Annotated in this window: 55 protein-coding genes, 2 pseudogenes and 1 riboswitch; of the genes and pseudogenes, 45 read left to right on the top strand and 12 right to left on the bottom strand. The window is 63.8% G+C overall.

The window, feature by feature from the left end; genetic code table 11:
* The 33 genes and pseudogenes from GSQ95_RS19260 to GSQ95_RS19100 all read left to right on the top strand — a co-directional run.
* Window positions 1–73 (top strand): annotated as a pseudogene (locus tag GSQ95_RS19260) (elongation factor Tu); the annotation flags it as partial.
* A 171-nt stretch (window positions 74–244) separates the two neighbouring features.
* Window positions 245–556, top strand: coding sequence for a 30S ribosomal protein S10 (gene rpsJ, locus GSQ95_RS19255; RefSeq protein WP_003243886.1), 312 nt, complete (start codon window positions 245–247; stop codon window positions 554–556).
* 84 nt (window positions 557–640) lie between these two features.
* The gene (rplC, locus tag GSQ95_RS19250) at window positions 641–1276 is read left to right on the top strand and encodes a 50S ribosomal protein L3 (protein ID WP_007161251.1); all 636 of its coding nucleotides are present in this window, start codon (window positions 641–643) and stop codon (window positions 1274–1276) included.
* A 13-nt stretch (window positions 1277–1289) separates the two neighbouring features.
* Entirely contained in the window at window positions 1290–1892 is a 603-nt protein-coding gene (rplD, locus tag GSQ95_RS19245) for a 50S ribosomal protein L4 (protein WP_017640279.1), read from the top strand.
* Complete coding sequence (gene rplW / locus GSQ95_RS19240) at window positions 1889–2188, top strand: 50S ribosomal protein L23 (RefSeq protein WP_007161249.1); 300 nt, start codon at window positions 1889–1891, stop codon at window positions 2186–2188. The genes rplD and rplW overlap by 4 nt, the downstream gene beginning before the upstream one ends.
* A 12-nt stretch (window positions 2189–2200) precedes the next feature.
* On the top strand, window positions 2201–3022 hold the full coding sequence (gene rplB / locus GSQ95_RS19235; protein ID WP_158889849.1) for a 50S ribosomal protein L2: 822 nt from the start codon (window positions 2201–2203) through the stop codon (window positions 3020–3022).
* An 18-nt stretch (window positions 3023–3040) separates the two neighbouring features.
* On the top strand, window positions 3041–3316 hold the full coding sequence (rpsS, locus tag GSQ95_RS19230) for a 30S ribosomal protein S19 (protein ID WP_007161247.1): 276 nt from the start codon (window positions 3041–3043) through the stop codon (window positions 3314–3316).
* Window positions 3317–3328: 12 nt separating this feature from the next.
* Window positions 3329–3661, top strand: a complete 333-nt coding sequence (rplV, locus tag GSQ95_RS19225; protein WP_007161246.1) for a 50S ribosomal protein L22 — start codon at window positions 3329–3331, stop codon at window positions 3659–3661.
* 13 nt (window positions 3662–3674) lie between these two features.
* Window positions 3675–4364, top strand: coding sequence for a 30S ribosomal protein S3 (gene rpsC, locus GSQ95_RS19220; RefSeq protein WP_007161245.1), 690 nt, complete (start codon window positions 3675–3677; stop codon window positions 4362–4364).
* 12 nt (window positions 4365–4376) lie between these two features.
* Window positions 4377–4790, top strand: coding sequence for a 50S ribosomal protein L16 (rplP, locus tag GSQ95_RS19215; RefSeq protein WP_017640282.1), 414 nt, complete (start codon window positions 4377–4379; stop codon window positions 4788–4790).
* Complete coding sequence (gene rpmC / locus GSQ95_RS19210; protein WP_007161243.1) at window positions 4790–4981, top strand: 50S ribosomal protein L29; 192 nt, start codon at window positions 4790–4792, stop codon at window positions 4979–4981. The genes rplP and rpmC overlap by 1 nt, the downstream gene beginning before the upstream one ends.
* Before the next feature lie 2 nt (window positions 4982–4983).
* A complete protein-coding gene (gene rpsQ, locus GSQ95_RS19205) occupies window positions 4984–5250 on the top strand; it encodes a 30S ribosomal protein S17 (RefSeq protein ID WP_007161242.1) in 267 nt (88 codons plus the stop codon).
* Between the two features lie 12 nt (window positions 5251–5262).
* Window positions 5263–5631: a 50S ribosomal protein L14 gene (gene rplN, locus GSQ95_RS19200; protein ID WP_007161241.1), complete on the top strand. Its 369-nt coding sequence runs from the start codon at window positions 5263–5265 to the stop codon at window positions 5629–5631.
* A 12-nt stretch (window positions 5632–5643) separates the two neighbouring features.
* A complete protein-coding gene (gene rplX / locus GSQ95_RS19195; protein ID WP_017640283.1) occupies window positions 5644–5958 on the top strand; it encodes a 50S ribosomal protein L24 in 315 nt (104 codons plus the stop codon).
* Between the two features lie 19 nt (window positions 5959–5977).
* A complete protein-coding gene (gene rplE / locus GSQ95_RS19190) occupies window positions 5978–6517 on the top strand; it encodes a 50S ribosomal protein L5 (protein ID WP_007161239.1) in 540 nt (179 codons plus the stop codon).
* A gap of 13 nt (window positions 6518–6530) precedes the next feature.
* Window positions 6531–6836: a 30S ribosomal protein S14 gene (rpsN, locus tag GSQ95_RS19185; RefSeq protein WP_017640284.1), complete on the top strand. Its 306-nt coding sequence runs from the start codon at window positions 6531–6533 to the stop codon at window positions 6834–6836.
* A gap of 162 nt (window positions 6837–6998) precedes the next feature.
* Entirely contained in the window at window positions 6999–7391 is a 393-nt protein-coding gene (gene rpsH / locus GSQ95_RS19180; RefSeq protein WP_017640285.1) for a 30S ribosomal protein S8, read from the top strand.
* Between the two features lie 11 nt (window positions 7392–7402).
* Window positions 7403–7936 (top strand): 50S ribosomal protein L6, encoded by a 534-nt coding sequence (gene rplF / locus GSQ95_RS19175; protein WP_017640286.1) that lies wholly within the window; start codon window positions 7403–7405, stop codon window positions 7934–7936.
* A 10-nt stretch (window positions 7937–7946) separates the two neighbouring features.
* Window positions 7947–8297, top strand: a complete 351-nt coding sequence (gene rplR, locus GSQ95_RS19170) for a 50S ribosomal protein L18 (RefSeq protein ID WP_007161235.1) — start codon at window positions 7947–7949, stop codon at window positions 8295–8297.
* Window positions 8298–8300: 3 nt separating this feature from the next.
* On the top strand, window positions 8301–8801 hold the full coding sequence (gene rpsE / locus GSQ95_RS19165) for a 30S ribosomal protein S5 (RefSeq protein ID WP_007161234.1): 501 nt from the start codon (window positions 8301–8303) through the stop codon (window positions 8799–8801).
* Window positions 8802–8803: 2 nt separating this feature from the next.
* Window positions 8804–8986, top strand: a complete 183-nt coding sequence (gene rpmD / locus GSQ95_RS19160) for a 50S ribosomal protein L30 (protein ID WP_007161233.1) — start codon at window positions 8804–8806, stop codon at window positions 8984–8986.
* 3 nt (window positions 8987–8989) lie between these two features.
* The gene (rplO, locus tag GSQ95_RS19155; protein WP_133860559.1) at window positions 8990–9424 is read left to right on the top strand and encodes a 50S ribosomal protein L15; all 435 of its coding nucleotides are present in this window, start codon (window positions 8990–8992) and stop codon (window positions 9422–9424) included.
* On the top strand, window positions 9425–10756 hold the full coding sequence (secY, locus tag GSQ95_RS19150; RefSeq protein ID WP_133860560.1) for a preprotein translocase subunit SecY: 1332 nt from the start codon (window positions 9425–9427) through the stop codon (window positions 10754–10756).
* Window positions 10757–10786: 30 nt separating this feature from the next.
* Window positions 10787–10903: a 50S ribosomal protein L36 gene (gene rpmJ, locus GSQ95_RS19145; protein WP_002555468.1), complete on the top strand. Its 117-nt coding sequence runs from the start codon at window positions 10787–10789 to the stop codon at window positions 10901–10903.
* Window positions 10904–11033: 130 nt separating this feature from the next.
* Window positions 11034–11390 carry a 30S ribosomal protein S13 gene (gene rpsM / locus GSQ95_RS19140; protein ID WP_017640288.1) on the top strand — a complete coding sequence of 119 codons (357 nt, stop codon included), beginning with the start codon at window positions 11034–11036 and terminating at the stop codon, window positions 11388–11390.
* A gap of 30 nt (window positions 11391–11420) precedes the next feature.
* Entirely contained in the window at window positions 11421–11810 is a 390-nt protein-coding gene (rpsK, locus tag GSQ95_RS19135; protein WP_003281811.1) for a 30S ribosomal protein S11, read from the top strand.
* A 16-nt stretch (window positions 11811–11826) separates the two neighbouring features.
* Window positions 11827–12447 (top strand): 30S ribosomal protein S4, encoded by a 621-nt coding sequence (gene rpsD / locus GSQ95_RS19130; protein ID WP_017640289.1) that lies wholly within the window; start codon window positions 11827–11829, stop codon window positions 12445–12447.
* Between the two features lie 22 nt (window positions 12448–12469).
* The gene (gene rpoA, locus GSQ95_RS19125; RefSeq protein ID WP_017640290.1) at window positions 12470–13471 is read left to right on the top strand and encodes a DNA-directed RNA polymerase subunit alpha; all 1002 of its coding nucleotides are present in this window, start codon (window positions 12470–12472) and stop codon (window positions 13469–13471) included.
* A gap of 44 nt (window positions 13472–13515) precedes the next feature.
* Complete coding sequence (gene rplQ, locus GSQ95_RS19120) at window positions 13516–13905, top strand: 50S ribosomal protein L17 (RefSeq protein ID WP_007161227.1); 390 nt, start codon at window positions 13516–13518, stop codon at window positions 13903–13905.
* A 190-nt stretch (window positions 13906–14095) separates the two neighbouring features.
* Complete coding sequence (locus GSQ95_RS19115; protein WP_158889847.1) at window positions 14096–15553, top strand: catalase; 1458 nt, start codon at window positions 14096–14098, stop codon at window positions 15551–15553.
* A 146-nt stretch (window positions 15554–15699) separates the two neighbouring features.
* Entirely contained in the window at window positions 15700–17904 is a 2205-nt protein-coding gene (gene yccS / locus GSQ95_RS19110; RefSeq protein ID WP_178118359.1) for a YccS family putative transporter, read from the top strand.
* An 87-nt stretch (window positions 17905–17991) separates the two neighbouring features.
* Entirely contained in the window at window positions 17992–18891 is a 900-nt protein-coding gene (locus GSQ95_RS19105; protein WP_372240038.1) for a sugar nucleotide-binding protein, read from the top strand.
* Window positions 18884–19813, top strand: a complete 930-nt coding sequence (locus tag GSQ95_RS19100; protein ID WP_158889845.1) for an NAD-dependent epimerase/dehydratase family protein — start codon at window positions 18884–18886, stop codon at window positions 19811–19813. Before GSQ95_RS19105 ends, GSQ95_RS19100 begins: the two co-directional genes overlap by 8 nt.
* Before the next feature lie 91 nt (window positions 19814–19904).
* Here the strand turns inward: GSQ95_RS19100 and GSQ95_RS19095 are convergent, their stop codons facing one another.
* The 5 genes from GSQ95_RS19095 to GSQ95_RS19075 form a co-directional block, all read right to left on the bottom strand.
* Complete coding sequence (locus GSQ95_RS19095; RefSeq protein WP_027601114.1) at window positions 19905–20594, bottom strand: OmpW family protein; 690 nt, start codon at window positions 20592–20594, stop codon at window positions 19905–19907.
* 96 nt (window positions 20595–20690) lie between these two features.
* Window positions 20691–21188 carry a DUF3299 domain-containing protein gene (locus GSQ95_RS19090; protein ID WP_158889843.1) on the bottom strand — a complete coding sequence of 166 codons (498 nt, stop codon included), beginning with the start codon at window positions 21186–21188 and terminating at the stop codon, window positions 20691–20693.
* A 13-nt stretch (window positions 21189–21201) separates the two neighbouring features.
* Window positions 21202–22455 (bottom strand): ABC transporter permease, encoded by a 1254-nt coding sequence (locus GSQ95_RS19085; protein WP_158889841.1) that lies wholly within the window; start codon window positions 22453–22455, stop codon window positions 21202–21204.
* A gap of 1 nt (window position 22456) precedes the next feature.
* The gene (locus tag GSQ95_RS19080) at window positions 22457–23149 is read right to left on the bottom strand and encodes an ABC transporter ATP-binding protein (RefSeq protein ID WP_372240039.1); all 693 of its coding nucleotides are present in this window, start codon (window positions 23147–23149) and stop codon (window positions 22457–22459) included.
* A gap of 22 nt (window positions 23150–23171) precedes the next feature.
* Complete coding sequence (locus tag GSQ95_RS19075) at window positions 23172–23723, bottom strand: DUF2796 domain-containing protein (protein WP_158889837.1); 552 nt, start codon at window positions 23721–23723, stop codon at window positions 23172–23174.
* Between the two features lie 122 nt (window positions 23724–23845).
* Here GSQ95_RS19075 and GSQ95_RS19070 point away from each other — a divergent pair, with 122 nt between their 5' ends.
* Window positions 23846–24202 carry a hypothetical protein gene (locus tag GSQ95_RS19070; protein WP_158889835.1) on the top strand — a complete coding sequence of 119 codons (357 nt, stop codon included), beginning with the start codon at window positions 23846–23848 and terminating at the stop codon, window positions 24200–24202.
* A gap of 126 nt (window positions 24203–24328) precedes the next feature.
* Here GSQ95_RS19070 and trxA read toward each other — a convergent pair whose 3' ends face one another.
* The 4 genes from trxA to GSQ95_RS19050 all read right to left on the bottom strand — a co-directional run bounded on the left by trxA (window position 24329) and on the right by GSQ95_RS19050 (window position 29296).
* Complete coding sequence (gene trxA / locus GSQ95_RS19065) at window positions 24329–25198, bottom strand: thioredoxin (RefSeq protein WP_158889833.1); 870 nt, start codon at window positions 25196–25198, stop codon at window positions 24329–24331.
* A gap of 148 nt (window positions 25199–25346) precedes the next feature.
* Window positions 25347–27068 carry a group II intron reverse transcriptase/maturase gene (gene ltrA, locus GSQ95_RS19060; RefSeq protein ID WP_158889831.1) on the bottom strand — a complete coding sequence of 574 codons (1722 nt, stop codon included), beginning with the start codon at window positions 27066–27068 and terminating at the stop codon, window positions 25347–25349.
* Window positions 27069–28187: 1119 nt separating this feature from the next.
* Complete coding sequence (locus tag GSQ95_RS19055) at window positions 28188–28835, bottom strand: methyltransferase (RefSeq protein WP_158889829.1); 648 nt, start codon at window positions 28833–28835, stop codon at window positions 28188–28190.
* A complete protein-coding gene (locus GSQ95_RS19050; protein WP_158889827.1) occupies window positions 28832–29296 on the bottom strand; it encodes a YbaY family lipoprotein in 465 nt (154 codons plus the stop codon). The genes GSQ95_RS19055 and GSQ95_RS19050 overlap by 4 nt, the downstream gene beginning before the upstream one ends.
* A 179-nt stretch (window positions 29297–29475) precedes the next feature.
* Between GSQ95_RS19050 and nrdR the strand changes: the two genes are divergently transcribed.
* The 10 genes from nrdR to ribA all read left to right on the top strand — a co-directional run bounded on the left by nrdR (window position 29476) and on the right by ribA (window position 37325).
* Complete coding sequence (nrdR, locus tag GSQ95_RS19045; RefSeq protein ID WP_007161213.1) at window positions 29476–29946, top strand: transcriptional regulator NrdR; 471 nt, start codon at window positions 29476–29478, stop codon at window positions 29944–29946.
* Window positions 29943–31061, top strand: coding sequence for a bifunctional diaminohydroxyphosphoribosylaminopyrimidine deaminase/5-amino-6-(5-phosphoribosylamino)uracil reductase RibD (ribD, locus tag GSQ95_RS19040; protein WP_158889825.1), 1119 nt, complete (start codon window positions 29943–29945; stop codon window positions 31059–31061). Before nrdR ends, ribD begins: the two co-directional genes overlap by 4 nt.
* A gap of 56 nt (window positions 31062–31117) precedes the next feature.
* Window positions 31118–31276: riboswitch (FMN riboswitch) on the top strand.
* Window positions 31277–31418: 142 nt separating this feature from the next.
* On the top strand, window positions 31419–32081 hold the full coding sequence (locus tag GSQ95_RS19035; protein WP_158889823.1) for a riboflavin synthase: 663 nt from the start codon (window positions 31419–31421) through the stop codon (window positions 32079–32081).
* A gap of 10 nt (window positions 32082–32091) precedes the next feature.
* A complete protein-coding gene (gene ribBA, locus GSQ95_RS19030; RefSeq protein WP_133860575.1) occupies window positions 32092–33180 on the top strand; it encodes a bifunctional 3,4-dihydroxy-2-butanone-4-phosphate synthase/GTP cyclohydrolase II in 1089 nt (362 codons plus the stop codon).
* A 109-nt stretch (window positions 33181–33289) separates the two neighbouring features.
* The gene (ribE, locus tag GSQ95_RS19025; protein WP_007161209.1) at window positions 33290–33766 is read left to right on the top strand and encodes a 6,7-dimethyl-8-ribityllumazine synthase; all 477 of its coding nucleotides are present in this window, start codon (window positions 33290–33292) and stop codon (window positions 33764–33766) included.
* Window positions 33763–34254 carry a transcription antitermination factor NusB gene (nusB, locus tag GSQ95_RS19020; RefSeq protein WP_133860576.1) on the top strand — a complete coding sequence of 164 codons (492 nt, stop codon included), beginning with the start codon at window positions 33763–33765 and terminating at the stop codon, window positions 34252–34254. The genes ribE and nusB overlap by 4 nt, the downstream gene beginning before the upstream one ends.
* A gap of 14 nt (window positions 34255–34268) precedes the next feature.
* Window positions 34269–35225, top strand: a complete 957-nt coding sequence (gene thiL, locus GSQ95_RS19015; protein WP_158889821.1) for a thiamine-phosphate kinase — start codon at window positions 34269–34271, stop codon at window positions 35223–35225.
* Between the two features lie 22 nt (window positions 35226–35247).
* Entirely contained in the window at window positions 35248–35757 is a 510-nt protein-coding gene (locus GSQ95_RS19010; RefSeq protein ID WP_158889818.1) for a phosphatidylglycerophosphatase A, read from the top strand.
* 27 nt (window positions 35758–35784) lie between these two features.
* Window positions 35785–36417, top strand: a complete 633-nt coding sequence (locus GSQ95_RS19005; protein WP_133860579.1) for a TIGR02281 family clan AA aspartic protease — start codon at window positions 35785–35787, stop codon at window positions 36415–36417.
* A gap of 284 nt (window positions 36418–36701) precedes the next feature.
* Window positions 36702–37325 carry a GTP cyclohydrolase II gene (gene ribA / locus GSQ95_RS19000; protein WP_133860580.1) on the top strand — a complete coding sequence of 208 codons (624 nt, stop codon included), beginning with the start codon at window positions 36702–36704 and terminating at the stop codon, window positions 37323–37325.
* Window positions 37326–37357: 32 nt separating this feature from the next.
* Here the strand turns inward: ribA and dxs are convergent, their stop codons facing one another.
* The 3 genes from dxs to GSQ95_RS18985 form a co-directional block, all read right to left on the bottom strand.
* Window positions 37358–39295, bottom strand: a complete 1938-nt coding sequence (dxs, locus tag GSQ95_RS18995; RefSeq protein WP_158889816.1) for a 1-deoxy-D-xylulose-5-phosphate synthase — start codon at window positions 39293–39295, stop codon at window positions 37358–37360.
* 151 nt (window positions 39296–39446) lie between these two features.
* Entirely contained in the window at window positions 39447–40325 is an 879-nt protein-coding gene (locus tag GSQ95_RS18990; protein ID WP_158889814.1) for a polyprenyl synthetase family protein, read from the bottom strand.
* A complete protein-coding gene (locus GSQ95_RS18985) occupies window positions 40322–40564 on the bottom strand; it encodes an exodeoxyribonuclease VII small subunit (protein WP_017639518.1) in 243 nt (80 codons plus the stop codon). Before GSQ95_RS18985 ends, GSQ95_RS18990 begins: the two co-directional genes overlap by 4 nt.
* Before the next feature lie 262 nt (window positions 40565–40826).
* Between GSQ95_RS18985 and GSQ95_RS26620 the strand changes: the two are divergent.
* Window positions 40827–40974 (top strand): annotated as a pseudogene (locus tag GSQ95_RS26620) (threonine ammonia-lyase, biosynthetic); the annotation flags it as partial.

Raw genomic sequence — 40974 nt, 5'->3', positions numbered from 1 at the left:
CGGTCTGCGTTTCGCCATCCGTGAAGGCGGTCGTACCGTCGGCGCCGGCGTGGTCGCCAAGATCATCGAGTAATCGATTGATCTGAAACGAAAAAAGGCCCTTCGGGGCCTTTTTTCTTGCCTGGTGAAATTGACAGATGGCAAAAGAGGCGTTCTTGACAGCCGCTGGCGACATCCTTAGAATTGCGCCTCCTTTAATCGGGCACCTTTTTGTCCGAGAGGAAAGCTTGGAGTCTGAGGTCAAATGCAAAATCAACAAATCCGTATTCGGTTGAAGGCTTTTGATCATCGCCTGATCGATCAATCCACCCAGGAAATCGTAGAAACTGCGAAACGTACTGGTGCTCAGGTGCGTGGTCCGATTCCTCTGCCTACCCGCAAGGAACGTTACACAGTGCTGATTTCTCCGCACGTCAACAAGGACGCTCGTGACCAGTACGAAATTCGTACCCACAAGCGTGTGCTCGACATCGTTCAGCCCACCGACAAGACCGTCGATGCGCTGATGAAGCTCGATCTCGCCGCTGGCGTTGAAGTGCAAATCAGCCTCGGCTGAGACCGTCAAGGTTTCAGTCGTGTAACGCTCTGAAATGGGCGGCCATAGCGGGTGAAAGCCCCGTACACTCAAGAGGTTCTCAACATGACGATTGGTTTAGTCGGTCGTAAATGCGGTATGACCCGCGTTTTCACCGAAGAAGGCGTTTCCGTTCCGGTCACGGTCATTGAGATCGAGCCGAATCGCGTAACCCAATTCAAGAGCGAAGAAACCGATGGCTATCGTGCCATTCAGGTAACCGTGGGCGAGCGTCGTGCTTCCCGCGTGACCAAGGCGCAAGCCGGTCACTTCGCCAAGGCCAGCGTTGCTGCTGGTCGTAGCGTCCTCGAATTCCGCCTGGAAGACGGTGAGTACAAGGCAGGTGACGAAGTTACCGTAGCCCTGTTCGAAGCCGGTCAGATGGTTGATGTCACGGGTCAGTCCAAAGGTAAGGGCTACGCCGGTACCATCAAGCGCTGGAACTTCCGTGGTCAGGACAACACCCACGGTAACTCCGTTTCCCACCGTGCACCTGGTTCCATCGGCCAGTGCCAGACTCCTGGTCGAGTGTTCAAGGGCAAGAAAATGTCCGGTCACCTGGGTGCGGAGCGTGTAACCGTTCAGTCGCTGGAAGTCGTGCGTGTAGACGCCGAGCGCAACCTGCTGCTGGTCAAGGGTGCCGTCCCCGGCGCGCCGGGTGGTGACGTGATCGTGCGTCCCGCTGTCAAGGCCCGTGGTTGAGAGGAGAGAGAACATGCAACTCAATGTGAATGGCTCTCAAGCTATCGAAGTCTCTGAGCACACCTTCGGCGGTGAATTCAACGAGACCCTGGTTCACCAGGCAGTCGTGGCCTACATGGCTGGCGGTCGTCAGGGCACCCGTGCCCAGAAGACCCGTTCCGAAGTCCGTGGTGGCGGCAAGAAGCCCTGGCGTCAGAAGGGCAGCGGTCGTGCCCGTGCCGGTACCATCCGCAGCCCCATCTGGCGCTCCGGTGGCGTGGCTTTCGCAGCCAAGCCCCAGGATCACAGCCAGAAGCTGAACAAGAAGATGTATCGCGCTGCACTGCGCTCCATCCTCGCCGAGCTGGTCCGTCTGGATCGTCTGGTCGTGGTTGACGACTTCGCCGTCGACGCGCCCAAGACCAAGACCCTGGTCAGCAAGCTGGACGGCCTGGGCCTGAGCGACGTGCTGATCGTGACCGACGCTGTCGACCAGAACCTGTATCTGGCCGCCCGCAACCTGCCTTTCGTCGACGTGCGTGATGTCCAGGGTTCCGACCCGGTCAGCCTCATCGCCTACGACAAGGTGCTGGTCACTGTGTCCGCCGTGAAGAAATTCGAGGAGCTGCTGGCATGAACCAGGAACGCGTATTCAAAGTGCTGCTTGGCCCGCACATCTCCGAGAAGGCCACCATGCTGGCGGACAGCCAGAAGCAGTTCGTATTCAAGGTTGCCACCGATGCAACCAAGCTGGAAATCAAGAAGGCCGTCGAGCAGCTGTTCGAGGTCAAGGTTCGCAGCGTCAGCACCCTGAACGTCCAGGGCAAGACCAAGCGTACCGCTCGCGGTCTGGGCAAGCGTAACGACTGGAAAAAAGCGTACATCGCGCTCCAGCCGGGCCAGGATCTCGACTTCTCCAGCAGCGCCGAGTAATCAGGGGGCATCATGGCAATCGTAAAATGCAAGCCGACCTCCGCTGGCCGCCGCTTTGTGGTCAAGGTGGTCAACTCCGATCTGCACAAAGGCGCGCCCTACGCTCCTTTGCTGGAGAAGAAGAGCAAGTCCGGCGGCCGTAACAACAATGGTCGTATCACCACTCGCCACATCGGCGGTGGTCACAAGCAGCACTACCGTCTGGTCGATTTCCGTCGCAACAAGGATGGCATCCCTGCCGTCGTTGAGCGTATCGAATACGATCCGAACCGTACTGCGCACATCGCTCTGCTGAAGTACGCCGATGGCGAGCGTCGCTACATCCTCGCCCCCAAGGGCGTTGCTGCCGGTGACCAGCTGCTGTCCGGCGCTGGCGCGCCCATCAAGGCTGGCAACAACCTGCCGCTGCGTAACGTGCCGGTCGGTAGCACCATCCACGGTATCGAGCTGAAGCCTGGCAAAGGTGCTCAGATCGCTCGCTCCGCGGGTACCTCCGCTCAGCTGGTCGCCCGCGAAGGCGCCTACGTCACCGTGCGTCTGCGCAGCGGTGAAATGCGCAAGGTGCTGTCCGAGTGCCGTGCCACCCTGGGCGAAGTGTCCAACGGTGAGCACAGCCTGCGTTCGCTGGGTAAGGCCGGTGCCACCCGCTGGCGCGGCGTGCGTCCGACCGTTCGTGGTGTTGCCATGAACCCGGTCGATCACCCGCACGGTGGTGGTGAAGGTCGTACTTCCGGTGGCCGTCATCCGGTTTCGCCGTGGGGCGTCAAGACCAAGGGTCTCAAGACGCGCTCCAACAAGCGTACCGACAAGATGATTGTCCGTCGCGGCAAGTAATCAGTAGAGGATTCGACTGTGCCCCGTTCTCTGAAGAAAGGTCCTTTTATCGATCTTCACCTGTTGAAGAAGATCGAAGTCGCGGTGGAAAAGAACGAACGCAAACCGATCAAGACCTGGTCGCGTCGTTCGATGATCCTGCCGCAGATGGTCGGTCTGACCATCGCTGTGCACAACGGTCGTCAACATGTCCCCGTTCTGGTGAACGAAGACATGGTCGGCCACAAACTCGGCGAGTTCGCTGCTACCCGCACCTATCGCGGTCATGCGGCTGACAAGAAAGCCAAGCGTTAAGGGGTAAGGAAGATGGAAGTAGCCGCTAAGCTGTCGGGCGCTCGTATCTCCGCCCAGAAAGCCCGCTTGGTCGCCGACCAGATCCGCGGGAAGAAGGTGGGCGAAGCGCTCAACCTGTTGACTTTCAGCAGCAAGAAAGCCGCTGAAATCATGAAGAAGGTGCTGGAGTCGGCTGTAGCCAACGCCGAGCACAATGAAGGCGCCGACGTGGACGACCTGAAGGTTTCCACTGTCTTCGTAAACGAAGGTCGTTCGCTCAAGCGCATCATGCCGCGTGCCAAAGGTCGTGCTGATCGCATCGTGAAGCGGTCTTGCCATATCACGGTCAAGGTTGCGGACAAGTAACGGAGTCGATCAGATGGGTCAGAAAGTACATCCCAATGGCATTCGCCTGGGTATCGTCAAGGAGCACACTTCGGTCTGGTACGCGGATAAGCGCACTTATGCGGACTATCTGCTGGCCGACCTGAAGGTTCGTGAGTACCTCCAGGACAAACTAAAAAGCGCGTCCGTAAGCCGTATCGATATTCATCGCCCGGCTCAAACCGCACGCATCACCATCCACACCGCCCGTCCCGGTATCGTGATTGGCAAGAAAGGTGAGGATGTCGAGAAGCTGCGTCAGGACCTGACCGCAAGAATGGGTGTGCCCGTGCACATCAACATCGAAGAGATCCGCAAGCCGGAGCTCGACGGTGCCCTGGTTGCGCAGAGCGTTGCGCAGCAGCTTGAGCGTCGTGTGATGTTCCGTCGTGCCATGAAGCGCGCCGTGCAGAACGCGATCCGCATTGGTGCCAAAGGCATCAAGATTCAGGTGAGCGGTCGTCTGGGCGGTGCTGAAATCGCCCGTACCGAGTGGTATCGCGAAGGTCGTGTGCCCCTGCACACCCTGCGTGCCGATATCGACTACGCCACTGCGGAAGCTCACACCACTTACGGTGTGATCGGTGTGAAGGTCTGGATCTTCAAGGGTGAGGTCATTGGTGGCCGCCAGGAAGAGCTCAAGCCCGTCGCCCCGGCTCCGCGCAAAAAAGCTGCTGCTAAGTAAGGAGTACGCAACATGCTGCAACCCAAGCGTACAAAATTCCGCAAGCAGATGACCGGCCACAACCGTGGTCTGGCTCATCGCGGTAGCAAGGTCAGCTTCGGCGAGTACGCGCTGAAGGCTGTCGGCCGTGGCCGTCTGACCGCTCGCCAGATCGAATCCGCACGTCGTGCGCTGACCCGTCACGTGAAGCGTGGCGGCAAGATCTGGATCCGCGTCTTCCCTGACAAGCCTGTCACCAAGAAGCCTCTCGAAGTGCGGATGGGTAAAGGTAAGGGTAGTGTCGAGTACTGGGTAGCCCAGATCCAGCCGGGCAAGGTCCTGTACGAGATCGAGGGTGTTTCCGAGGATCTGGCTCGTCAGGCATTTGCCCTGGCCGCTGCCAAGCTTCCGCTCGAAACCTCCTTTGTTAAGCGGACGGTGATGTGATGAAAGCGAAAGATTTGCGTGAGAAATCCGTAGAGGAGCTGAACGAGCAGCTTCTCAACCTGCTGCGTGACCAGTTCAATCTGCGTATGCAGAAGGCAACTGGCCAGTTGGGTCAGTCTCACATGCTCTCGCAAGTGAAGCGCGACATCGCTCGCGTCAAGACTGTGCTGAACCAGCAAGCAGGTAAGTGATCATGGCTGAAGCTGAAAAAACTGTCCGTACGCTGACCGGCCGAGTGGTCAGCGACAAGATGGACAAAACCGTCACCGTACTGATCGAGCGTCGCGTCAAGCACCCGATCTACGGCAAATACGTGAAGCGTTCCACCAAGCTGCACGCTCACGACGAAACCAATCAGTGCCGCATTGGTGACCTGGTCACCATTCGCGAAACCCGCCCGCTGGCCAAGACCAAGGCGTGGACCCTGGTTGACGTCGTCGAGCGCGCCGTTCAGGTATAAGGGTAGAGAGCCATGATCCAGACTCAATCCATGCTTGACGTCGCCGACAACAGCGGCGCTCGTCGCGTGATGTGCATCAAGGTGCTCGGCGGTTCCCACCGCCGTTACGCCGGCATTGGCGACATCATCAAAGTCACCGTCAAGGAAGCAATTCCGCGCGGCAAGGTGAAGAAAGGTCAGGTGATGACTGCAGTCGTCGTGCGTACCAAGCACGGCGTCCGCCGCACCGACGGTTCCATCATCCGCTTCGACGGCAACGCCGCGGTTCTGCTGAACAACAAGCAAGAGCCGATTGGCACCCGTATCTTTGGGCCGGTGACCCGTGAACTTCGCTCCGAGAAGTTCATGAAGATCGTCTCCCTTGCCCCCGAAGTGCTGTAAGGAGTAGCCGACATGCAAAAGATTCGTCGTGACGACGAGGTAATCGTCATTGCCGGCAAGGATAAGGGCAAGCGTGGCAAGGTGCTGAAGGTGCTCGCTGATGACCGTCTGGTCGTTGGTGGGGTCAACCTGATCAAACGCCACACCAAGCCCAACCCCATGCTGGGTGTTCAGGGTGGCATCGTAGAGAAAGAAGCCCCTCTGCATGTCTCCAACGTTGCCATTTTCAACTCCGAGACCAACAAGGCTGACCGCGTTGGTTTCAAAGTCGAAGACGGCAAGAAGATTCGTATCTTCAAGTCGACCCAAAAAGCGGTCCAGGCCTGAAGCTGCTAGGTAGATCACCATGGCTCGATTGAAAGAGATTTATCGGAAGGAAATCGCGCCCAAGCTGAAAGAGCAGCTTCAGCTGGGTAACGTGATGGAAGTTCCGCGCATCACCAAGATCACCTTGAACATGGGTCTGGGCGAAGCAGTCGGTGACAAGAAGATCATCGACAACGCTGTAGCTGACCTGGAAAAGATCGCTGGTCAAAAGCCGGTCGTGACTTATGCCCGCAACTCCATTGCTGGCTTCAAGATTCGCGAAGGCTGGCCGATCGGCGTCAAGGTGACCCTGCGTAGCGATCGCATGTATGAATTCCTGGATCGTCTTCTGTCCATCTCCCTGCCGCGCGTGCGTGACTTCCGCGGCCTGAATGCCAAGTCCTTCGATGGTCGTGGCAACTACAGCATGGGCGTGAAAGAGCAGATCATCTTCCCGGAAATCGATTACGACAAGATCGATGCGCTGCGTGGTATGGATATCACTCTGACCACCACCGCTCGTACCGACGAGGAAGGCCGTGCGCTGCTGCGCGCGTTCAACTTCCCGTTCCGTAACTGATTGAGGTCTTCAGATGGCTAAGCAAAGCATGATTAACCGCGAGCTGAAGCGTCAGCAGACGGTTGCCAAGTACGCCAAGAAGCGCGCCGAGCTGAAGGCGACCATCGGTAATGTCAACGCCTCCCCCGAGGACCGTTGGAATGCCCAGGTCGCCCTGCAGAAGCAGCCCCGTGACGCCAGCGCCAGCCGCATGCGTAACCGCTGCCGCCTGACCGGTCGTCCGCACGGCGTGTACCGCAAGTTCGGTCTGTCCCGCATCAAGCTGCGTGAAGCAGCCATGCGCGGTGACGTGCCCGGCCTGGTGAAGGCCAGCTGGTAACAGCTAGCGCCTTTCATCGCGGTAATTGAATCAAGCCCCTTTTGGGGCTTGATTCGTTTCAGGCTGGTCTCTAGAATGCTCGGCTCGCCCGAATCGGCCTATTGCCGAGGGGTGATTTTGAGAGCCGGTAGGCTCAATTTCTGTATTAGGAGCTAATAGCCCATGAGTATGCAGGACCCGTTAGCAGACATGCTAACTCGTATCCGTAATGCCCAGATGGCTGAAAAGGCCGTTGTGAGCATGCCTTCTTCCAAGCTGAAGGCTGCCGTTGCCAAAGTCCTCAAGGACGAAGGTTACATCGCGGATTTTCAGGTCAGCGCGGAATCCAAGCCGTCGCTGTCCATCGAGCTGAAGTACTTCGAAGGCAAGCCTGTCATCGAAGAGCTGAAGCGTAGCAGCCGTCCCGGTCTGCGCCAGTACAAAGCCGTTGACCAGCTGCCGAAAGTGCGTGGCGGTCTGGGCGTGTCGATCGTTTCCACCAACAAAGGTGTGATGACTGATCGCGCAGCCCGTGCTGCTGGTGTTGGCGGCGAAGTGCTCTGCACAGTCTTCTAAGGGGAATCAGCATGTCTCGCGTTGCTAAAAACCCGGTAAGACTGCCTGCAGGCGTCGAAGTTAATCTGGCCGGTCAGGCTCTTTCGATCAAGGGTGCAAAGGGCGCTCTGGAACTGAAGGTCCATCCGTCCGTTGAAGTCACTCAAGAGTCCGGTGAGCTGCGTTTCGCTGCTCGCAATGGCGATCAGCAGACCCGTGCGATGGCCGGCACTACCCGTGCCCTGGTCAACAACATGGTGGTCGGCGTTAGCCAGGGCTTCGAGCGCAAGCTGCAACTGGTCGGTGTGGGCTACAAGGCCCAGGCCAAAGGTCAGGTGCTGAACCTCGCTCTGGGCTTCTCTCACCCCGTGGACTACGACCTGCCGCAAGGCATCACCGCAGAAACCCCCAACCAGACCGAAATCCTGATCAAGGGTATCGACAAGCAGCTGGTCGGCCAGGTTGCGGCTGAGATTCGTGGTTTCCGTCCGCCGGAGCCTTACAAGGGCAAGGGTGTACGGTATGCCGACGAAGTCGTCCACCGTAAAGAAGCCAAGAAAAAGTAGGGCATAGCAAATGACCGTCAAGAAAGAAACCCGACTGCGTCGCGCTCGCAAGGCTCGCCTGAAGATGCGCGAGCTGGAAGTGGTCCGTCTGTGCGTGTACCGCTCTTCCCAGCACATCTATGCCCAGGTCATCGCGGCCGACGGCAGCAAGGTCCTGGCCAGCGCTTCTACGCTGGACAAAGAACTGCGCGAAAGCGCTACCAGCAACGTCGAGGCGGCCAAGAAAGTTGGTCTGCTGGTCGCCGAGCGTGCCAAGGCCGCTGGCGTTACCCAGGTGGCCTTTGATCGTTCTGGCTTCAAGTACCATGGTCGCGTCAAAGCGCTGGCCGACGCTGCTCGTGAAGGCGGGCTGGAGTTCTAAGTCATGGCAAATAACGATCAAAAGCGCGACGAAGGCTATATCGAGAAGCTGGTTCAAGTTAACCGCGTAGCCAAAACCGTGAAAGGCGGCCGTATCTTCGCCTTCACCGCTCTGACCGTGGTTGGCGATGGCAAAGGCCGCGTTGGCTTCGGCCGTGGCAAGGCCCGTGAAGTGCCTGCCGCCATCCAGAAGGCTATGGAAGCTGCTCGCCGCAACATGATCCAGGTGGATCTGAACGGCACTACCCTGCAGTACCCGGTCAAGGCCGCCCATGGCGCCTCCAAGGTGTACATGCAGCCCGCTTCCGACGGTACCGGCATCATCGCCGGCGGTGCCATGCGCGCCGTCCTGGAAGTCGCTGGTGTGCAGAACGTCCTGGCCAAGTGCTACGGCTCCACCAACCCGGTAAACGTTGTGTACGCGACCTTTGAAGGTCTCAAGCACATGCAGGCGCCGGAAGCTGTTGCCGCCAAGCGTGGCAAGAGCGTCGAGGAGATTCTCTGATCATGGCTAACGCAACCGTCAAGGTCACGCTGATCAAGAGCGTCCACGGCCGTCTGGCCAATCACAAGGCTTGCGTCAAGGGTCTCGGCCTGCGTCGCATCGGTCACACCGTCGAAGTTCAGGACACCCCTGAAAATCGCGGCATGATCAACAAGGCCTACTACCTTCTGCGTGTGGAGGGTTAAGTCATGAAACTGAATGATCTGCGTTCCGCTCCCGGCGCTCGCCGCGAGAAGCTGCGTCCCGGTCGTGGTATCGGTAGCGGCCTGGGCAAGACCGGTGGCCGCGGCCACAAGGGTCTGACCTCCCGTTCCGGTGGCAAGGTTGCCCCCGGGTTCGAGGGTGGCCAGCAGCCGCTGCACCGTCGTTTGCCGAAGTTCGGCTTCGTCTCGCTGAAAGCCCTGGACCGTGCCGAGGTTCGTACCTCCGAGCTGGCCAAGGTTGATGTCGATGTGGTCGATCTGCAGGCGCTGAAAGACGCCAACGTGATCAGCCGCGACATCAAGCGTGTCAAGGTTGTGCTGTCCGGCGACGTCACTCGTGCCGTCACCCTGAAGGGCATTCGTGCCACCAAGGGCGCACGTGCAGCCATCGAAGCAGCTGGCGGCAAGATCGAGGAATAAATGGCTAAGCAAGGTGCTCTCTCTGCGCTCAGCAAGACCGGTGGTATGTCCGAGCTGTGGACCCGCCTCCGATTCCTGTTCCTGGCGATCATCGTCTACAGGATCGGTGCGCACATCCCTGTTCCGGGTATCAATCCCGATCAGCTGGCCGCACTGTTCAGGCAGAACGAGGGGACCATTCTTAGCCTCTTCAACATGTTCTCTGGCGGTGCGCTGGAGCGGATGAGCATCTTTGCACTGGGGATCATGCCGTACATCTCGGCCTCGATCATCATGCAGCTGCTTACCGCCATCAGCCCACAGCTGGAGCAATTGAAGAAAGAGGGTGAGTCTGGTCGTCGCAAGATCAGCCAGTACACCCGTTACGGCACGCTGGTTCTGGCGCTCGTTCAGGCCACCGGGATGTCGGTAGGACTCGCCAGTCAGGGCGTCGCGTTCAGCGTGGGCTTCAGCTTCTACTTCGTCGCTGTCACCACGTTTGTCGCCGGCGCGCTGTTCATGATGTGGCTGGGTGAGCAGATCACCGAGCGTGGTATCGGCAATGGCATCTCGATGCTGATCTTCGCCGGTATCGTCGCGGGCTTGCCCCGCGCCATCGGTCAGTCCTTCGAGTCGGCACGGCAGGGCGATATCAACATCTTCGCGCTGATCATGGTGGGTGTGGTGGCGGTTGCCATCATCGCCTTCGTGGTGTTCATCGAGCGTGGGCAGCGTCGTATTGCCGTGCACTACGCCAAACGTCAGCAGGGCCGCAAGGTCTTCGCGGCGCAGAACAGCCATCTGCCGCTCAAGGTGAACATGGCTGGGGTCATCCCGGCGATCTTCGCCAGCAGCATCCTGCTGTTCCCGGCATCGCTAGGTTCGTGGTTCGGTCAGTCCGAAGGTCTCGGCTGGTTGCAGGACGTGGCTCAGGCCATCGCTCCCGGTCAGCCGCTGAACATCTTGCTGTTTAGTGCGGGGATCATTTTCTTCTGCTTCTTCTATACAGCGCTGATGTTCAACCCCAAGGACGTGGCCGAGAACCTGAAGAAATCCGGAGCGTTCATTCCGGGTATTCGTCCTGGTGAGCAGTCCGCGCGCTATATCGATGGCGTGCTGACCCGACTGACCATGTTCGGTGCCCTGTACATGACGGCGGTGTGCTTGTTGCCCCAGTTCCTGGTGGTCGCGGCGAACGTGCCGTTCTATCTCGGTGGGACGTCGTTGCTGATCGTGGTGGTAGTGGTCATGGACTTCATGTCTCAGGTCCAATCCCATCTCGTATCTCATCAATACGAGTCCCTGATGAAGAAAGCCAACCTGAAGGGCTACGGCGGCGGCATGATGCGCTGATCCGTTACCCGTAAGGTTAGAGGAGTTGTCATGAAAGTTCGTGCATCGGTCAAGAAGCTGTGCCGTAACTGCAAGATCATTCGCCGCGAAGGCGTCGTGCGCGTGATCTGCAGCGCTGAACCGCGTCACAAGCAGCGCCAAGGCTGAGTGTGAATCACGCGTCTAACCCGGCAGCTAGTGTGCTGCCGGGTTGATCATTTGTTCCTACAGCGTTAATATCGCGCGCCCTTTTCTTGGCTTCCGGGGCGTCGGTAGCTGTCAATTGGAGTTTTTCTGAATGGCCCGTATTGCAGGCGTCAACATTCCAGATAACAAACACACTGTTATCTCGCTGACCTACATCTATGGTGTCGGTCGCACCACCTCTCAGAAGATCTGCGCGGCCACCGGCATCCAGCCGACCGCCAAGATCAAAGAACTGAGCGACGAGCAGGTCGATCAGCTGCGTAACGAGGTCGCCAAAATCCTCACCGAGGGTGACCTGCGCCGCGAAATCAACATGAACATCAAGCGCCTGATGGATCTGGGTTGCTACCGCGGTCTGCGTCACCGCCGTGGTCTGCCGGTCCGTGGTCAGCGCACCAAGACCAATGCCCGTACCCGTAAGGGCCCGCGCAAGCCGATCCGCAAGTAATCGCATCCGCGAATCGACAGGAATCTAGTCATGGCAAAACCTGCTGCTCGTCCTCGTAAGAAAGTCAAAAAGACAGTGGTTGATGGCATCGCCCACATCCATGCGTCTTTCAACAACACCATCGTGACCATCACCGATCGTCAGGGCAATGCATTGTCCTGGGCGACCTCCGGTGGCTCCGGCTTCCGTGGCTCCCGTAAGAGCACCCCGTTCGCTGCCCAGATTGCAGCCGAACGCGCCGGCCAAGCCGCTCTGGAATATGGTCTGAAGAATCTGGACGTGAACGTCAAAGGTCCCGGCCCCGGCCGTGAGTCCGCTGTTCGCGCCCTGAATGCCTGTGGTTACAAGATCGCCAGCATCACCGACGTGACGCCTATCCCGCATAACGGGTGCCGTCCGCCGAAGAAGCGTCGCGTGTAATAGGAGACAGTGAGAAATGGCTCGTTACATTGGTCCCAAGTGCAAACTGTCCCGCCGCGAAGGCACTGACCTCTTCCTGAAGAGCGGCGCTCGTGCCCTCGACTCGAAGTGCAAGCTGGAAACCGTTCCTGGCCAGCATGGTCAGCGTCGCGGTCGTCTGTCCGACTACGGTCTGCAGCTGCGTGAAAAGCAGAAAGTCCGCCGTATCTATGGCGTCCTCGAGCGTCAGTTCGCCGGTTACTACCAGGAAGCCGCCCGTCGCAAGGGTGCTACCGGTGAAAACCTGCTGCAACTGCTCGAATGCCGTCTGGACAACGTGGTGTATCGCATGGGCTTTGGTGCCACTCGCGCTGAATCGCGCCAGCTGGTCTCCCACAAGTCGATCACCGTCAACGGTCAGACCGTCAACATTCCCTCCTATCAGGTCAAGGTCGGCGACGTCGTCGCGGTCCGTGAAAAGGCCAAAAACCAGCTGCGTATCGCTCAAGCTCTCGAGCTGTGCGGCCAGCGTGGCCGGGTTGAGTGGGTCGAAGTGAGCACCGAGAAAAAGGAAGGCACCTTCAAGAGCGTGCCGGCCCGTGGTGATCTCTCCGCCGACATCAACGAAAACCTGATTGTCGAGCTCTACTCCAAGTAAGGGCTAGAAAGTAGGTGCATCCATGCAGAGTTCGGTAAATGAGTTCCTGACCCCCCGCCATATCGATGTGCAGGCGGTTAGTCAGACCCGTGCCAAGATCACCCTCGAGCCTCTCGAGCGTGGTTTCGGCCATACCTTGGGCAACGCGCTGCGGCGTATCCTGTTGTCCTCCATGCCTGGCTGCGCGGTAGTCGAAGCAGAGATCGACGGTGTCCTGCACGAGTACAGCGCCATCGAAGGCGTGCAGGAAGACGTGATCGAGATCCTGCTCAATCTCAAGGGTCTGGCCATCAAGTTGCACGGCCGTGACGAAGTCACCCTGAGCCTGAGCAAGAAAGGTCAGGGGCCGGTTCTGGCCTCTGACATTCAGGTCGATCACGACGTCGAGATCGTCAACGGCGATCACGTCATCGCCCACCTGGCGGACAACGGTTCGCTGAACATGAAGCTGAAAATCGCTCGCGGTCGTGGCTATGAGCCCGCCGACGCGCGTCAGAGCGAAGAAGACGAAACCCGCGCAATCGGTCGTCTCCAGCTCGATGCTACGTTCAGCCCGGTTCGTCGCGTGGCCTATGTGGTGGAAAACGCCCGGGTCGAACAGCGTACCAACCTTGACAAGCTCGTGCTTGACCTGGAAACCAACGGTACCCTGGATCCGGAAGAAGCCATCCGTCGTGCCGCCACTATCCTGCAGCAGCAGCTGGCAGCCTTCGTCGACCTCAAGGGCGACAGCGAGCCGGTCGTGGTCGAGCAGGAAGACGAGATCGATCCGATCCTGCTGCGTCCGGTGGACGATCTGGAACTGACCGTCCGTTCGGCCAACTGCCTCAAGGCGGAGAACATCTACTACATCGGTGACCTGATTCAGCGTACCGAAGTGGAGCTGCTCAAGACCCCGAACCTGGGCAAGAAGTCCCTGACCGAAATCAAGGACGTTCTGGCCTCGCGTGGTCTGTCGCTCGGTATGCGCCTGGACAACTGGCCCCCTGCAAGCCTTAAGAAGGACGACAAGGCTACTGCCTGATCGTCATTGTTCACCGAACGATAGTTTGGGAAGGAATTTCAATCATGCGTCATCGTAAAAGTGGTCGTCATCTGAGCCGCACGAGCGCACATCGCAAGGCCATGTTCCAGAACATGGCTGTGTCGCTGTTCGAGCACGAGCTGATCAAAACTACCCTGCCGAAAGCCAAGGAACTGCGCCGCGTTGCCGAGCCGCTGATCACCCTGGCCAAGGAAGACAGCGTCGCCAACCGTCGTCTGGCTTTCGACCGCACCCGTTCGAAAGCTGCCGTTGGCAAGCTGTTCAACGACCTGGGCAAGCGCTACGCCAACCGTCCGGGTGGCTACCTGCGTATCCTGAAGTGCGGCTTCCGCGCTGGCGACAATGCGCCTATGGCGTACGTCGAGCTGATCGACCGTCCGGTCGGCGGTACCGTGGAACAAGCTGCTGAATAAGTAGCGCTGTTCTGGAAAAAGCCGGGCTCTTGCCCGGCTTTTTCATGCCTGGCGTTTGGCGAGCTGCAAGCAGGGCACTTCTGCTTGGATTTTCTATCAGGATGCTAGGATCAATAAATTAGTCCTAAAGTATTGCCTTGGCGATACTTCTCCCACGCGATCAGCAAGCGCTATTCAAGGGAGACAACCTGTGACCGATACCAAGATCCTCACCACCGCCAGCGGCATTCCGGTGGCCGACAACCAGAATTCCCGTACCGCCGGCCCGCGCGGTCCGCTGATGCTCGACGACTTCCATCTGATCGAGAAGCTGGCCCACTTCAATCGTGAGGTCATTCCCGAGCGACGCGTGCACGCCAAGGGTTCCGCCGCCTATGGCACCTTCACCGTCACCCAGGACATCACGCATCTCTCCAGCGCCAAGCTGTTCGCCAGTATCGGCAAGCAGACCGAGACTCTCTTGCGCTTTTCCACCGTGGGCGGTGAGCGTGGCTCGGCGGATACCGAGCGTGATCCGCGTGGCTTCGCCCTCAAGTTCTATACCGAAGAAGGCAACTGGGACATCGTGGGTAACAACACGCCGGTGTTCTTCATCCGCGATCCGCTGAAGTTTCCCGACTTCATCCACACCCAGAAGCGCGATCCCTGGAGCAATCTGAAGAGTCCGCAGATGATGTGGGACTTCTGGTCGCTGTCGCCGGAATCGCTGCATCAGGTGACCATCCTGTTTTCCGATCGCGGCATCCCGGATGGCTATCGCTTCATGCATGGATTCGGCAGCCATACCTTCAGCCTGATCAATGCCCAGGGCGAACGGCACTTCGTGAAGTTTCACTTCAAGAGCCAGCAGGGGATCAGGAACCTGGCGCCGACCGAGGCCGCACGTCTGGCCGGGAGCGATCCGGACTACAGCCAGCGCGACCTGTTCCAGGCCATCGAGCGCGGCGAATTCCCCCGCTGGAAGCTGTGCATCCAGGTGATGAGCGAGCAGGAAGCGGCTGGTCGCGCCGAAAATCCCTTCGACGTCACCAAGGTCTGGTCGCAGCAGGACTATCCGTTGCAGGAGGTGGGCCTGCTGGAGCTCAATCGCAATCCGCAGAACTACTTCGCCGAGGTGGAGCAGGCGTCCTTCGCGCCAAGCAACGTGGTGCCGGGCATCGGCCTGTCGCCGGACCGCATGCTGCAGGGACGGGTGTTCGCCTATGCCGATGCCCAGCGCTATCGGGTGGGAACCAACTACCAGCAGTTGCCGGTCAATGCGCCGCGCTGCCCCTATGCCAACAACCAGCGTGACGGGGCCATGAGATTCGATGGCAATGGCGGTTCCCAGCCGAACTACGAGCCCAACAGCTATGGCCATACGCCCAGGCAGGCGCCGCAATATCGCGAGCCGGCGCTGAATTTCGCCGGTCCGGCCGATCGCTACGACCACCGGGTGGACGAGGATTACTACAGTCAGGCCGGTGCCCTGTTCCGCCTGATGAGCGCGGACCAGCAGGCGTTGCTGATCGACAATATCGTCGGTGCCATGGCTGCGGTGACCCGGGATGTCCAGCTGCGGCAGATCGGTCACTTCCTCAAGGCCGATCCTGCCTATGGCATGGGTATCGCCAAAGGACTGGGGATGGATCCCAGCGAAGTGGCCTGACCCAAGGGGGTCGAAGGAGCCCGGCGGATGCCGGGCTTTTTTTCGCCGCTAAAAAAGTGCGGGAAAGGCTGTCTCGGACGCCACTTGCGACGTCGCAGTGCTAAGGTTCGCATCAAGCGCGAAAACACGAGGCTCGCTCTCCCGTCATGACTGTGTTTGGAGTGTCTTTGCGCCAGCTCTGGGCGCACGAAAAGGCCAGCTATGGCGTTCGCGTCTTTGTCGCCCTGAGCGGCGCCATGGCCGTCTGCTGGTCGCTGGGCGACCTGCGCGCGTTGTCGCCGGTGTTTCTCGGCATCATCGCCAGCGCCCTGGCGGAAACCGATGACAGCTGGCTGGGCCGTCTCAAGTCGCTGGTGGTCACGCTGCTGTGCTTCGCGGTGGCCGCCTTCGCGGTCGAACTGCTGTTTCCCTATCCCTGGATCTTTGTGGTGGGGCTGGGCCTGGCCACCTTCAGCCTGACCATGCTCGGCGCCATCGGCGAGCGCTATGCGTCCATCGCCCAGGCCACGGTGATCCTGTCGATCTACGCCATGATCGGTGTGGATCAGCGGCTGGGTACCCAGGTGCCGTTGTGGTACGAGCCGGCGCACCTGCTGGCCGGGGCGCTGTGGTACGGCCTGCTCTCGGTGCTCTGGTGCGCGCTGTTCGCCCATCAACCGGTGCGGCAGAATCTGTCCGCACTCTATGGCGAGCTGGAGACCTTGCTCCGGCTCAAGGCGGAGATGCTCGAACCGGTGCGCGGGGTGGATCTGCATCGGCGGCGGGTGCTGCTGGCCCAGCAGAACGGCAAGGTGGTGCAGGCGCTGAACCAGGCCAAGGCGACCATCCTCAATCGCTTCGGCCGCTCGGGTCGGCCGGGCGCGCGTTCAGGGCGCTACTTCCGCCTGTATTTCATGGCGCAGGACATCCACGAGCGCGCCAGCTCCTCGCACTATCCCTACAGCGCCCTGACCGAGGCGTTCTTTCATAGCGACATCCTCTTTCGCTGCCAGCGCCTGCTCAAGCTGCAGGCCGCGGCCTGCCGCAACATGGGCGAGGCGATCCGCCTCGGTCAGCCCTTCGAATATGGCCAGCAGAGTCAGCAGGGGCTGACCGATCTGCAGGCCTCGTTGGAGTATCTCAAGCAGCAGCAGAATCCGCGCTGGCGCGGCCTGCTGCGCTCCCTGGACCTGCTCGGGCACAATCTCTCGACCCTGGAGCGGCAATTTTCCGAGGCGGGCAACAGCGACTCGGGCGCGGCGGATCTGGATACCAGCCTGCTGGATCCGGCGGCGCGTTCGCTGCGCGAGGTGTTCCAGCGTATCCGCCTGCAGCTGACCCCGACCTCGCTGCTGTTCCGCCATGGCCTGCGCATGGCGCTGGCGCTGATGGCCGGCTATGGCGTGCTGCACCTGATCCACCCGGTCAACGGCTACTGGATCCTGCTGACCACGGTGTTCGTCTGCCGGCCGCAGTACGGGGCGACCCGGGTGCGGCTGGTGCAGCGGATCGTTGGCACGGTGATCGGGCTGTTGCTGGGCAGTGCCCTGCTGGAGCTGTTCGCCCAGCCGGAGATCCAGCTGCTGCTGGCGCTGGTCGCCGGTCTGGTGTTCTTCATCACCCGGACCGATCGCTACACCATCGCCACCGCCGCCATCACCCTGATGGTGCTGTTCTGCTTCAACCAGGTGGGCAACGGCTTCATGCTGATCTGGCCACGGCTGCTGGATACCCTGCTGGGTTGCCTGATCGCGGTACTGGCGGTGTTCTTCGTCCTGCCGGACTGGCAGGGGCGCCGCCTGCATCTGGTGATGGCCAACACCCTGCGCACCAACGCCCTCTATCTGCGCCGGTTGCACGAGCAGTACCGCACCGGCAAGCGCGACGACCTCGATTACCGCGTGGCGCGGCGCAACGCCCACAATGCCGATGCGACGCTGTCGGCGGCGCTGGCCAACATGCTGCGCGATCCCGGGCATTTTCGGCGCAACCTGGAAGCGGGCTTTCGCTATCTGGCGCTGTCCAACACCTTGCTGGGTTATCTGTCGGCCCTGGGCGCGCACCGTCGCCAGCTGGAGGCGGCCGAGCACGATGCCCTGGTGGAGCGCGCCGTGACCCGTATCGCCGAGGGCATGGAGGCCATCGCCGCCGCAGTGGCGGAGCGGCGCAGTCTGCCGCCGACCGCCGAAGAGGAAAGCAGCCTGGCCGACCAACTGGAAGCCGCGGCGGATGACAACGACGACGGCTATCGACTGGTGTGCACCCAGCTGGCGCTGATCTGCCGGTTGCTGCCCAATCTGAAAAGCGCCGGCAACCATACCCTGCGCGAACAAACCCGCCAGGAACCGGCAGCGGTTGCCGCCGGTGCTTGAGCAAGGTTGGCGCGACGCGCTATGTTGACCGATGTCCGTCGAATCTTTCGACGCCTGTCCAAGCTGGTTTGAAGGCTGTTCCAACACATGCGTATGCGTCTTCTAGTAGTGGGCGGGGAGAGCGCCCTGGGCAAGGCGCTACTCGCCGCCGGTGCCGAAGCGGGCATCGAATTCGTCGCCCCCGAGACTCCCGCGGAGGGCTGGTACGCTGCCGGACTGACCGAGGTCCTCGACCGGGTACGGCCGGGAGCGGTGATCAATCTCGCCTACTACCGCGACTGGTTGCAGACCGCGGACTTCGTCCCGGCCCTGATGCAGCGCCAGGCGCTGGCCGTCCAGCGCCTGGCAGGCCTCTGCCAGCACTATCAGATTCCGCTGATCCAACCGTCCAGTTATCAGCTGTTCGATGGCTCGCGCGTGGCCGGCTATAGTGAAAAGGATCTTCCACGGCCCCCCGGGGCGCGTGGCGAAGCGCTCTGGCGGGTCGAGCAACTGGTGCGGGCGCTGTGCCCGATGCATATCCTGCTGCGCCTGGGTTGGGTGCTGGACGACTCCCGCGACGGGCGCCTGGGGCGTCTGCTGCAGCAGCTGGGTACCGAGCAGGTGGTGCCGATGGCGGGCGACCGGCGCGGCAATCCGACCACCGTGGGCGATGCCGCGCGGGTATTGCTGGCCGTGGTCAAGCAGCTCGACTGCGGCGCGCCGCTCTGGGGGACCTATCACTACGGCGCCCAGGAAGCGGTATCGGAATTGGGCCTGGCCGAGACCGTCGCCCAGCTCTGGCAGGAGTTCGACCGGCCGGTGCGCTGCGAATTGCAGGAGGTGACGCACCTCGAGCGCGCGGATGCCGGGGAAGAACCACAACAGGGGGTGTTGATCAGTCGCAAGCTGCTCAACACCTTTGGAATCAAGGCGCGGCGCTGGCAGCAAGAGCTGCCCGCGCTGTTGCAGGGCTTTCGGCAGGACAAGGTAGGTTTCCATGAGTGATGCGCCTATTCTGATCACTGGCGGTGCCGGTTTCATCGGCTCCCATCTGGCCGACGCGCTGTTGGCGCGGGGCCGACGGGTGCGAGTGCTGGACGATCTGAGCACCGGCAAGCGCGAGAATCTGCCGCTGGACAACGACCGGATCGAACTGCGGGTGGGCGACGTGGCCGATGCCACGACGCTGGAAGCCGCGGTGGCCGGCTGTGCCGCGGTGGTGCACCTGGCCGCGGTGGCCTCGGTGCAGGCATCGGTGGAAGACCCGGTGGGGACCCACCGAGCCAATTTCATCGGCACCCTGAATCTGTGCGAGGCCATGCGCAAGGCCGGCATCAAGCGCGTGGTCTATGCCTCCAGCGCGGCGGTCTATGGCGCCAACGGTCAGGGCCAGGCCATCGACGAAGAGCTGCCCAAGGCGCCGCTGACGCCCTATGCGGCCGACAAGCTGGCCGGCGAGTACTACTTCGACTTCTATCGCCGCGAGCACGGGCTGGAGCCGGCGATCTTCCGCTTTTTCAACATCTACGGCCCGCGGCAGGATCCGTCTTCGCCCTATTCCGGGGTGATCAGCATCTTTACCGAGCGTGCCCGCCGCCAGACGCCGATCACGGTGTTCGGCGACGGCGAGCAGACCCGCGATTTCGTCTATGTCGCCGATCTGGTGGGCATCCTGGTGCAGGCGCTGGAAGCCTGCGAAGTAACGGCCGGGGCGGTGAACGTGGGGCGTGGTGAGACCATCAGCCTGAACGGCCTGCTGGCGGAGATCGGCCAGGTGCTCGGTGGCCTGCCGCAGGTGACCCATGGGGCCGCGCGGGCGGGAGACATCCGCCATTCGAAGGCGGATAACCGCCGTCTGCGCGAACGCTTCGACTTCAGCCAGCCTACCGCCATGGGCACAGGGCTGGCGGCGCTGCTGCGGGACTAGCGGACGAGGCCAGGGGCAAGTCCTGGCCTGTTGAGCTTCGCCGCTGGAGCCGTCTCGGCGCCAACCTAAGGCGCGAGCGGCTGGCGGTGGCCTAGAAGCGATAGCCCAGGCCGACCATGTAGACCCAGGGATCCACGTCCAGATCGACCTTGGCGCGGGCGCCGAGGGCGGTGTTGTCGACGTGGGCAGTGGTGGCGATGTCGATGTAGCGGATCTGGGCATTGAGCATCACCCGGTCGGTGAGCATGAGATCGGCGCCGACCTGGGCGGACCAGCCCCAGGAGTTGTCGGCGCGGAAATTGTCGAAGCCGGCCGCGCTGGCGCCGCTGCCGACGTGCTCGTCATAGATCCAGGTGTAGTTGAGGCCAGCGCCGACATAGGGCTGGAACGTCGCCTTGGCGTCCAGCGGGTAGTAGACCAGGCTCAGCGTCGGCGGCAGGTGCTTGAGGCTGCCCAGCTTACCATTGGCGGCGTCGAGCCCGGTGCCCTTGATGTTGACCTGGTGCTCGAAGGGCGTGGCTGCGAGCAATTCGAGGCCCAGGTGGTCGGTCAGCATGTAGGCGACGTTCAGCCCCAGCTGGGTGTCGCTGTCCATGGTCGCCTTGCCGCCCAGATTGGCGCCACTCAGGGCGCCTCTGTCGATCTTGACGTCGGAGCTGCGCTCGTGGGGATCCACGGTGATGGCGCCGGCGCGCAGGATGATGTCGCCGGCCTGGTGGGCCTGGGCGAAGGGGGCGGCCAGCGCGAGGGCGAGCAGGCTGAGACGGAAGAGAGGACGCATGGCGAGGGCTCCTAAGGCATTGAAAAATGGCTGGGAGCAGCCTAGCGAAGTCGGAACGGCGGACTCTTGATCTCGCTCAAGCGCAGGGCAGATCCCTCAGGAGCCGTCGCCCTTGAGGATATAGGGCTGGATGCGCTGGGCCTGCAGCCAGTAGCCGGCGACGGCCACCTCGCTGCGCTGGGTGCCTACGCCCAGGCGGCCTTCGACCCAGTAGGGCAGGTGCAGCTTGGACAGCCAGAGGTCGTGGCTGCCCCCCTTGACGTAGACGATCTGATTGCCGGGCGGCGGTGGTACGTGGATGCAGGCGCCGTAATAGGGGACCAGCAGGAATTCGGTGACCTCGCCCTCTTCGGTGACCATCAACGGCACCACGTAGCCGGGCAGGCGCACCTCCTGGCCGTCGAGGGCGGCCACCGTGGGCGCGTCCGGCCAGGGCTGGCTGGCGGCCGGGCCGTCTTCGCCAAGGCCGTGGTCGACGCTGCCGGGATTGAAGCGCGGCGCATCGGCCGGCACCAGTTCGCGCCAGGCGAGTTGGCGGGGGTCGGCCTGGGCCCAGGACAGCCAGCAGAGCAACAGCAGAAGCGCCAGGCGCATGGGGAAGCCTCGTCTACAAACGCACGGACAACCCGTCCGTGAGGGCCTGGCGACAGCCGCGCCAGGCCGGAATGCAGCCGAGCACCAGCGCCGCGAGCAGGATACCGCCGAGCAGTTGCCCATCGTAGAGCGAGGGCCAGTCCAGCGGCAATGCCAGGCCGTATTCCGCCAGCAGCCAGGGCCGGCCCAAGGCGATGGCGCCATAGAGCAGCGTCAGCCCGGCGAGACAGCCGGCCAGGGTGAGGACCAGGGCTTCGGCCAGCAGCAGGCCGAACAGATGACGCGGCTGGGCACCCACCGAGCGCAGGATGGCCATCTCCCGGCGTCGTTCGTTGAGGCTGGCGAGCAGGGCGGTGAGCATGCCCACCAGCCCGGTGAGCACCACGCACAGCGACATTACCAGCAGCGCCTGTTCCGCCGTGCCGAGCAGACCCCAGAGTTCCTGCAGGGCCACGCCGGGCAGAATGGCCAGCAGCGGCTCGCCACGGTAGTCGTTGACCGCGCGCTGCACGGCAAAGGTGGCCACGCGGCTCTTGAGGCCGACCAGGGCGGCGGTGAGGTCCTGGGGCGTGAGATCGCGCCGGCGCACCTCGGCGTCGCTCAGCGCAGGCCCAGGCATGCCGCCGCGCCAGTCCAGGTGCAGGGCGGTCATGCCGCTCAGCGGGATGTGCAGGGTGCGGTCGACCGGGGTGCCGGTGGGGGCGAGGATGCCGACCACGGTGAAGGGGTGGTCGCTATGCTCGGTCAGACTGATGGTGGCGACACCATGGGCCAGCACGACCTTGTCGCCCAGTTGATAGTGCAACGCCTTGGCCACCTCGGCGCCCAGCACCACCTCGAAGACGTCGTTGAAGGGCCGGCCCTGGGCCAGCCGCAGCGGCTGGTTGCGCCCGTAATGATAGTGGGCGAAGTAGTTGCCGTCGGTACCCAGCACCCGGTAGCCGCGGTGGGAATCGCCGAGGGACAGCGGGATGGTCCAGGCGACGCGGGGATCGGCGGCGAGCTTCTCGTAGCTCTCCCAGCGGATGTTGTTGGTGGCATTGCCGATGCGGAACACCGAGTAGAGCAGCAGATTGACCGCACCGGAGCGGGCGCCCACCACCAGGTCGGTGCCAGCGATGGTGCTGGCGAAGCTGGCCTTGGCCTCGGTGCGCAAGCGTTCGACGCCCAGCAGCAGGGCCACCGAGACGGCGATGGTGAAGACGGTGAGGAGGGCGGTGGCGCGGCGATTGCGCAGGCTGGCCCAGGCCAGTGGCAGAAGCGGCATCCTAGGTCTCCGGCCGGGCGGCGTTGAGTTGGGCCAGGGTCAGGTGGCGGTCGAAACGACTGGCCAGACTGCGGTCGTGGCTGACGAACAGCAGGCCGGCGCCGGCGGCGGCGCACTCGGCGAACAGTAGCTGCAGGAAGGCATCGCGGTGATCGGTGTCCAGCGCCGAGGTGGGTTCGTCGGCGATCACCAGCTCCGGCTGGCCGATCAGGGCGCGAGCGGCGGCGACCCGCTGCTGCTGGCCGATGGAGAGTTCACGCGCCGGACGGCGCGGCAGCGCGGGATCGCTCAGCCCCAGGGCGCAGAGCAGGGTCAGGGCCGCACCCCGCGGATCGCCGTGCCGCGCGGTGGCGCGCTCGCGGCGCAGCGCCGAGAACTGGCAGGGCAGCAGGACGTTGTCCAGCACCGAGAGAAAGGGCAGCAGGTTGAATTGCTGGAAGAGAAAGCCGGTGTGGTCGACGCGAAAGCGGTCGCGCCGGGCGGTGGCGAGCGTCCCCAGGTCCTGACCGAGCAGGCGCACCTGGCCGCGACCGGGGCGCTGCACGCCACCCAGCAGGCCAAGCAGGGTGGTCTTGCCACTGCCCGAGGGACCCTCGAGAAACAGCGCCTCGCCGGGTGCCAGCCGGAAGTGCCGGATGTCCAGGCATTCCGCCTGGCCCGGCCAGGCGAAGCCGAGGTCCTGGATCTCGACCAGCGGGGCGGCGGTCACGACCGCCTTACCATTTCAGCTGCGGTTGCTTGGCGGTCAGTTCGGCGCCTTGCTGACCGCTGGCGACGATGGCCTGGACCTCGACACTGTGACTGTTGGGGAAGCGGGCGAACCAGCCGGAGAGATCCAGGCTGGCGAGCGCGCCCGGCTTGCTGCAGCTGAAGCTCATGCTGGCCTCCACGTCGAGATGGCCGCTGGCGCTGGCATCCTTGGCGAACAGCGGGCTGATGGCGCTGGCTTCGGTCAGGCGGCAATCGGCGGCGGCGGGCAGCTTCACCAGCGCCTGGGGATTTTCCAGACTCTGGCGCAGGGCGGCGACGGCGTCTTCTTCCTGCCGATTGCGCGGGGCATGTTCGAAGCCCAGCAGATCGGCCGCCGGACTGCGCCACTGGAGTTCCAGACCGCTGTCGGTCTGAGCCAGGTCGAGGTGGGATTCGCCGTGCACATGGGCGCCCAGGGCGCCGTGCTCGTGTTCGTCATGGTCGTCATCGGTGCCATGGGCAAAGGCCGGTTGGACGAGCGCGGCGGCAAGGCAGAGGGTCAGCAGGGGCAGGCGCATGGATGGCTTCCAGTGGGCAGAAAGGAGCTATGTTATGTTGTTGCATTTGCGTGCCGCAACCTCGGTTTGGCGTCGGCCGGTGGCTGTGGGAGCATGGGCCTCTGCACGACGAGGAGAACACCATGGTACGCATTCGCGGAACCATCGGCAGCCAGCCCGTGGATCTCACGGTGGAACTGGACGAGACCGACTGGCAGCGCCTGGCCGCAGCCCTGCGACCGACCGCGGCGCCCCTGCCTGCCGCGGCCGTGAGCGCCGCCCCCAGCGGGCCCAAGTCGGGCGGCGACATGCTCTGGGACCAGGTGGTGAAATTGCTCAGCCAGGCTGGCCGACTCAGCGGGCCGGACATCCTGGTGGCCCTGGAAAAGCTGACCGGCAATCTGGGCGTGGCCAAGCAGCTGCTGGTACGGCTGAGGCACAGTCCCCAGGTGCGCATGGAGCGGGTGGGGGAGGCGCAGTTCTATATCTGGCAGGGATGAGACTGGGGGTAGGTGAGTGGAAAACGCTGCGCGGTTTGCCACGCTACGAAAGGTCCACAGCGCCAGGCTGGCGCCGGCCGTGGACAAGGCTGCGCCCAGGGCGACGCAGCCGTTATCGAGAGGCGGCTAGTACAGTGCCTGGTACAGGCGACGGCGATAGGTGGCGACCAGCGGGTGATCGTTGCCCAGCAGATCGAAGACCTGCACCAGGGTCCTGCGCGGCAGGTCGTCACCGTAGCCGCGATTGCGGCGGAACAGGTCCAGCAGACCATCCAGGGCGGGTTCGTATTGCTGGCGGGCCAGTTGTTGCACGGCCAGCTGGTAGGCGGCTTCATCGTCGCCGGCATCACGCGCCAGGCGACTCTTGAGATCAGCCACCTCGGGCAGGCTGGCGGCCTGGCGCAAGAAGGTCAGCTGGGCGCGAGCGCCGGCCAGGGCCTGCTTGTGTTCGTCGCCCTTGACCGCGTCCAGCACCGCCTGGGCGTCGTCCAGTTCGTTGCGCTCGGCCAGGCAGCGGGCATAGAGGATCAGCGCCAGGGCGTCACTGTTGTCTGCTTCGAGCAGCGCCTTGAGCAGCGCCTCGGCCTCGGCGAAGCGGCCCTCGGCGAACAGCGCCTGGGCGGCGTCCAGCGGATCTTCCTCGGCCGGCGGCAAGGCCTGGACATGGGGTTCGAGCAGGGCGCGAATGGCCGATTCGGGCTGGGCGCCGGCGAAGCCGTCCACCGGCTGGCCATCCTTGAACAGCACCACCGTGGGCAGGCTGCGGATGCCGAATCTCATCACCAGTTCCTGCTCGATGTCGCAGTTGACCTTGGCCAGGTGCAGGGCGCCGCCATAGGACTCGGTGATCTTGGCCAGCAGCGGCATCAGCACCTTGCAGGGCGCGCACCACTCGGCCCAGAAGTCCACCAGCACCGGGGTGCTGAAGGAGGCGTCGATGACCTGTTGCTGGAAGGTGTCGAGGGTGGCGTCGAAAATGTAGGGGACCTGGCTCATGGCGGACTCGGCAGAGGCGGGTGGCCCCGGATCATTCCTGATCCGGAGCCCCCTAAGAACCGTGCTTGCGACTTTCACAGCACACGGCTCAAGCTTACGAAAAGTCAGCCCAGAGGCTGACCGGCAACGTTGACTAACGATCCTATCATTACAGACCGCTGTGTCGCAGAGTCACTTGTTTACGCTGGCTGTGAATCAGCGAGTGACAGTTGGGATGGAGAAGTACGCGATTTTTCAGAGTGTCCTTGCCGCCGTCCACCCGTCGAATGACCCAGCCCGTTTCCCTGGTAATCGCGTGACCGCACAGAGCGCAGTTCCCTTTCTGGCGCCGGTAAAGGCTTAGGATTTGTTTCCTGAAACGCAGCTTGTGCTGCATCCTTTGGACCCTCAGCTTTTCCCATTTCTGCTCAAGCGCAGCGTCGTACGGGTGGTACCCGCCTGATAGACGCTTTTGGCGCTTGATTACGGTCTTCGCTAGCTCATAAAGCTCACGATACTTTCGCTCTCCCTTCTTGCCTCTATAGGGATGCGCGAACACCTGTTTCCGCCCGCCGATGGAATGGAAGTATTTGTTCCAGCTCCACGTAGCTAGCTTCTTCGGATGTCGGCGCTTCGCCCACCTTCGCAGCAACCAGAAAACCAAGTTATCTAGTTTCTTGAAGGTAGCTTTAGCAACAGCCTGAGAATGGTATTGAGCCCACCCTCGTAGTACCGGGTTCAGACGGCTGATCAACTCTTCCTGAGTCAGAGCCCCACTGGATCTCACTATGTCCCTTACCTTTCGATAGAACGTCGAGATGTTCTTCTTCGAGGGTTTGGTAAACAGCTTGGTCCGTCGGTAAGGCGATTTCGGCACGTATTTCCTGAAATTCCACCCTAGGAAATCAAAGCCCTGAAGGATGTGGGTTATCTGCGTTTTCTCCTGGGACAAGCTCACTCCTCGTATTGACAGGAATTGCTCGACCCAAGGTATGACCTCGTCAGTCAACAGCTCTTTGGTAGCTGCTGTGATGATGAAGTCGTCCGCGTATCGCACCACATGCACTCTGGGCGTATCGGCGTTGGTACCCGATAGCTTTCTGGCCAGATGGCCTTTGAGCTGCTTCTCCAAACCGTTAAGGGTGGCGTTAGCCAAACAGGGCGAAATAATCCCACCTTGTGGCGTCCCGGCCTCCGTAGCCATGAAGTGTCGCCGGTCAATGACCCCGGCCTTCAACCAAAGCCGCAGTACCTTTTTGTCCATAGGGACGTTCTGGCACAGCCACTCGTGATTGATGTTGTCGAAGAACCCCTTGATGTCACCTTCCAGAACCCACATAGGTGAGTCGTCTTGCGACATTAACTGGAAGATTTCAACCATCGCATCGGCGGTCGAGCGATCCGGCCGGAAGCCGAAACTTTTCGGGTCGCTGGTGCTTTCGATGACGGGTTCCAGGGCGGACAGGTAGAGCGCTTGCATGGCCCGATCAAACATCGTCGGTATGCCTAGCGGGCGCTTTTCCTTCTTCCCTGGCTTCGGTATCCAAACCCTTTTTAGCGGTTTGGGTCGATAGCCTCGTTTCTCCGATAGACGCTTCGCGGCGTGGAGCTTGGCTGGAGGCGTCCCCCAGGTTTCTCCATCGACGCCCGGAGTCTTGCGACCCCGGTTTTCCGTCACCCGTCTTACAGCCATACAGCGGCCATAAAACGAATGGGTCAGTAACCGTTGTAGGCGTTTAACCCTACGCCAGTCACCGGCCATTGTTGCCTGCGCAATCTTCAACTGCGTTTTCCGAACGGAGATCTGGATCTTGGCCCAATCGAGATCGTGCCAGCCCTTCACGCCTTCAGGAGACGCAGACGAAACCGATGTTTCTGGTTGCGTATTCATACAGTCCTCCTCAGGTCAGTAACCTTCGGGACGGACTTCTCCCCCTAGGGGTTAAAGTCACCCCTAGGGTCGTTTCGCTGGAAATCAGCACTAGATCATGCGCCCGTAAACCAGGTGCACGTCAGCCAGGGTTGCCCCTGTCGATGATGTTTCAACCGATATGCCGCCCATTACAGACAGCCATTCGCTTTTTGCACCCTCCCATTCCCCACACCCAACAGCTTTCCTTGCGGATTGCCTGCCTTCCGATGTTGCTGGTTAGGCGGGTGGTCGGGATTGCCACGTTCCCCGCTGTGCATCGATTCCCCGGTTAGGTTCCATCTTTCCCCCGGCAGTCGTAGTGGTACCGCGTCGCTTCTTTCGACAGCGAGCGCCGATCTGCTTTGCCGATTTTGGCCAGGGCCCATAAATTGCCGTAGGCCCAGTAGTGCTTACGAGGGTTCGAACGATGATTCACATGAGTTAACCATGCGGGTTGGGTCACTAGCCCCTTGCCTCCGTGCAATTCGGAAGCGTCACGCTGCTGTTGCCAGACCTGCGTGTCCCGTGAGGGATAGGACGTTGTCCACCGGGCTTCACACCTCAGGGTTGGCCCCCGACGCATGCCGATGTAGTGAACTGGCAGGTACATGCCAGGCTCGGTACCCCCTGTATTAGCAAGGTTGAGCAATGCACAAGCGGAGCGGTTGCTCCGTGCTTGGACGAGATACCCTAGCGTCTCACGACGTTGGCATGGGCCAAATGAGACCAAGGCATCCCAGCGATGGATTGACCCCTTGCGGGGTCAAATCACCCACAGGGAGTCTTGTTACATTTAGATACAATTTCCTTGGCGGAAACTGCTCTCTGTTACGTCTGATTGATCAATTTATAGCCAAAAGTGGCCAAATTTGAGACGTACTTACCCTGGCAAGCAGGGATCGCATTGTCCCCACAAGTGGGTCGAATCAGGCGCGGCAGGGCCGGCTCTCGTGCTTTATTTAGGCTTCAAACCCCTGTAGAACAAGGGTTTCGGCGCCAAGACTAAGCTGGTCGACCAAGCACAACACGAGCATTCGTGTCGCACCGAAAGATGCACTATAGGTGGGGGCGTCGGGCTTGGAAACAAGGCGGGCTAGCTCACCCCCGATAGAGCGCCACGCGGCGGAATTCTTCCGGCTCGGCCAGATCCGGCAGGGTGCAGGCCTGGAGTTCGGTGAGGCGGGTGAAGCCGGGGTGGGCGAGGTCGCGTACCCGCGAGTCGGCCAGCAGGATCCGCTCGGCGCGCGCCTGCAGGAGGTCCAGCAGGGGCAGATTGGCACGGTCGTAGAGCACATCGGCGGCCAGGATGAGCTCGAAGCGCGCGGTGCTGGCGTGCAGATCCTCCAGCGTCTCGATCTGCACGGCGTTGGCCTGGGCATTGGCGCGGCAGGCTTTCAAGGCCAGCGGATCCAGGTCGCAGCAGACCACCCGCGCCGCGCCGGCCCGCGCGGCGGCGAGTCCGGCGATGCCCGAGCCGCTGCCAAAATCCAGCACCTGGCGGCCGGCGACGTACTCGGGATGGGCGACGATCCAGCGCGCCAGGGCCAGACCGCTGGCCCAGCAGAAGGCCCAGTAGGGCGGTGCCTCCAGCAGGCGCTGGGTTTCCGCCGGGGAAAAGGCCCGCGCCATGTTGGCCGGATCGATCAGCCACAGCGACAGGTCGCTGTCGGGCAAAGCCTGCAAGGAGAGGCGAGCGTCGCCCAGCAGGGTTGTCAGGGCGACGGCGAGATCGGCAGGGGGCGTCACGGGGTCTGGTTCAGCACCAGTTCGCCCAGATTCTGCGTGGTCGGTCCGCCGACATTCACCGGCGGCAGATAGCTGGCCAGTTGCCCGGCCTGGATCAGACGCGCGTGGAACTCCACCTTGAGATCCGGGCGGGTGGGAAAAATCTCGGGATTGAAGGGCAGGCGGAAGGCCAGGGGTGCGCCCTTGCCGGTCACCGTCTCGCTGGCCAGCAGACGCTGGGGCAGGCCCTTGACGTTGACCGCCAGCAGGGCGATCTCGACCTGGGCGCCCGCCGGGACCAGGCCCTGGGCATTGCGCAGCACCCCGGAGATCTCGCGCAGATTGGCCGGAGTGGGGGCGCCCGCTACCGGAACCGGCTCGTCGGCCGGGGTGGTGGGCTGCGGCGGCTTGGTTTCGGGTGGGCTGGAGCAGGCCGCGAGCAGACCGGTGAACAGCAGGGGCAGGAGGACGCGTGGGGTCATGGCGGGATCCGGAGGTCGCGGCCGGCGAGGGCTGCACGGGAGGCTGGAGAGGTCGTCGAACACAGGGCGCTCTTATAGCCCGGCGGCCCCTGGCTGTCGATTCGTCCGGCACCCGGAGGTTCCCGGCAGGGAGTGATCGGGTACCATGAAGGCTTTCCCTTCCGGCGGTCGATTCTTCCATGCATTGTCCCTTCTGCGGCGCCCACGACACCAAGGTCACGGATTCCCGGCTGGTCGCGGCCGGTGAGCAGGTGCGCCGGCGACGTGAGTGCCTGGCCTGCCAGGAGCGCTTCACCACCTTCGAGACCGCCGAGCTGGTGCTGCCACGGCTGATCAAGCAAGACGGCACCCGCCAGCCCTTCGACGAGGACAAGTTGCGCGCCGGCATGCAGCGTGCCCTGGAGAAGCGGCCGGTCAGCGTCGAGCGCCTGGAAGAGGCCATCGCCCTGATCAAGCACCGCCTGCGCGCCACTGGCGAGCGCGAGATCCGTTCGCGGGTGGTGGGCGAACTGGTGATGGACGAACTGCGCAAGCTGGACCAGGTGGCCTACATCCGCTTCGCCTCGGTCTATCGGCAATTCCAGGACCTGGCGGAATTTCGCGACGAGATCGAGCGGCTGGCCCAGGATCCGGGCAAGCAGCCGGTATGAGCGCCATGGGAAGCGACGAAGTCTGGATGGCCCGCGCCCTGGCGCTGGCCGCCTGCGGCCGCTACAGCACGGCGCCCAATCCGCGGGTGGGCTGCGTCATCGTCCGCGACGGCCAGGTGGTGGGCGAAGGCTGGCATCGCCAGGCCGGCGGTCCCCATGCCGAGGTGCACGCGCTGCGCCAGGCGGGGGCGGCGGCGCGTGGCGCCACTGCTTATGTGACCCTGGAACCCTGCAGCCATCATGGCCGCACCCCGCCTTGCGCCGATGCCCTGGTGGCGGCCGGCGTGGCCGAGGTGGTGGCGGCCATGACCGATCCCAATCCGCTGGTGGCCGGGCGCGGCCTGGCACGGCTCGCCGCCGCTGGCATCGCCACCCGCGCCGGCGTCCTGGAAGCCGAGGCACGAGCGCTCAACGCCGGCTTCATCCAGCGCATGCTGACCGGGCGACCCTTCGTGCGGGTCAAGCTGGCCCTGAGTCTGGATGGCCGCACCGCCATGGCCAATGGCGAAAGCCAGTGGATCACCGGGCCGGCGGCGCGCCAGAGCGTCCAGCGGCTGCGCGCCGAGGCGGGGGTGGTGATCACCGGCGCCGATACCGTGCTGGCCGATGGCGCTCGCCTGACCGTGCGTCAGGCCGAACTGGGCCTGAGCGGCGACGAACTGGAACTGGCCACCCTGCGTACGCCGCAGCGGCTGCTGGTGGACGGCCGTGGCCGGGTGCCGCTGGATGCACCCTTTTTCCAGGCCGGCGCGGCACGGGTCGCCGGTATGGCCGCCGCGGCGCCCGCCTATGCAGCGGCCGGTCACGACTACCTGGCGCTGCCCGGTAGCCAGGGCCAGGTCGATCTGGCGGCCCTGCTGACCCGCCTGGGCAGCGAGCAGGTCAATGACGTCCTGGTGGAAGCCGGACCGCGCCTGGCCGGTGCCTTCGCCCAGGCCGGGCTGGTCGACGAATATCACCTGTTCCTGGCGCCCAGGTTCCTCGGCTCCAACGCCCGGCCGCTGCTGGACTGGCCGCTGGTGCACCTGGCCGAGGCCCCGCAGCTGGAGATCCTCAGCGTCACGCCGGTGGGCGCCGACCTGCACCTGATCGCCCGACCAGCCAGGGACGCCTGACGCCCCTGGCCCCGCGGCGGCGAACTGTGTTACAAAACCTGCGCTGCCCTCGGGTGGCGAGTTCTCAGGGCGGGGTGCAATTCCCCACCGGCGGTAACGCCCGATCAGTCGGGACGAGCCCGCGAGCGCTCTCTCGTCCTCTGCGGCGGGAGAGGTCAGCAGACCCGGTTGGATTCCGGGGCCGACGGTCATAGTCCGGATGAGAGAGAACGGGATAGCCTCGCCTGGCAGGGGTGCGAGCCCCTCGTCCGTCTGATTTCCCTTCTGTCCGTACGCCCTGTTTTTTCACCGAAACAGGAGTTCGTCGATGTCTAGCTGCACCGCCTTTCTGGCTCTACCTCGCGGAGGCCTGAGCTGATGTTTACCGGAATCATCGAAGCCCTCGGCGAGATCCGCGCCCTCACGCCCAAGGGCGGAGACGTGCGCCTCTATGTCGCCACCGGCAAGCTCGACCTTGCCGACGTCAAGCTCGGCGACAGCATCGCCGTCAACGGGGTCTGCCTTACCGCCGTGGACTTGCCCGGCGACGGCTTCTGGGCCGACGTCAGTCGCGAGACCCTGAGCCTCACCAGCCTGGGCGGCCTCAAGCCCGGCAGCAAGGTCAACCTGGAAAAGGCGCTGATGCCCACCAGTCGCCTCGGCGGCCACCTGGTCAGCGGCCACGTGGACGGCCTCGGCGAAGTGGTCTCCCGCGCCGATAATGCCCGCGCCGTGCAGTTTCGCCTGCGTGCCCCGGCCGAGCTGGCCCGCTACATCGCCCTCAAGGGCTCGATCACCGTGGACGGCGTCAGCCTCACGGTGAACGCGGTGGACGGCGCCGAATTCGAGCTGACCATCGTCCCCCACACCCTCGGCGAGACCATCATGGCCGACTACCGCCCCGGGCGCCGGGTGAACCTGGAGGTGGACCTGCTGGCCCGCTACCTGGAGCGCCTGCTACTGGGCGACAAGGCCGCCGAGTCCAGCAAGGGCGGCGTCACCGAACACCTTCTCGCCGAACACGGCTATCTGCAGCGCTAAGGACGACACCGTGGCACTTTCCAGCATCGAAGACATCATCCAGGACATCCGCGCGGGCAAGATGGTCATCCTCATGGACGACGAGGACCGCGAGAACGAAGGCGACATAATCATCGCTTCCGAGTGCGTCACCGCCGAACACATCAACTTCATGGCCCGCCACGCGCGGGGCCTGATCTGCATGCCCATGAGCAAGGGCCTCTGCGAGCGCCTCAACCTGCCGATGATGGCCAGCCGCAACGCCTCCGGCTTCGGCACCAAGTTCACCGTCTCCATCGAGGCTGCCGAGGGCATCAGCACCGGCATCTCCGCCGCCGACCGCGCCCGTACCGTGCAGGCCGCCATCGCCAAGGACGCCAAGGCCGGCGACGTGGTCAGCCCCGGCCACATGTTCCCGCTGATGGCCCAGCCCGGCGGCGTGCTGGCCCGCGCCGGCCATACCGAAGCCGCCTGCGACCTGGCGCGCATGGCCGGGTTCGCCGAGAGCGGGGTGATCTGCGAGGTGATGAACGACGACGGCACCATGGCCCGTCGCGACGAACTCGAAGCCTTCGCCGAGCAGCACGGCCTCAAGGTCGGCACCATCGCCGATCTGATCCACTACCGCCTGCTCCACGAGCACACCGTCAAGCGCATCGACGAGCAGCAGCTGGAGACCGAACTCGGTCCGTTCAAGCTGGTGACCTACCGCGACGAGGTGGAAGGCGACGTCCACCTGGCGCTGATCCGTGGCGACCTGGCCGGCCAGGAGCTGCCGCTGGTGCGGGTGCACAACATGGACCCGCTGCGCGACCTGCTGCAGGTGCAGCAACCGGGTCGCTGGAGTCTGCGTGGCGCCATGGAGCGCGTGGCCCGCGAGGGCACCGGCGTGGTGCTGCTGCTCGGTCACTCGATCGAGGGCGACGACCTGCTGGCGCATCTGCGCGAGCCGCTGCCGGTGCCCAAGGCGCTGTCCACTTACAGCACCGTCGGTGCCGGTTCGCAGATCCTCCGCGACCTGGGCATTCGTCAGATGCGCCTGCTCAGCTCGCCGATGAAGTTCAACGCCATATCCGGCTTCGACCTGGAAGTAGTAGACTATCTGCCTCCTGAAGAATGACCCTTCCGCCTGGCGCGCCCCGCCCGGGTGGTGCGGCGCGCTTCACCTGGATTTCCACGGACGGCCTGGCACTGCCGGCCGTCCGGCTCTTTGACAACTGGACCCGCACATGAACATCAAGACCTTTGAAGGCACCTTCATCGCTCCCCAGGGCCGCTTCGCCCTGGTGGTCGGTCGTTTCAACAGCTTCGTCGTCGAAAGCCTGCTGCAGGGCGCCATCGACGCCCTGGTGCGTCACGGCATCAAGCCGGACGACCTGACCATCATCCGCGTCCCCGGCGCCTTCGAGATCCCGCTGGCAGTGCAGAAGATCGCCCAGCGCGACGAATTCGACGCCATCATCGCCCTTGGCGCGGTGATCCGTGGCGGCACCCCCCACTTCGAATACGTGGCCGGCGAGTGCACCAAGGGTCTGGCCCAGGTCTCCATGGAATTCGGCGTGCCGGTGTCCTTTGGCGTCCTCACCGTCGACTCCATCGAGCAGGCCATCGAGCGCTCCGGCACCAAGGCCGGCAACAAGGGCGCCGAAGCGGCCCTGTCCGCTCTGGAAATGGTCAGCCTGCTGGCGCAGCTGGAGGCCAAGTGAGCGGCGATCTGACTCCGCCCGCGGCCGGCAAGCCCGCGGGCAAGAAGGCCCCCACCGGCAAACTGGCTGCTCGCCGCGAAGCGCGCAGCCTGTCGGTCCAGGCCCTGTACCAGTGGCACATGGCGGGCCAGGCGATCAACGAGATCGAGGCGCAGTTTCGCGTCGACAACGATTTCGCCAAGGTCGACGGCGCCTACTTCCATGAAGTCCTGCATGGCGTCCCGGCCAACAAGAGCGAGATCGACGGTCTGATCCTGCCCTGCCTGGACCGCGCCATGAACGAGGTGGATCCGGTCGAGCTGGCCGTGCTGCGGCTGTCCTGCTACGAGCTGCTCAAGCGCATCGACGTGCCCTACCGGGTGGTGATCAACGAAGGCATCGAGATGGCCAAGATCTTCGGCGCCACCGATGGCCACAAGTTCGTCAACGGCGTGCTGGACAAGCTGGCGCCCAAGCTGCGCAGCGCCGAGTTGCGCGGCAAGCGCTGATCGCCCACGTCGGCATGGGTGAATTCGAACTCATCCGTCGCTATTTCGCCGCGGCGCCCTGCGCCCGCGGCGGTCCCGGCGTGGCGCTGGGCATCGGCGATGACTGCGCGCTGCTGGCACCCGCTCCGGGTGAGCAACTGGCAGTCTCCACCGACACCCTGACCGCCGGGGTGCATTTCCCCGATCCCTGCCCGGATGCCCATGGCCTCGGCCAGCGCGCCCTGGCGGTGAGCGCCAGCGACCTGGCGGCCATGGGCGCCGCGCCCCTGGGTTTCACCCTGGCGTTGACCCTGCCGAGCGTCGAGCCCGCCTGGCTGGAAGGCCTGGCGGCAGGCCTCGCGCAGATGGCCGAGCAGTGCGAGCTGCGCCTGGTCGGTGGCGACACCACCCGCGGTCCGCTGTCCCTCACCCTCACGGTCTTCGGCCAGGTGCCGGCCGGTCAGGCGCTGCTGCGCAGTGGTGCCCGCCCGGGCGATCTGCTGTGCCTGGGCGGTGCGCCGGGCGAGGCGGGTGGGGCCTTGCCCTTCGTCCTCGGTCAGCGTGCAGCGGAGGGCGCCGCTAGTCGGCACCTGCTGGCGCGCTACTGGGCACCCCAGCCGCAATTCGAGCTCGGCCTCTGGCTGCGCGGGCGAGCGACGGCGGCCCAGGACGTCTCCGACGGCCTGGTCGCCGATTGCGGCCACATCGCCGCCGCCTCCGGCGTCCGCCTGGTAGTGGAGACGGCGCGGCTGCCGGTGAGTCCGGCGCTGACCGCACTGTTCCCGGCCGACGAGGTGCTGCGCCTGGCCCTGGGCGCCGGCGACGACTACCTGCTGGTCTTCACCCTGCCGCCCGAGCAGGCGCCGGCCCTGGCCGCCGCCTGGCCCCAGGCACAGGTGATCGGGCGGGTCGAGACGGGCAGCGGCGTCCAGGTGCTCGCCGCCGACGGTCAGCCGCTGACGCCGCTACACACCGGTTTCCAACATTTCTAGCGCCCTGGCGCGGAGTCCATCCTTGAGCGAACAGCAAGCCCCCGCCCAGCCGGTCCCCCTGTCGGTCTGGCGCGATCCCTGGCACTTCCTGGCCTTTGGCCTGGGTTCCGGCACCCTGCCCAAGGCGCCCGGTACCTGGGGGTCGCTGATCGCCTTGCCCTTCGTGCCGCTCTGGCAACTGCTCAGCGGCTGGAGCTATCCGCTGCTGCTGGCGCTGCTCTCCGTGTTCGGCTGCTGGCTGTGCGGCAAGGTCGCCCGCGAGCTGGGCGTGCACGACCACGAGGGCATCGTCTGGGACGAGATGGTCGGCATCTGGATCACCTTCTGGCTGGCGCCTCCGGGCTTGATCTGGCTGCTGGTGGGTTTCGTCGCCTTCCGCGTACTAGACATCTGCAAGCCCTGGCCAATCCGCTGGCTGGATGTCAATGTCCGCGGCGGCGTCGGCATCATGGTCGACGATGTACTGGCCGGCATCCTCGCCTGGCTGGTGGTTCAGGGATTACACATCGGTTGGGGTCATCTCGTCGGCTGACGAGACGCAGGCCCAAGGAGCAGGGCAGTGAAAAGACTGGGCGCGTGCGGCCTCATCTGGGCCGTCGGTACGCTCGCCTGGGCGCAACCCCAGGTCAGGGTCGTGGGGTTGTTCAACGGTGCGGCGGTGGTCAACGTCAATGGCCAGCGCAAATTGCTGCGGGTCGGCCAGCGCCTGGACGAGGTCGAGGTGGTCAGCGCGGATTCCCAGCAGGCGGTGCTGCGCATCGACGGCCGGACTCAGGCCTTTGCCCTCGACCGCGAATACAGCGATGGCTACAGCGCCCCGCAGCGCCGTGAATTCAGCGTGCCGCGTAGCAACAATGGTCATTATCAGGTCACCGCCAACGTCAATGGTCGTCCGGTGTCGCTGCTGGTGGACACCGGCGCCACCAGCGTCGCCCTGAGTGGCGCCCAGGCCGATCAGCTGGGCATCAGCTATCGCGACGGCACCCCGGGCTGGGTGGAAACCGCCAGCGGTCATGCCCGCGCCTGGCGCACCACGCTCAAGCAGGTGCGCCTGGGTGACATCGAGGTGGTCGGGGTGGACGCCATGGTCCTGGAGGGCAACTATCCCAGCCAGGGCCTGCTGGGCATGAGTTTCCTCAATCGCGTGGGCTGGCGCGAGGCCCAGGGTATCTTCTACGTCCAGGCGCGCTGAGAGCCTGTTCAACATCTGCTGCGCGTCGGCCAAGCTGCGTTGAAAAGGGCCTGGAAGGCCAGCCCCGTCGGAATGCTCATTTAGCACTCGTAAACCCGAGCGCGGGTCCGATCCGCTTCCTCAGCCCTTTTCGTGGGGCCGCCTAGGCCTTGCTTGGCTCTAGCTCGCGAGGTTTTGAACAGGCTCTGATAGATCGCGATGTGTCATCGTCATAACCCCTGGCGATGACGCCGGGCCCGGGGAAAAGGTTACAATGTACGTCTTTCCCCGCCAGGAGCCCGCAGGTGTCCGTCGTCTTTGTCGCCGCCTCCCAACTGCCCACCCCCTTTGGCCTGTTCACCATGCACGGTTTCCTCGACGAGACCGATGGCAAGGAGCATGTCGCCCTGACCTTCGGTGACGTGGCCGATGGCGAGCCGGTGCTGGGCCGCCTGCATTCCGAGTGCCTGACCGGCGACGCGCTGTTCAGCCTGAGATGCGACTGCGGCTTCCAGCTGGAGGCGGCGCTGCGCGCCATCGCCGAAGCCGGGCGTGGCGTGCTGCTCTATCTGCGTCAGGAAGGGCGAGGCATCGGCCTGCTCAACAAGATCCGCGCCTATGAGCTGCAGGATGCCGGCGCCGATACCGTGGAAGCCAACGAGCGCCTGGGCTTCGGTGCCGATCAGCGCACCTATGCGCTGTGCAAGCCGATGCTCGACCACCTGGGCATCACCTCGCTGCGCCTGATGACCAACAATCCGCGCAAGGTGAAGGCCCTCGAGGTCCTGGGCATTCCGGTCGCCGAGAGGGTGCCGCTGCAGGAAGGCCTCAATCCGCACAATCGTCGCTATCTGCTGACCAAGGCCGGCAAGCTCGGCCATATGCTCGGCAATCTGCATCAGAACGAAGACGTGGAAAAGGCGCCCTAGGGCGCCTTTTTTTATCTCAGCTTGGCTGCGGCTCAGGCTTCCTTGCGCAGACCGGTCGGCGCTGCCGCAAGGTCCGGGAGGGCCAGACGCTCGCGCACCGCGCGCTCGATTCCGGCGACGTCCAGACCGCACTCGGCGAGCATGTCGGCCGGCTTGGCGTGTTCGATGTAGCTGTCCGGCAGCCCTAGGTTGAGCACGGGCTGGACCAGGGCACTGGCCTGCAGGAATTCGTTGACCGCACTGCCGGCGCCGCCCATGACACTGTTTTCCTCGACGGTGACCAGCAGGTCGTGGTCGGCGGCGAACTGGCGGATCAGCGCCTCGTCCAGCGGCTTGACGAATCGCATGTCGGCCACGCTGGCGTCCAGGCGCTCGGCGACCTGCAGGGCTTCGGCCAGTTGCACGCCAAACACCAGGAAGCCGACCTTGGGGCCGCTCCTCAGGCCGCTCTGGCGACGCACCACGCCTTTGCCGATGGGCAGGGGTTCCAGGCCCGGATCGAGGGCGGCGTTGGGGCCGCTGCCACGCGGGTAGCGCACCGCGGCCGGGCCCTGGTGGCGATAGCCGGTGGTGAGAAGGCGGCGCAGCTCGTTCTCGTCGCTGGGCGCCATGATCACCATGCCGGGGATGCAGCGCAGGTAGGACAGGTCGAAGCTGCCGGCGTGGGTCGGGCCGTCTTCGCCGACCAAGCCGGCGCGGTCGATGGCGAAGAGCACGTCCAGGTTCTGCACCGCCACGTCGTGGATCAGCTGGTCGTAGCCGCGCTGCAGGAAGGTGGAATAGATGGCCACCACCGGCTTCATGCCATCGCAGGCCAGGCCCGCGGCCAGGGTCACCGCGTGCTGCTCGGCGATGGCCACGTCGAAGTAGCGCTCGGGATAGCGTTCGGCGAAGCGGATCAGGTCGGAGCCTTCCTTCATCGCCGGGGTGATGCCCACCAGCTTGGTATCGGCGGCGGCCATGTCGCACAGCCAGTCGCCAAAGATGTTGGAGTACTTGGGCGCGCCCGGGCGCTTGGGCTTGGCGTCCAGCGGCTCCAGCTTGGTGATGGCGTGGTAGCTGATGGGATCGGCCTCGGCGATGGACAGGCCCTTGCCCTTGCGGGTGATCACATGGAGGAACTGCGGGCCCTTGGCATCGCGCAGGTTGCTCAGCGTGGTGACCAGGGTCGGCAGGTCGTGGCCGTCGATGGGGCCGATGTAGTTCCAGCCCAGCTCCTCGAACAGGGTGCCGGGCACCAGCATGCCCTTGGCGGCCTCTTCGGTGCGGCGGGCGATTTCCCAGGCGCCGGGCAGCTTGGAGAGGGCCTTCTTGCCGTTCTCGCGCAGGTGCTGGTAGGTCCGGCTGGACAGCAGCCGCGCCAGGTAGTTGGACAGGCCACCGACGTTGCGCGAGATGGACATGTCGTTGTCGTTGAGCACCACCAGCATGTTGGCGCCGGTGTCCGAGGCGTGGTTGAGCGCCTCGAAGGCCATGCCCGCGGTCAGGGCGCCGTCGCCGATCACGGCGACCGACTTGCGCTCGATGCCCTGCAACTGGGCGGCGATGGCCATGCCCAGGGCGGCGCCGATGGAGGTGCTGGAGTGACCGACGCCAAAGGTGTCGTACTCGCTCTCGCTGCGGCGCGGGAAGGCGGCCAGGCCGTCCTTCTGGCGCAGGCTGGCCATGCCTTCGCGGCGGCCGGTGAGGATCTTGTGCGGATAGGCCTGGTGGCCGACATCCCACACCAGCCGATCTTCCGGGGTGTTGAAGACATAGTGCAGGGCCACGGTCAGTTCGATGACACCCAGGCCGGCGCCGAAGTGACCGCCGGTCTGGCCCACGGTCCACAGGAGAAAGGCGCGCAGTTCGTCGGCGACGGCTTCCAGCTCGGCGTCACCGAGCTGGCGCAGCTGGACCGGCGAGTCGATGCGGTCGAGCAGGGGCGTCGCGGGACGCTGGCGGGGAATCTCGTGAAACGTCTTGGGCATCTGGCTGATCACTTTGCGCAGAGAATTAGGCAGTTTACCCGATGCCCGCGTGGCTTCCCAACAGCGGGCAGGGCGTCTTGTTATGCCCCTGTGACAACGGACCCGGAGGCAAATGCGGCCCGGGTCACGAGTTTTTCCGCCAGAGGCGCGTCTAGCTACGTCGTTCCACGATGTAGCGCGCCAGGGCGCGCAGGGGTTCGGCCGGCGTACCCAGCGGTTCGATGGCGGCCAGGGCGGTGTCGCGCAGCTCCAGGGCATAGGCCTTGGCGGCGTCCAGGCCGAGCAGCGCCGGGTAGGTCGGTTTGTCGCGGGCGAGATCGGCGCCCTGGCGTTTGCCCAGGGTCTGGGTATCGCTTTCGATGTCGAGCACGTCGTCCCAGACCTGGAAGGCCAGGCCGATGGCCTCGGCGTAGCGGGCCAGGGCGTCGCGCTCGGCGGCACTGGCGGCTTCGCTGGCGAGGGCGCCAAGCTGCACGCTGGCGGCGATCAGGGCGCCGGTCTTATGCAGGTGCATGGTCTCCAGCGCCGACTGGTCGATGCGCCGGCCGACCGACTCCAGGTCGATGGCCTGGCCGCCGACCATGCCCGCCGGACCGCTGGCGCGCGCCAGCACGGCGATCATCTCCAGTCGCACCGCGGCAGCCTGGGGTGCCGTCAGCAGGGTCTCGAAGGCCAGGGTCTGCAGGCCGTCGCCGGCAAGGATGGCGCAGGCCTCGTCATAGGCCTTGTGGGTGGTGGGCCGGCCGCGGCGCAGGTCGTCATCGTCCATGGCCGGCAGGTCGTCGTGGACCAGGGAATAGGCGTGGATCAGCTCCACCGCGCAGGCGGCCTGGTCGGCGCGCGCCGGATCGCCACCCAGGGCTTCGCAGGCGGCATAGACCAGCAACGGCCGTACCCGCTTGCCGCCACCCATGACGCTGTAGGCCATGGCGGCATAGAGCCGGGCGAGTTCGGCGCGGGGGGCGGTGAAGAGCGGGGCGAGGGCGGTGTCGACGCGGGTCTGGCAGCGTTGCTGGTAGGCCTCGATCATGCGTCGTCACCGGCCGGGGCGAAGGGGGCGGCGCTGAGTTCGCCGTCCTTTTCCAGCAGGATCTGCACCTTCTGCTCGGCCTGGGCCAGGGCGCCCTGGCATTCGCGGGTCAGGCGGATGCCCTGTTCGAAGGCGCCGAGGGAGTCCTCCAGGGACAGCTCGCCGCTCTCCAGGCGTTCCACCAGGGTCTGCAGTTCGGCCAGGGATTGTTCGAAGTCGGGAGCTTTCTTGCGGGCCATCGGGATTCTCGGCAGAGGCGATCGGGTCGCGGGAAGTGGGCAACAGGTCGGCCATTGTGCCACAGCCATCGGCGCCGCTTGACGCCGTGCCCGGCCAGGCCCTAGGGTAGCGCTCATGAACACGCGCAGCCGCCAACGCCCCAGCATTATTACCGCCATTACCTGATGGCGGGACAGCGTTAGCTGCGCAACCAGACCCGCCCAAGAGGCGGGTTTGTACTTTCTGACTCCTGGGCCCCGACGAAACACCCAGGAGCCTGCCATGACCGTCCAGGAACCCGCCACTGATCTCTTGCAGCGCTATGCCCGCAAGATCCTCGAAGCCCCCGTCTATGACGTGGCGATCGAAACGCCCTTGCAACCGGCGCGGGCGCTGTCCGAGCGGCTGGGCTGCCAGGTGCTGCTCAAGC

Source organism: Pseudomonas sp. BAV 4579, assembly GCF_009765395.1.
Lineage (GTDB): Bacteria > Pseudomonadota > Gammaproteobacteria > Pseudomonadales > Pseudomonadaceae > Chryseomonas > Chryseomonas aestiva.
The sequence above is the reverse complement of the archived record's forward strand: the minus strand, read 5'-3'. Positions and strand labels throughout refer to the sequence as shown.

Bases quoted from the DNA above. Each gene is read 5' to 3' on its own strand.
- rpsJ (WP_003243886.1), top strand. From the start codon at position 245: ATGCAAAATCAACAAATCCGTATTCGGTTGAAGGCTTTTGATCATCGC.
- rplC (WP_007161251.1), top strand. From the start codon at position 641: ATGACGATTGGTTTAGTCGGTCGTAAATGCGGTATGACCCGCGTTTTC.
- rplD (WP_017640279.1), top strand. From the start codon at position 1,290: ATGCAACTCAATGTGAATGGCTCTCAAGCTATCGAAGTCTCTGAGCAC.
- rplW (WP_007161249.1), top strand. From the start codon at position 1,889: ATGAACCAGGAACGCGTATTCAAAGTGCTGCTTGGCCCGCACATCTCC.
- rplB (WP_158889849.1), top strand. From the start codon at position 2,201: ATGGCAATCGTAAAATGCAAGCCGACCTCCGCTGGCCGCCGCTTTGTG.
- rplV (WP_007161246.1), top strand. From the start codon at position 3,329: ATGGAAGTAGCCGCTAAGCTGTCGGGCGCTCGTATCTCCGCCCAGAAA.
- rpsC (WP_007161245.1), top strand. From the start codon at position 3,675: ATGGGTCAGAAAGTACATCCCAATGGCATTCGCCTGGGTATCGTCAAG.
- rplP (WP_017640282.1), top strand. From the start codon at position 4,377: ATGCTGCAACCCAAGCGTACAAAATTCCGCAAGCAGATGACCGGCCAC.
- rpmC (WP_007161243.1), top strand. From the start codon at position 4,790: ATGAAAGCGAAAGATTTGCGTGAGAAATCCGTAGAGGAGCTGAACGAG.
- rpsQ (WP_007161242.1), top strand. From the start codon at position 4,984: ATGGCTGAAGCTGAAAAAACTGTCCGTACGCTGACCGGCCGAGTGGTC.
- rplN (WP_007161241.1), top strand. From the start codon at position 5,263: ATGATCCAGACTCAATCCATGCTTGACGTCGCCGACAACAGCGGCGCT.
- rplX (WP_017640283.1), top strand. From the start codon at position 5,644: ATGCAAAAGATTCGTCGTGACGACGAGGTAATCGTCATTGCCGGCAAG.
- rplE (WP_007161239.1), top strand. From the start codon at position 5,978: ATGGCTCGATTGAAAGAGATTTATCGGAAGGAAATCGCGCCCAAGCTG.
- rpsN (WP_017640284.1), top strand. From the start codon at position 6,531: ATGGCTAAGCAAAGCATGATTAACCGCGAGCTGAAGCGTCAGCAGACG.
- rpsH (WP_017640285.1), top strand. From the start codon at position 6,999: ATGAGTATGCAGGACCCGTTAGCAGACATGCTAACTCGTATCCGTAAT.
- rplF (WP_017640286.1), top strand. From the start codon at position 7,403: ATGTCTCGCGTTGCTAAAAACCCGGTAAGACTGCCTGCAGGCGTCGAA.
- rplR (WP_007161235.1), top strand. From the start codon at position 7,947: ATGACCGTCAAGAAAGAAACCCGACTGCGTCGCGCTCGCAAGGCTCGC.
- rpsE (WP_007161234.1), top strand. From the start codon at position 8,301: ATGGCAAATAACGATCAAAAGCGCGACGAAGGCTATATCGAGAAGCTG.
- rpmD (WP_007161233.1), top strand. From the start codon at position 8,804: ATGGCTAACGCAACCGTCAAGGTCACGCTGATCAAGAGCGTCCACGGC.
- rplO (WP_133860559.1), top strand. From the start codon at position 8,990: ATGAAACTGAATGATCTGCGTTCCGCTCCCGGCGCTCGCCGCGAGAAG.
- secY (WP_133860560.1), top strand. From the start codon at position 9,425: ATGGCTAAGCAAGGTGCTCTCTCTGCGCTCAGCAAGACCGGTGGTATG.
- rpmJ (WP_002555468.1), top strand. From the start codon at position 10,787: ATGAAAGTTCGTGCATCGGTCAAGAAGCTGTGCCGTAACTGCAAGATC.
- rpsM (WP_017640288.1), top strand. From the start codon at position 11,034: ATGGCCCGTATTGCAGGCGTCAACATTCCAGATAACAAACACACTGTT.
- rpsK (WP_003281811.1), top strand. From the start codon at position 11,421: ATGGCAAAACCTGCTGCTCGTCCTCGTAAGAAAGTCAAAAAGACAGTG.
- rpsD (WP_017640289.1), top strand. From the start codon at position 11,827: ATGGCTCGTTACATTGGTCCCAAGTGCAAACTGTCCCGCCGCGAAGGC.
- rpoA (WP_017640290.1), top strand. From the start codon at position 12,470: ATGCAGAGTTCGGTAAATGAGTTCCTGACCCCCCGCCATATCGATGTG.
- rplQ (WP_007161227.1), top strand. From the start codon at position 13,516: ATGCGTCATCGTAAAAGTGGTCGTCATCTGAGCCGCACGAGCGCACAT.
- yccS (WP_178118359.1), top strand. From the start codon at position 15,700: ATGACTGTGTTTGGAGTGTCTTTGCGCCAGCTCTGGGCGCACGAAAAG.
- GSQ95_RS19105 (WP_372240038.1), top strand. From the start codon at position 17,992: ATGCGTATGCGTCTTCTAGTAGTGGGCGGGGAGAGCGCCCTGGGCAAG.
- GSQ95_RS19100 (WP_158889845.1), top strand. From the start codon at position 18,884: ATGAGTGATGCGCCTATTCTGATCACTGGCGGTGCCGGTTTCATCGGC.
- GSQ95_RS19095 (WP_027601114.1), bottom strand. From the start codon at position 20,594: ATGCGTCCTCTCTTCCGTCTCAGCCTGCTCGCCCTCGCGCTGGCCGCC.
- GSQ95_RS19090 (WP_158889843.1), bottom strand. From the start codon at position 21,188: ATGCGCCTGGCGCTTCTGCTGTTGCTCTGCTGGCTGTCCTGGGCCCAG.
- GSQ95_RS19085 (WP_158889841.1), bottom strand. From the start codon at position 22,455: ATGCCGCTTCTGCCACTGGCCTGGGCCAGCCTGCGCAATCGCCGCGCC.
- GSQ95_RS19075 (WP_158889837.1), bottom strand. From the start codon at position 23,723: ATGCGCCTGCCCCTGCTGACCCTCTGCCTTGCCGCCGCGCTCGTCCAA.
- GSQ95_RS19070 (WP_158889835.1), top strand. From the start codon at position 23,846: ATGGTACGCATTCGCGGAACCATCGGCAGCCAGCCCGTGGATCTCACG.
- trxA (WP_158889833.1), bottom strand. From the start codon at position 25,198: ATGAGCCAGGTCCCCTACATTTTCGACGCCACCCTCGACACCTTCCAG.
- ltrA (WP_158889831.1), bottom strand. From the start codon at position 27,068: ATGAATACGCAACCAGAAACATCGGTTTCGTCTGCGTCTCCTGAAGGC.
- GSQ95_RS19050 (WP_158889827.1), bottom strand. From the start codon at position 29,296: ATGACCCCACGCGTCCTCCTGCCCCTGCTGTTCACCGGTCTGCTCGCG.
- nrdR (WP_007161213.1), top strand. From the start codon at position 29,476: ATGCATTGTCCCTTCTGCGGCGCCCACGACACCAAGGTCACGGATTCC.
- ribD (WP_158889825.1), top strand. From the start codon at position 29,943: ATGAGCGCCATGGGAAGCGACGAAGTCTGGATGGCCCGCGCCCTGGCG.
- GSQ95_RS19035 (WP_158889823.1), top strand. From the start codon at position 31,419: ATGTTTACCGGAATCATCGAAGCCCTCGGCGAGATCCGCGCCCTCACG.
- ribE (WP_007161209.1), top strand. From the start codon at position 33,290: ATGAACATCAAGACCTTTGAAGGCACCTTCATCGCTCCCCAGGGCCGC.
- thiL (WP_158889821.1), top strand. From the start codon at position 34,269: ATGGGTGAATTCGAACTCATCCGTCGCTATTTCGCCGCGGCGCCCTGC.
- dxs (WP_158889816.1), bottom strand. From the start codon at position 39,295: ATGCCCAAGACGTTTCACGAGATTCCCCGCCAGCGTCCCGCGACGCCC.
- GSQ95_RS18990 (WP_158889814.1), bottom strand. From the start codon at position 40,325: ATGATCGAGGCCTACCAGCAACGCTGCCAGACCCGCGTCGACACCGCC.
- GSQ95_RS18985 (WP_017639518.1), bottom strand. From the start codon at position 40,564: ATGGCCCGCAAGAAAGCTCCCGACTTCGAACAATCCCTGGCCGAACTG.